Annotated in this window: 47 protein-coding genes, 1 tRNA gene, 1 other RNA gene and 1 riboswitch (1 of these 50 running past the window's edge); of the genes, 18 read left to right on the top strand and 31 right to left on the bottom strand. The window is 50.5% G+C overall.

Features of this window, described 5'->3' with window-relative positions; translation table 11 throughout:
* The 7 genes from hemH to apt form a co-directional block, all read right to left on the bottom strand.
* Positions 1 to 786 carry the 5' portion of a ferrochelatase gene (gene hemH / locus L975_RS06545; RefSeq protein ID WP_047707809.1) on the bottom strand. The gene continues 198 nt to the left of window position 1, outside the view, so only the first 786 of its 984 coding nucleotides appear in the window; it begins with the start codon at positions 784 to 786; its stop codon lies beyond the left edge, outside the window.
* A 328-nt stretch (positions 787 to 1,114) separates the two neighbouring features.
* Positions 1,115 to 1,759, bottom strand: coding sequence for an adenylate kinase (adk, locus tag L975_RS06540; protein WP_010864090.1), 645 nt, complete (start codon positions 1,757 to 1,759; stop codon positions 1,115 to 1,117).
* A gap of 236 nt (positions 1,760 to 1,995) precedes the next feature.
* Positions 1,996 to 3,879: a molecular chaperone HtpG gene (gene htpG, locus L975_RS06535; RefSeq protein WP_039045714.1), complete on the bottom strand. Its 1,884-nt coding sequence runs from the start codon at positions 3,877 to 3,879 to the stop codon at positions 1,996 to 1,998.
* 300 nt (positions 3,880 to 4,179) lie between these two features.
* Entirely contained in the window at positions 4,180 to 4,788 is a 609-nt protein-coding gene (gene recR, locus L975_RS06530) for a recombination mediator RecR (protein ID WP_010864092.1), read from the bottom strand.
* Positions 4,789 to 4,799: 11 nt separating this feature from the next.
* Positions 4,800 to 5,132, bottom strand: a complete 333-nt coding sequence (locus L975_RS06525) for a YbaB/EbfC family nucleoid-associated protein (protein WP_010864093.1) — start codon at positions 5,130 to 5,132, stop codon at positions 4,800 to 4,802.
* 85 nt (positions 5,133 to 5,217) lie between these two features.
* Positions 5,218 to 7,491, bottom strand: a complete 2,274-nt coding sequence (gene dnaX / locus L975_RS06520; protein WP_047707807.1) for a DNA polymerase III subunit gamma/tau — start codon at positions 7,489 to 7,491, stop codon at positions 5,218 to 5,220.
* A 192-nt stretch (positions 7,492 to 7,683) separates the two neighbouring features.
* Positions 7,684 to 8,229, bottom strand: coding sequence for an adenine phosphoribosyltransferase (gene apt / locus L975_RS06515; RefSeq protein WP_010864096.1), 546 nt, complete (start codon positions 8,227 to 8,229; stop codon positions 7,684 to 7,686).
* A gap of 432 nt (positions 8,230 to 8,661) precedes the next feature.
* On the opposite strand from apt, the gene dtpA reads away from it, so the two are divergent.
* On the top strand, positions 8,662 to 10,122 hold the full coding sequence (dtpA, locus tag L975_RS06510) for a dipeptide/tripeptide permease DtpA (RefSeq protein WP_047707805.1): 1,461 nt from the start codon (positions 8,662 to 8,664) through the stop codon (positions 10,120 to 10,122).
* Between the two features lie 239 nt (positions 10,123 to 10,361).
* Here the strand turns inward: dtpA and L975_RS06505 are convergent, their stop codons facing one another.
* A complete protein-coding gene (locus L975_RS06505; RefSeq protein WP_047707803.1) occupies positions 10,362 to 10,718 on the bottom strand; it encodes a DUF454 family protein in 357 nt (118 codons plus the stop codon).
* A gap of 727 nt (positions 10,719 to 11,445) precedes the next feature.
* Positions 11,446 to 12,618, bottom strand: a complete 1,173-nt coding sequence (locus L975_RS17225) for a porin (protein WP_052181316.1) — start codon at positions 12,616 to 12,618, stop codon at positions 11,446 to 11,448.
* Positions 12,619 to 13,181: 563 nt separating this feature from the next.
* Here L975_RS17225 and dinG point away from each other — a divergent pair.
* From dinG to rsmS, 4 genes are all read left to right on the top strand, one after another.
* Positions 13,182 to 15,242, top strand: a complete 2,061-nt coding sequence (gene dinG / locus L975_RS06495) for an ATP-dependent DNA helicase DinG (protein ID WP_047707801.1) — start codon at positions 13,182 to 13,184, stop codon at positions 15,240 to 15,242.
* Between the two features lie 95 nt (positions 15,243 to 15,337).
* Complete coding sequence (gene priC, locus L975_RS06490) at positions 15,338 to 15,877, top strand: primosomal replication protein PriC (RefSeq protein ID WP_047707800.1); 540 nt, start codon at positions 15,338 to 15,340, stop codon at positions 15,875 to 15,877.
* A gap of 297 nt (positions 15,878 to 16,174) precedes the next feature.
* Positions 16,175 to 16,423, top strand: a complete 249-nt coding sequence (locus L975_RS06485) for a GlsB/YeaQ/YmgE family stress response membrane protein (protein WP_010864102.1) — start codon at positions 16,175 to 16,177, stop codon at positions 16,421 to 16,423.
* 43 nt (positions 16,424 to 16,466) lie between these two features.
* Positions 16,467 to 16,631 (top strand): pleiotropic regulatory protein RsmS, encoded by a 165-nt coding sequence (gene rsmS / locus L975_RS06480; protein WP_010864103.1) that lies wholly within the window; start codon positions 16,467 to 16,469, stop codon positions 16,629 to 16,631.
* Positions 16,632 to 16,766: 135 nt separating this feature from the next.
* On the opposite strand, the gene mscK is transcribed toward rsmS, so the two are convergent.
* A complete protein-coding gene (gene mscK, locus L975_RS06475) occupies positions 16,767 to 20,186 on the bottom strand; it encodes a mechanosensitive channel MscK (RefSeq protein WP_010864104.1) in 3,420 nt (1,139 codons plus the stop codon).
* A gap of 402 nt (positions 20,187 to 20,588) precedes the next feature.
* On the opposite strand from mscK, the gene L975_RS06470 reads away from it, so the two are divergent.
* From L975_RS06470 to amt, 3 genes are all read left to right on the top strand, one after another.
* Positions 20,589 to 22,115: an amino acid permease gene (locus tag L975_RS06470; protein WP_047707798.1), complete on the top strand. Its 1,527-nt coding sequence runs from the start codon at positions 20,589 to 20,591 to the stop codon at positions 22,113 to 22,115.
* Between the two features lie 610 nt (positions 22,116 to 22,725).
* Positions 22,726 to 23,064 (top strand): P-II family nitrogen regulator, encoded by a 339-nt coding sequence (gene glnK / locus L975_RS06465; protein WP_010864106.1) that lies wholly within the window; start codon positions 22,726 to 22,728, stop codon positions 23,062 to 23,064.
* Positions 23,065 to 23,089: 25 nt separating this feature from the next.
* Entirely contained in the window at positions 23,090 to 24,487 is a 1,398-nt protein-coding gene (amt, locus tag L975_RS06460) for an ammonium transporter (protein ID WP_369795317.1), read from the top strand.
* 229 nt (positions 24,488 to 24,716) lie between these two features.
* Here the strand turns inward: amt and L975_RS06455 are convergent, their stop codons facing one another.
* From L975_RS06455 to L975_RS06415, 10 genes are all read right to left on the bottom strand, one after another.
* The gene (locus L975_RS06455; protein WP_010864108.1) at positions 24,717 to 25,040 is read right to left on the bottom strand and encodes a hypothetical protein; all 324 of its coding nucleotides are present in this window, start codon (positions 25,038 to 25,040) and stop codon (positions 24,717 to 24,719) included.
* A gap of 222 nt (positions 25,041 to 25,262) precedes the next feature.
* Positions 25,263 to 26,219: a CysB family HTH-type transcriptional regulator gene (locus tag L975_RS06450; protein WP_010864109.1), complete on the bottom strand. Its 957-nt coding sequence runs from the start codon at positions 26,217 to 26,219 to the stop codon at positions 25,263 to 25,265.
* A complete protein-coding gene (locus L975_RS06445) occupies positions 26,216 to 27,340 on the bottom strand; it encodes a sulfate/molybdate ABC transporter ATP-binding protein (RefSeq protein ID WP_039045633.1) in 1,125 nt (374 codons plus the stop codon). Before L975_RS06445 ends, L975_RS06450 begins: the two co-directional genes overlap by 4 nt.
* Positions 27,340 to 28,185 (bottom strand): sulfate ABC transporter permease subunit CysW, encoded by an 846-nt coding sequence (gene cysW / locus L975_RS06440; protein ID WP_010864111.1) that lies wholly within the window; start codon positions 28,183 to 28,185, stop codon positions 27,340 to 27,342. Before cysW ends, L975_RS06445 begins: the two co-directional genes overlap by 1 nt.
* The gene (gene cysT / locus L975_RS06435; RefSeq protein WP_010864112.1) at positions 28,182 to 29,021 is read right to left on the bottom strand and encodes a sulfate ABC transporter permease subunit CysT; all 840 of its coding nucleotides are present in this window, start codon (positions 29,019 to 29,021) and stop codon (positions 28,182 to 28,184) included. Before cysT ends, cysW begins: the two co-directional genes overlap by 4 nt.
* A 302-nt stretch (positions 29,022 to 29,323) precedes the next feature.
* Positions 29,324 to 30,313, bottom strand: coding sequence for a sulfate ABC transporter substrate-binding protein (locus L975_RS06430; protein WP_369795316.1), 990 nt, complete (start codon positions 30,311 to 30,313; stop codon positions 29,324 to 29,326).
* A gap of 138 nt (positions 30,314 to 30,451) precedes the next feature.
* The gene (locus tag L975_RS06425; RefSeq protein ID WP_010864114.1) at positions 30,452 to 30,955 is read right to left on the bottom strand and encodes a murein L,D-transpeptidase family protein; all 504 of its coding nucleotides are present in this window, start codon (positions 30,953 to 30,955) and stop codon (positions 30,452 to 30,454) included.
* Positions 30,956 to 31,325: 370 nt separating this feature from the next.
* Positions 31,326 to 32,897: an autotransporter domain-containing protein gene (locus L975_RS06420; RefSeq protein WP_081995625.1), complete on the bottom strand. Its 1,572-nt coding sequence runs from the start codon at positions 32,895 to 32,897 to the stop codon at positions 31,326 to 31,328.
* 528 nt (positions 32,898 to 33,425) lie between these two features.
* Positions 33,426 to 33,522, bottom strand: an RNA gene (gene ffs, locus L975_RS17580) — signal recognition particle sRNA small type.
* Positions 33,523 to 33,610: 88 nt separating this feature from the next.
* Positions 33,611 to 34,345, bottom strand: coding sequence for a hypothetical protein (locus L975_RS06415; protein WP_047707794.1), 735 nt, complete (start codon positions 34,343 to 34,345; stop codon positions 33,611 to 33,613).
* A 339-nt stretch (positions 34,346 to 34,684) separates the two neighbouring features.
* Here L975_RS06415 and tesB point away from each other — a divergent pair, with 339 nt between their 5' ends.
* From tesB to L975_RS06395, 4 genes are all read left to right on the top strand, one after another.
* Positions 34,685 to 35,554: an acyl-CoA thioesterase II gene (tesB, locus tag L975_RS06410; protein WP_010864117.1), complete on the top strand. Its 870-nt coding sequence runs from the start codon at positions 34,685 to 34,687 to the stop codon at positions 35,552 to 35,554.
* Between the two features lie 157 nt (positions 35,555 to 35,711).
* Positions 35,712 to 37,364, top strand: a complete 1,653-nt coding sequence (locus tag L975_RS06405) for an FAD-dependent oxidoreductase (protein ID WP_047707792.1) — start codon at positions 35,712 to 35,714, stop codon at positions 37,362 to 37,364.
* 149 nt (positions 37,365 to 37,513) lie between these two features.
* A complete protein-coding gene (locus L975_RS06400) occupies positions 37,514 to 37,951 on the top strand; it encodes a YeeE/YedE family protein (RefSeq protein ID WP_010864119.1) in 438 nt (145 codons plus the stop codon).
* 24 nt (positions 37,952 to 37,975) lie between these two features.
* Positions 37,976 to 38,386 (top strand): DUF6691 family protein, encoded by a 411-nt coding sequence (locus tag L975_RS06395; RefSeq protein ID WP_047707790.1) that lies wholly within the window; start codon positions 37,976 to 37,978, stop codon positions 38,384 to 38,386.
* Positions 38,387 to 38,556: 170 nt separating this feature from the next.
* On the opposite strand, the gene L975_RS06390 is transcribed toward L975_RS06395, so the two are convergent.
* Positions 38,557 to 40,311 carry a SmdB family multidrug efflux ABC transporter permease/ATP-binding protein gene (locus tag L975_RS06390; protein ID WP_010864121.1) on the bottom strand — a complete coding sequence of 585 codons (1,755 nt, stop codon included), beginning with the start codon at positions 40,309 to 40,311 and terminating at the stop codon, positions 38,557 to 38,559.
* On the bottom strand, positions 40,305 to 42,074 hold the full coding sequence (locus L975_RS06385) for a SmdA family multidrug ABC transporter permease/ATP-binding protein (RefSeq protein WP_047707788.1): 1,770 nt from the start codon (positions 42,072 to 42,074) through the stop codon (positions 40,305 to 40,307). Before L975_RS06385 ends, L975_RS06390 begins: the two co-directional genes overlap by 7 nt.
* A gap of 215 nt (positions 42,075 to 42,289) precedes the next feature.
* On the opposite strand from L975_RS06385, the gene L975_RS06380 reads away from it, so the two are divergent.
* Positions 42,290 to 42,796, top strand: coding sequence for an exonuclease domain-containing protein (locus L975_RS06380; RefSeq protein WP_047707786.1), 507 nt, complete (start codon positions 42,290 to 42,292; stop codon positions 42,794 to 42,796).
* Between the two features lie 140 nt (positions 42,797 to 42,936).
* Here the strand turns inward: L975_RS06380 and L975_RS06375 are convergent, their stop codons facing one another.
* Together L975_RS06375 and L975_RS06370 are read right to left on the bottom strand one after the other, a co-directional pair.
* Positions 42,937 to 43,518 (bottom strand): thymidine kinase, encoded by a 582-nt coding sequence (locus tag L975_RS06375; protein ID WP_047707784.1) that lies wholly within the window; start codon positions 43,516 to 43,518, stop codon positions 42,937 to 42,939.
* A 114-nt stretch (positions 43,519 to 43,632) separates the two neighbouring features.
* On the bottom strand, positions 43,633 to 45,219 hold the full coding sequence (locus tag L975_RS06370) for a Na+/H+ antiporter NhaC family protein (protein WP_010864125.1): 1,587 nt from the start codon (positions 45,217 to 45,219) through the stop codon (positions 43,633 to 43,635).
* An 82-nt stretch (positions 45,220 to 45,301) separates the two neighbouring features.
* A riboswitch (Lysine riboswitch) is annotated at positions 45,302 to 45,489 on the bottom strand.
* Between the two features lie 327 nt (positions 45,490 to 45,816).
* Here L975_RS06370 and L975_RS06365 point away from each other — a divergent pair.
* On the top strand, positions 45,817 to 46,227 hold the full coding sequence (locus L975_RS06365) for an H-NS family nucleoid-associated regulatory protein (RefSeq protein ID WP_010864126.1): 411 nt from the start codon (positions 45,817 to 45,819) through the stop codon (positions 46,225 to 46,227).
* 161 nt (positions 46,228 to 46,388) lie between these two features.
* Here L975_RS06365 and L975_RS06360 read toward each other — a convergent pair whose 3' ends face one another.
* The 4 genes from L975_RS06360 to galU are packed head-to-tail and all read right to left on the bottom strand — an operon-like array spanning position 46,389 to position 50,771.
* Positions 46,389 to 47,396 carry an NAD-dependent epimerase gene (locus L975_RS06360; RefSeq protein ID WP_047707782.1) on the bottom strand — a complete coding sequence of 336 codons (1,008 nt, stop codon included), beginning with the start codon at positions 47,394 to 47,396 and terminating at the stop codon, positions 46,389 to 46,391.
* A 47-nt stretch (positions 47,397 to 47,443) separates the two neighbouring features.
* On the bottom strand, positions 47,444 to 48,793 hold the full coding sequence (locus tag L975_RS06355) for a UDP-glucose/GDP-mannose dehydrogenase family protein (RefSeq protein ID WP_047707780.1): 1,350 nt from the start codon (positions 48,791 to 48,793) through the stop codon (positions 47,444 to 47,446).
* A gap of 33 nt (positions 48,794 to 48,826) precedes the next feature.
* Positions 48,827 to 49,840, bottom strand: coding sequence for a UDP-glucose 4-epimerase GalE (gene galE / locus L975_RS06350; RefSeq protein ID WP_039045621.1), 1,014 nt, complete (start codon positions 49,838 to 49,840; stop codon positions 48,827 to 48,829).
* 22 nt (positions 49,841 to 49,862) lie between these two features.
* Positions 49,863 to 50,771: a UTP--glucose-1-phosphate uridylyltransferase GalU gene (gene galU / locus L975_RS06345; protein ID WP_039045620.1), complete on the bottom strand. Its 909-nt coding sequence runs from the start codon at positions 50,769 to 50,771 to the stop codon at positions 49,863 to 49,865.
* Between the two features lie 436 nt (positions 50,772 to 51,207).
* Here galU and L975_RS06340 point away from each other — a divergent pair, with 436 nt between their 5' ends.
* Positions 51,208 to 52,590 (top strand): peptide MFS transporter, encoded by a 1,383-nt coding sequence (locus L975_RS06340; protein WP_047707776.1) that lies wholly within the window; start codon positions 51,208 to 51,210, stop codon positions 52,588 to 52,590.
* Positions 52,591 to 52,620: 30 nt separating this feature from the next.
* Here the strand turns inward: L975_RS06340 and L975_RS06335 are convergent, their stop codons facing one another.
* Positions 52,621 to 53,850 carry a response regulator gene (locus L975_RS06335; protein ID WP_052181315.1) on the bottom strand — a complete coding sequence of 410 codons (1,230 nt, stop codon included), beginning with the start codon at positions 53,848 to 53,850 and terminating at the stop codon, positions 52,621 to 52,623.
* A 105-nt stretch (positions 53,851 to 53,955) separates the two neighbouring features.
* Positions 53,956 to 54,870: a patatin-like phospholipase RssA gene (gene rssA, locus L975_RS06330; protein WP_039045618.1), complete on the bottom strand. Its 915-nt coding sequence runs from the start codon at positions 54,868 to 54,870 to the stop codon at positions 53,956 to 53,958.
* 100 nt (positions 54,871 to 54,970) lie between these two features.
* Between rssA and L975_RS06325 the strand changes: the two genes are divergently transcribed.
* Together L975_RS06325 and purU are read left to right on the top strand one after the other, a co-directional pair.
* Positions 54,971 to 55,522, top strand: coding sequence for a YchJ family protein (locus L975_RS06325; RefSeq protein ID WP_047707775.1), 552 nt, complete (start codon positions 54,971 to 54,973; stop codon positions 55,520 to 55,522).
* Positions 55,523 to 55,674: 152 nt separating this feature from the next.
* A complete protein-coding gene (gene purU / locus L975_RS06320; RefSeq protein WP_047707773.1) occupies positions 55,675 to 56,508 on the top strand; it encodes a formyltetrahydrofolate deformylase in 834 nt (277 codons plus the stop codon).
* Between the two features lie 243 nt (positions 56,509 to 56,751).
* Here the strand turns inward: purU and L975_RS06315 are convergent, their stop codons facing one another.
* Positions 56,752 to 57,255: a VC2046/SO_2500 family protein gene (locus tag L975_RS06315; protein WP_010864136.1), complete on the bottom strand. Its 504-nt coding sequence runs from the start codon at positions 57,253 to 57,255 to the stop codon at positions 56,752 to 56,754.
* Between the two features lie 184 nt (positions 57,256 to 57,439).
* Between L975_RS06315 and L975_RS06310 the strand changes: the two genes are divergently transcribed.
* Positions 57,440 to 57,524: transfer RNA gene (locus L975_RS06310), tRNA-Tyr, on the top strand.
* The last annotated feature ends 147 nt before the right edge of the window (positions 57,525 to 57,671 follow it).

The raw sequence follows: 57,671 nt of genomic DNA, 5'->3' as shown, positions 1-57,671 counted from the left end.
TGGCCAAGCGGTGAGGGTCTGATCAGTATAGGGCTTTAGCCACTCTTCGCGGCCAAAACGCGATTGGTAACTCAGCTGCCATTGGTCTGGCGTCAACCCCAACTCATCGGCAACCGCCTGCGCCGTCACTTCACATTGACGCGCGTACTCATCACCTTCATCAACATAGCGCTGCGGCAAGCCGTGGAACGAAAACAGCAGTTTATCCGGCCACGCCCCCGAATCTTGCGCCGGTAAGCTGCGACGCAACTTTTCAGCTAACGCAGCAATATAGTGCGGGTTATCGTGGTAATCGCGAATGAAACGAATCGCAGGCAGATTACGACGCGTACGCAGCGCCTTACTCAGCCCATCCCACACTGCAGCGGTGGTTGAGCTCGAATACTGCGGAAATAGCGGTAACACCGTGAGATGAGTGACACCTTGCGCTTGCAGCACATCTAACGCCTGCGCGATCGAAGGCTGACCGTAAGTCATGCCAAGTTCCACTGGGCAGGCCATCTCTCGCTCGGCCAAGAGCTGAGTCAGCGCCGCTTGTTGACGACGGGAAAAAGCTAGCAGCGGCGAGCCGTCATCTGTCCACACCGATTGGTACAAACGCGCCACGCGCGGGGAGCGCAACGGCAAAATGATCCCGTGCAATAGCGGACACCATAGCCAACGGCTCATGTCGACCACACGATGATCATGCAGAAACTCGCTCAGATAACGCCTGACTGCCGCTGGAGTTGGTGCATCCGGCGTACCAAGGTTAACCAGTAAGATACCGTGCTGTTTCTCGCTCATTGCCACTCCTTGTCATAGGTCTATGGCTATTATGCCCTGCCGGCTAGGCGGATGCAGCACAAACCGCTAAGGACGCGGCAATTTATTAGTACGTTGATATCCCTATATTTTCACGGGTTTTATTCTATTTTTCGACAGGCTAAGGCTGTGCTGATTGGCTGTACTTATTCGATGTGTTGATGACAGGAATTGCGGTGACTTAGGTGGTGCCCTAAACAAAAAAACGGCCCGTCATTTGACAGGCCGTTGGTATGCTACGTTTTTTGCGCTGCGGCTTTTCCCCCGATAACGCGTCAATCACGCGTAGAGGTTCAAGCGCACTAGGGGATTAACCCAGAATTTGCGCCAGCTCTTGGCTTACCGCGTCAACATTGCGGGTACCATCCAGCTTGAAGTAACGGGTGTTACCCGCATCCGCTTCTTTGGTGTAGTAAGCCACCAATGGCTCGGTTTGCTCGTGGTAAATGGCCAGACGCTTACGCACGGTTTCCGCTTCGTCATCCGCACGGATGATCAGGTCTTCACCGGTCACATCATCTTTGCCTTCCACTTTCGGCGGGTTGTATACCACGTGGTACACACGGCCTGACGCTGGGTGTACACGGCGGCCGCTCATACGCTCAACGATCACTTGATCCGGCACGTCGAATTCCAGAACGAAATCAACGTCGATACCGGCTTCTTTCATGGCATCAGCCTGAGGAATGGTACGTGGGAAACCGTCCAGCAGGAAACCGTTACGGCAATCTTCTTGCGCGATACGCTCTTTAACCAGAGAAATGATCAGCTCATCAGTAACCAGCTGACCGGCGTCCATGATGGCTTTTGCTTGCAGACCCAGTTCAGTGCCCGCTTTTACTGCAGCACGCAGCATGTCACCGGTGGAGATTTGCGGGATCCCGTACTTCTCCATGATGAATTGAGCCTGAGTTCCTTTACCTGCACCTGGAGCACCGAGCAGAATGATGCGCATGGATGATTCCTCTAATTAGCAATAAATTCAGTGAAGGGTAGTAATTTTTTAGGGATAAACCATACCACTCCCAGCAAGCGGATCTCAAGAACGAAGCCTGCTATCGCAGCTCAGGGGGATAGAAAAGCGGTTAGTTTGCTGAAATATTCAGCATCCCTTTAAAATAAAACGCCGCCCGTCCTCAGACAAGCGGCGTTTTTCAGCTTATACGGATTTAATCCAGCAAGTTGGCGTTATTATGCCATCAGCAGTTGGTTCATGCGGCGCACGAACGCACTTGGATCTTCCAGACTGCCGCGCTCAGCCAGCATGGCCTGCTCCAGCAGCAACTCAACCCAGTCATTAAACTGCACTTCGTCAGCGGTATCCGCCACTTTTTTCACCAGTGCGTGCTCTGGGTTAATCTCGAACACGTACTTGATCTCTGGTGCTTTTTGGCCAGCAGCGGCAAACAGTTTTGCCATCTGAGTGGTCATTTCATCAGATTCAGTGGTGACCAGCGCTGGAGTATCGGTCAGACGGTGAGTCAGACGCACGTCTTTCACGCGCTCGCCCAGATAGCCCTTCACGCGCTCAACAAAGGAGCTGAATTCAGCGTCGGCTTCTTTCTGCTTCGCTTCTTCTTCCTTGTCCGCCAGTGCGCCCAGATCCAAATCAGCTTTAGTGACAGACTGGAACTGCTTGCCATCGAACTCGGTCAGGTAGCTCATCATCCACTCGTCGATACGATCGGAGAGCAGCAGAACTTCGATACCTTTCTTACGGAACAGCTCCAAATGCGGGCTGTGTTTCGCGGCGGCGTAGCTGTCGGCAGTGATGTAGAAGATCTTCTCCTGACCTTCTTTCATGCGGCTGACGTAATCGGTCAGTGACACATTTTGTACATCGCTGTCATTATGGGTAGAGGCAAAGCGCAGCAGCTTAGCAATCGCTTCTTTGTTGCTGAAATCTTCGGCTGGGCCTTCTTTCAGCACCAGACCAAACTCATTCCAGAAGGTTTGATACTTCTCAGCATCATCTTTAGCCAGTTTTTCCAGCATCTGCAGTACACGCTTGGTGCAAGCACTACGCAGGTTCTGAGTAATGCGGTTATCCTGCAGAATTTCACGCGATACGTTCAGCGGCAGATCGTTAGAGTCAATCAGACCACGCACGAAGCGTAGGTAGGTTGGCATGAACTGCTCAGCGTCATCCATGATGAACACGCGCTGTACGTACAGCTTCAGGCCGTGTTTATGGTCACGGTTCCACATATCCCACGGTGCGTGCGATGGGATATACAGCAAGCTGGTGTATTCCTGCTTACCTTCCACACGGTTGTGGCTCCAGATCATTGGATCGGAGAAGTCGTGCGAAATGTGTTTGTAGAATTCTTTGTACTCGTCGTCAGAAACGTCGGCTTTGCTGCGGGTCCACAGGGCTTGCGCCTTGTTGATTTTCTCCCACTTCAGCTCGCCTTCGCTGCCATCTTCGTTATGCTCGCGAGTTTGGATCTCAACCGGCAGGCTGATGTGATCAGAGTATTTGCCGATGATGGTGCGCAGACGCCAGTCATCCAAGAACTCTTTTTCATCATCACGCAGGTGCAGAATGATGTCAGTACCGCGATCGGCTTTGGTGATATCGGCAACGGTATAGTCACCTTCACCGCTAGACTCCCAGAATACGCCCTCTTCCGGCTTAGCGCCGGCAGCGCGGGTGCGTACGGTCACTTTGTCGGCCACGATGAAGGCAGAGTAGAAGCCCACACCGAATTGACCAATCAGCTGGCTGTCTTTCGCTTGATCAGAGCCGATAGACTCCAAAAACGCTTTGGTGCCGGACTTGGCAATGGTACCCAAGTGATCAATCACTTCAGCACGCGTCATACCAATACCGTTATCACTGATAGTGATGGTGCCCGCGTCTTTATCTACAGACAAACGTACATGCAAGTCGCCCTGACCTTCATACAGATCGGGCTGAGACAGCGCACGGAAACGCAATTTATCCGCCGCATCGGAGGCGTTGGAGATCAGCTCACGCAGGAAGATTTCTTTATTGGAATAGAGTGAGTGGATCATCAGTTGCAGCAGTTGCTTAACTTCTGACTGAAAACCGCGCGTTTCTTGCGCTTTCATGGTGGTATCTTGTGACATTGCAAATCCTCGTATCAACAGATAGCAAAAAACTTCGATGTGAAATAAGTGGGGACAGGAAAATCAATTTCAAGGGGCTAATTTTGCTCGATTATTAAATTTCATCTGCAATTGGCGAATTAATACGCGCTGACGCACCATAGCGTAAAGATATGGCGTACAGATTTGCAGAATTTTGCCGGCGCGTGACGAGTACGCGGCAAGCCAGCCGGTAGATACCGGCAAGAAAATAAGACAAGAAAAAAGGAAGACCGAAGTCTTCCTTTTACATAATCAACACAATCAGAACTTGATGGGATGACGTCCGGCTAAAGAGTGAGACAGCGTTGTGCCATCCACCATTTCCAGCTCGCCGCCCACCGGCACGCCATGGGCGATCCGGCTAGCTAAGACACCGTGCATCGCACAAAGCTCGGCGATGAAGTTCGCTGTCGCATCCCCTTCCACGGTCGGATTGGTTGCCAAGATCACTTCACTGACTTGCTCTTGCGCCAAACGCTCTTCCAGCCGATCCAGACCAATATCATCTGGACCAATGCCATCAAGCGGCGACAAGTGCCCCATCAGCACAAAGTAACGACCAGAGTATTGCCCGGTCTGTTCGATCGCCTGAATATCGGCCGGACTTTCCACCACGCAAATCTGCTGGCTCTTTTGCCGACGCGGATTGCTACAGATAGTACACACATCCGCTTCGGTAAAGGTCCGACAATCGTTACAGTGGCCAATTTCCGACATCGCACGAGTGAGCGTCTGCGCTAAACGCATGCCCCCACTGCGATCACGCTGCAGCAGGTGGAACGCCATCCGCTGTGCGGATTTCGGCCCCACCCCTGGCAAGCAACGCAGGGCTTCCATCAGTGAATCTAAAAGCGGGCTGGTATTTGCCATCAGTCCGCCAATCAGAATGGCATCTTGAAGCCAGGTGGCAGCTGCATACCGCCAGTAACCTGCGCCATTTTCTCTTTCTGGGTTTCTTCGATACGACGAGCGGCATCGTTAAATGCTGCTGCGATCAGATCTTCCAGCATCTCTTTGTCGTCTTCCATCAGGCTTTCGTCAATGGTCACGCGACGGCAGTTGTGTGCGCCGTTGATGGTGACTTTGACCAGACCGGCACCAGATTCACCGGTCACTTCCAGCTGGGCAATCTCTTCTTGCATTTTCTGCATACGATCTTGCATTTGCTGGGCTTGCTTCATCAGGTTGCCAAGACCACCTTTACCACCAAACATAGTGCTCTCTCTTTTTAATCAGGGGTTAAGCCAAAAGCGGCAGAATTACAAATTGCGAAATTATAGCCACATTACCGCTGTAAGCTTACAACGGTCGGATGCTGTCATCTTCCAAATCTGCGCCGAATAAACGGCGCAGTTGCAGGATATTTTTATCATCCTGTAACGACTGGCGCGCCTGCGCCAGCTTTTCATCATAAATCGCCTGTCTAATCTCAAGCGGAGTCAGACGGGTTTTATCATCATTTTCGATAATTTCAAGCGTTACCGGAGCTCCGGCCAATTGGCTCAGCGCCTCGCTTAACTGTTCTTTGGCGCGATCAGTGTTCAAATGCCGCTGCGATGAGCGCAGTAACAAACGAACCTGCCCGGGTGCAGGCTCCTCTTTTACCGCATTTAAGGCCAGCTGTTCCACCAATTTCGCCACGTTCAGCTTTTCAATTTGCGCCGACCAGCTATCACGTTCACAGGCCTCTTGTGCCAGCTTCAGCGCCATTTCTGGCGTTTTTTCGTGCTCCAGTGACGAACGCACAACATCGGGTGTCACCACCTCTGGCGCTTCTTCCACTGGATTAACCGGCTTCCAGCGATAAGCTTCCGGCTTTTTGGCTTTGCTACTCACGGCGCTATCTGCCGTTCGCGGCCCCGCACTCGGACGCACTCGTTGCTCACCGGCAGCAGCTAAGCGCTCCAGTGGCGAAGGTTTATTCCCGGCCGGTCGCAGGGTTACGGCTGCTGCAACCGGCGTCGCTTTTTTTGTGCTAGTGCCCTCACCAGCCGAAGGCTCGGCATGCCGCTGACGACGCAGTTGCGCACGGGCTTGCAAGGCCTGTAACGCTGGCGAATCAGCACTTCCGGCAGGGAAGCCCGCAACTGGCGCGCTATCTCCCATTGGTGCAGGTACGGTAGCGCTAGGCTCCATTGCCGCAGACGCAGCAGCTGGTGGCATACTCGGCGCTACACGCCCCGCAGCGGCATGCGACGATGCTGGATACGACTGCGCTTGTGACGGTGGCATATGCGCTTGCTGCGTTTGCTGCGTTTGCTGCATTTGCATTGGCGCTTGCGCAGGCACTTGTGCAGGCATATGCCCACTTTGCATCGCCGATGCGGCTGGCATAGCGGCCGTGTTCACTGGTGCGGTGTGATGCGCTGGCGCTGTATTCGTTGGCGCAGTGTGAGTAGGTGCGCCATTCGATACCGGCGCACGGCTTGGACTCTGACCGGCTGCCGCCATGGCATCAAAAGTACCAGACGCTACCGGCGCGCTCACTTTTTTCGGATGAAAAGCCAATGCGCGCAGAAAAGTCATTTCAGTGCCGCTGCGACGATCCGGCGCTAACAGCAGCTCTTTACGGCCCACCAGCAAGGTCTGATAAAACAGTTGAATATCCTGCGGCGAAACGGTGCGCGCCAACTCACGCAAGCGAACGGCATACGGGTCGGCCTCTTCCAGCGTACCTGGCAGCAATTGCGCCATCGCCACACGATGTAAAATCGCCGATGTCTCCACCAGCAAGGCTTCCCAATCGGTACCTCGCTCGGCTGCTTGCTGCAACAGCAGCATAACCTGCTCGGCATCGCCGCGATGCAAGGCTTCGACCAACGCCAACGGCTGATCGGCATCCAAGGTGCCCAACATGTGGGAAACACCCGTGGCGGTCACGTCACCACCGCCCATGGCAATGGCTTGGTCAGCCAGACTGAGCGCATCACGCATGCTGCCTTCCGCTGCGCGCGCCAGTTGCAGCAATGCACGCGCTTCAAACGGGATAGCTTCAGCGGTCAGGACTTTTTCCAATTGGGCACGGATCTGATCCGGATCCAGCGCTTTTAGATGAAACTGCAAACAGCGCGATAAGATCGTCACCGGCAATTTTTGCGGATCTGTGGTCGCCAGCAAGAATTTCACGTACTCCGGCGGCTCTTCCAGCGTCTTAAGCAGCGCATTAAAGCTGTGACGCGAGAGCATGTGCACTTCGTCGATCAGATAGACCTTGAAGCGGCCTCGCACCGGGGTGTACTGCACATTATCCAGCAGCTCACGGGTATCTTCGATCTTGGTACGGGAAGCGGCGTCAATCTCCAGCAGGTCGACAAAACGCCCTTCATCAATTTCGCGGCAAGTTTCACACACGCCACATGGCGTAGCCGTGATACCGGTTTCGCAGTTCAGCCCTTTGGCGAACAGACGGGCGATAGAGGTTTTCCCTACCCCGCGCGTACCGGAAAAGAGATATGCATGGTGCAGACGGCCCAGCGATAAACCGTTCGCCAGCGCGGTCAGTACATGCTCCTGACCCACTACTTCTGCAAAATTATGGGGACGCCACTTACGGGCTAAAACCTGATAACTCATCGGCACCGGAAGACTGAATAAAACGAGACAGTAATACTATCACAGAAAGCAGAAAAACCGTGTCCCAACCGCAGACAGGCTTCTCACTCAAGTGATATTCACGATAAAAAAACAGGGGCTTTCTCGCGAAAGCCCCTGTTTTCTAGATTTTTATCCTAACGCGCACGGTTTAGTTACCGCCGCATATCCGGATTAATGACCTTCGAAGTCAACCAGACTGAAGGTATTGATGCCCATGCCTTCCAGACGCTTTTGGCCACCCAGATCTGGCAAGTTGATGATGAATGCAGCATCAGTCACTTCACCGCCCAAACGGCGGATCAGCTTCGCGGTCGCTTCAATGGTACCGCCAGTCGCCAGCAGATCGTCAATCACCAGTACTTTATCACCCGGAACAATCGCATCAACGTGCATTTCCAGTGTGTCAGTGCCGTATTCCAGCGCATAGCTTTCCGCGATCACTTCACGTGGCAGTTTGCCCGGCTTACGCACAGGAACAAAACCAACACCCATCTCCAACGCTACCGGCGCACCGAAGATAAAACCGCGTGACTCAGTGCCCACCACTTTGGTGAAGCCTTGATCACGATAGCGGTCAACAATCAGACGGATACTGGCAGCAAATGCCTCTGGAACTTCCAGCATGCTGGTCACATCACGGAACAAAATGCCCTGCTTCGGGTAATCCGCAATAGTTTTAATACTGTCTTTAATTAATTGACGTGTTTGCTCGGTCATATCAGTTAGTCCGCTGTACAGGAGGGATCCACAAAACCACACTCGGCATGCCGGCTCCCGCCCCGTCCCCTGACAAAAGAGGCCGTTGACACCATTGAGCCTGACCGCGTGCGCGCAGAATGAATTTCAAAAGAGCAGAATCTAGACAAACCGGAAGCAGATTGCAATGGGTTAAATTAAATCTCCGGCCTTCTGTCTACATCTTACCCATAGCAACTAAACTTTGATTGCGACCTGATCGCTTTCAGATAACCAACGCCACAATGACGCAACAAACAACTATTGCGCGCAACCTCATTAACGCACACCGAAAGTTGATTTGTAACACTATCTTGCAGCAGGTTGTGATTTGGGTCTCATACGTGTAAACGATGGTGTCTAAAAAAAAATACGCGTCCTGCACAACACAATAATTTATACACAGAGGTTAACGTGTCGATCAGCGAATCACTCAAACAACCCAAATCGTTTTATCTGATTTTTTCGGTCGAACTCTGGGAACGCTTCGGCTTTTATGGCTTACAGGGCATTCTGGCTGTTTATCTGGTCCAAGAACTGAAATTAAGTGAAACGCATTCATTTGCACTGTTTTCATCCTTCATCGCACTGGTGTATGGTCTGGTTGCCGTTGGTGGCTGGCTGGGTGATAAAGTGCTGGGCACTAAACGTCTGATTATCTTGGGTGCGCTCACCCTGATGGTTGGCTACGCGATGATTGCCTTTTCTGGAAATCATCTGATGTGGGTTTATCTTGGCCTAGGTACCATTGCCGTTGGTAACGGGCTATTTAAAGCCAACCCGTCGTCTTTGCTGTCCAAGTGTTATGACAAGCATGACCCGCGTCTCGACGGTGCTTTCACCCTGTATTACATGTCGATCAACATCGGATCCTTTGTCTCTATGCTGATCACCCCGTATCTGGCCTCTCGCTATGGCTGGAATGTGGCGTTCTCGCTCAGCGTATTGGGTCTGCTGCTGACCATCATCAACTTCTTGCTGATGAAAGGTTGGGTTAAGCAATACGGCTCAACACCGGATTTCGCACCAGTTAACCGTCGTCACCTGCTGTATGTGATTATCGGTACCGTGATTGCTTGCTTCGTTTCTGGTTGGGTACTGGAGCACATCATTGTGGCGCACATTGCACTGGCACTGGTTTCTGCCGGTATCATCTTGATTTTCATCCGTGAAACCTTTGCACTGACCGGTGCGGCACGCCGCAAAATGATCGTGGCCTTTGTGCTGATGCTGGAAGCGGTAATTTTCTTTGTGCTGTATAGCCAAATGCCGCTGTCGTTGAACTTCTTTGCCATTCACAACACCGTGCATAGTCTGTTCGGTATTGCCGTTGAGCCTGAGCAGTTCCAGTCACTGAACCCATTTTGGATCATGGCGGCCAGCCCAATCTTGGCCATTATTTATCACCGCTTAGGCGATAAATTACCGATGCCACACAAATTCGCAATCGGTATGATCTTGTGCTCCGGTGCGTTCCTGATCCTGTACATGAGTACTCTGTACGCCAATGCCGCAGGTCTGGTTTCCGCCAACTGGCTGGTACTGAGCTACTTGCTGCAAAGTGTTGGGGAATTGCTGATTTCCGGCTTAGGCTTGGCGATGGTGGCACAATTAGTTCCACAGCGTCTGATGGGCTTTATCATGGGGGCATGGTTCCTGACCTCAGCGGGTGCATCGGTCATTGCCGGTTATGTGGCGAGCCTGACTGCCACTCCGGGTGAAGTGAAAGATCCCCTGGTGTCACTGCATGTTTACGGCCATGTATTCTTGCAAATCGGTATTGTCACCGCAGTCATTGCTGTACTGATGGTGCTCACTGCGCCGCGTCTGAACCGCATGACACACAGCACTGCCGAGGAAGTCAAAGCCGCCTAAGACGCAGGCAAAGCCTTCTCGACTTTATCCTTTCGAGTCTTTTTTTGACTGGCGCTGTTCTGATAAGGAAAAGGCGAATAAGCGAAAGGATAGAGACAAACGACCACAACAAAAACGCCGGTATTTTACCGGCGTTTTTTTATCGCTATAACTCTCATCCATATGCACTCACCAAGAATCTCGGAGGATGAGTAAAAAGTAAGGCATTATTGATGTGATAAAGAGGCGATATAAAAAAGCTAGTCTTCAACCGGAATACGGCGAAACATCAGTAACAACACCAGCATCATGACGAACAGCGCCACTTTCAGCCACCAGTATGTCACCAGCGAAATACTGACCGCAAAACTAACGATAATAAACAAGGTCGCCCGTTGTTTCGCCTTACGTGGAATACTGCGCCGTGCATGCCACTGCTGCAACAAAGCCGCAAACGGCGAGCGGTACATCAGCCATTCATGCCAACGCGGGGATGAACGCGCAAAACAAAAACACGCTAACAATAAAAACGGTGTTGTCGGCAACAGAGGCAGCACCACGCCCAACGCCCCTAACACTATTGCCAGCCAGCCAACAATCAAATACACCCAGCGCACAGGCTCTCCTGTGTGGTCAATACACGCACAACGCTCTTACAGCGCATCGCCAGACGTTTATGCCAGCACCTTCATCCATGCCAACCAAGCGGGCAGCATAGTAGCTAAAAACAGCAGCAAAAAGACCACGACATACAATGCATTGAGTGGATCTTTAAATTCGGAACCCATACACCTGCCCTCTTTGACCTTGATTGGTTTATTCGGTGAACGTTGCTACATGAGTGACTAAATCAAGTGATAGCCAATATCACGCGCTCTGCGCGCTTTTGAGAATAGAACAGCCAATAGAACAATCACGTGCAAACATGGGTGGCTCACCCTATCCACAAGAGCACGTTAGTATTCTCTATAAGCATAAGCCGAATTAGCTCGGTACGCGTGCCTTAGCCGCGTGATATTGCAACGCCATATTGCCGCACGCCTCTTGAAATGGTCGCCCTGATATGGCCACCTAGCTGAATCGCACTGCCTCTGTCAGAGGATTGTACGGAGCAGCCACGGAATAACAACCGACAAAGCGTAAGGTTATTCGCACGCCACAGCGTAGATATTTTGGCCGTTTACCACCGGCAGAAAAACATCGAAGGAAGAGATAGCGAGCAAAGCAGTAGTACAACGTATCGGGCGTCGGAAAAGTAAGCAAAAGATGGGAAGATAAGCTCAACAGCAGACATAAAAAAACCGGTGCAAGCACCGGTTTTTTACAGACGGGTATAACTTCAAATTAGAAGTATACGCGCAGACCCAGACCAACTTTGTTGTCAGATTCGTTCTTAGAGCCTACAGAATCAGTTGCTGCATCATAGAATGCATCATACTTAGTCTTAACGTGAGCATATTCTAAGAAAGTAACAACAGATTTGCTGAAGTTATAATCAACACCAACAGTGTAGGTTTCTTCTTTATTCAGGCTTGCAACGTCACCGTTAGTATAGGCAACCAAACGGTCTTTATAGTCTTTCAGGTAGTAACCTGCATAAACTTTACCCATACCGTAGTTCCACTTAGTACCAAAGCCATACAGATCAGCTTTAGATTTATTCAGCCCAGAAATAGCATTGTCATGACGAGCCTGACCGAAATCGAACGCTACCGCGAAGTCACCAAATTCGTACTGAGAGCCAATACCCCAGATATTAGAATCTGCTTCACCGCTACGATTCAGTACATCACCATCAATAGTTAAAGAATCAGTGCCAGCATTATACTTTGCATAACCATAACCAGCATTCAGGGTCAAACCAAAATCAGAGGTATAAAAACCAGCTAAAGTATAAGCGTTGTTAATACCAGCATTGTTATAGTATTCGCCGCCACTGGTCTTAGAAAACTCTGCTGCACTGCCATCCGCTTGCATTGAGTAACTAGCTGCAGCTTTGAAGCCATTCACTTCAGCAGTTTCTACTTTAATGCTCTTAGAAACACGAGCCAAGAAGTTGTTACCAGACTTCTTAGTATCGTTTTCCATCTTACCGAAGTTCATTACACCACCATACTCATAGGTGTAATCAGACAGAGCAACATCATCAAATGGAGCAGTGATACGGCCGAAAGAAATCGCACCAATGTCAGCCATCTTAAAGCCGGCATAACCTTGACGGTTAGTCAGTTTGAAGTCCTTCTCCATGGTTTGAGTATCGTTACCGTATTCCAGATAACCAAACGCAGACAAACCGTTACCCAGGTCGTGGTTAACACCAATACCGAAGCGAGAACCTTCGTCTTCAAACTGAGCAGTTTTCTCAATACCTGAACGAGAAGAATCAGTATTCGCCCACAGACGGATAGAACCTTTCAGGTCAACAGTAGTACCGTCGTTGTTATAGATGGTTGCTGCGTTAGTTACGCCTGCAGCCAGCAGAGCTGGAACTGCCAGAGCCAGAATTGTCTTTTTCATATTATTTAGTCCACTGCCTTTTCTTTGGTTAATTTTTATATCTCAGCGCGGTATTTTTACCGTCACCGGATGATCCCTGTCACAAGCTCCAAGGCTGAGCATGCAACACCATTCTTTGGTTCGCGAGCAATGCTGACAGAAAGGATTTTTCCTGTCAAACCCCTGCAGAAAAATCGAAAAATCGTTTTAAATTCATTTAGATAATCCAAATCCCCTGCATTAAAAGCCCTGTTGGCGTCATACAAAAATCAAATTTTTTGAAGTTCGTCAGGAACTTTTAATGCAGAACATTATTCGTATTATCATTATTTTTCATATCCTATATAGGATATTATATCGAGTAATTCATTTACAATAATTTACTCTCACTATTTATTCACTAAATGAACACATTTTCAGGGCTTTTATTGCACCCATTGAATGAGTCGTGACGAACTTCACATATCCATTCAAAAGTCGAACTTGGCTCGGGAAAACGCCACCCGATACAGCCTCTCTCATTTCATACACGTGATACGGCTCACTTTTGCTAAACTAGCGGCTCAATGACGGAGTACCTGTGCATGCTAAGCCCTGATACCAAAGCTACTATTCGTAATGTTTATCGCGCCTTATCTAGCGCGATGCCCGGCTTTAAACCGCGCCAAGGGCAGCTACAACTGATCGCTGAAATTGCCAAAACGCTGGCCGGCGAACATGCCCCTAAACCACGAATTTTGGTCGCCGAAGCGGCTACCGGTATTGGTAAATCGCTGTCTTACTTGGTCGCCGCTATTCCCTACGCGCAAGCCAATAATAAAAAACTGGTGATCTCAACCGCTACAGTTGCGCTACAAGAACAGCTGGTTAACAAGGACTTACCGTTTTATGCTACGTATAGTAAGTTACCGTTTCATTACACATTGGCAAAAGGTCGGACGCGCTACTGCTGTGCACACAAGCTAGCCAACAGCAGTCAAGCCGATTCTCAACTCGCGATGTGGGAAACGCCACCGCAGCCTGAAGAGGTAAAAAAACTGCAAGCGATGCATGATGCGTTGCAAGATGGTAGTTGGAATGGCGATCGCGATAGCTGGCCTGAACCGGTAGCAGACAGTTTGTGGCAACAAATAGCCTCGGAGCGCCATCATTGCAACATGTCACTAGCGGCGCACCGTCAATGCCCGTTTCAGCGCGCACGCGCTGATCTGCTTACACACGATGTGATCGTGGCAAACCACAGTCTACTGATGGCTGATTTGGATCTGGGCGGCGGCGCAATTTTGCCTGAGCCAGAAGATACCCTGTATGTCATTGATGAAGCACATCATCTACCTGATGTGGCGCGTGAGTTTTTTGCTGTGCAGCTCCCACTGCGCCAAAGTGCGCTGTGGGCTGAGCGGCTCAATCAGCAAAGCAGTAAATTACTCAGCATCCTAACCACTGGCCGAGCTCAAGAGCTGGTGAATCGACTGCGGCAAAGCCTGACCGACATGATCCCCGCATTACGTCAGCTTATGCAAATTATTGAGCATTCAGAGCAGCAATTTAGTGCAGATAACATTTGGCGCTTTCCTTTAGGAGAAGTACCGGAAGGGTTTCGGCCGCTATTTGACGAACTCAAACTCTCTAGCCGCAAAGCAAATCAGACGCTCGGTATTTTGCTCGATCAAGCCACAGAGCTGGTGCGCAATGACGCATCACAAAATGCCCGTGTAGAGCCGATATTGGCCGAGTTTTCGCCTTATCTAGAGCGGATGAATATGCTGGAGCGCTGTTGGACTGCCATGAATAAAGAAGAGCATCCTTCAGCCGCACCTTTTGCCCGTTGGCTAGCACGTGATCCCGAAAATCATGACATTTTGGTGGCCGCCTCTCCGCTAGAAATTGGTGGCAAGTTAGACGGCTTATTATGGAGCCGCTGCGCGGGGGCCGTACTGTGCTCGGCGACCCTGCGTGCATTAGGAAAATTTGACTATTTTTGCCGTCAGGCCGGATTGGGTAATGCCCGCGATGTGGTGCATTTGGCGCTGGCATCACCGTTTGACTACCCTAATCGTAGTCAGTTACTGATCCCCAATATCACCACCGAACCTGCAGATGAAAACTTCACCAAAATGCTGATTGAGACGCTACCAGATTACCTTAATGGGCAATCGGCCAGTCTGATTTTGTTCGCGTCATATTGGCAAATGAATCAAGTGGCCGCCGGTTTGCGTGACAAAGGTTTGAGCCTGCTGGTTCAAGGTGAAGCATCCCGTGATGCACTATTAACCTTACATAAAATGCAGTGTGATGGCGGCAAACCCAGTATTTTACTCGGCACAGGCAGTTTCTCCGAAGGTCTGGATTTACCCGGCCATTATCTGACGAACCTGATTATCACTAAGCTGCCGTTTGCTGTGCCCACATCGCCACTGGAGCAGGCTTATGCCGAGTACATCACGCATAAAGGCGGCAATCCGTTTTTGCAAATCACCGTGCCAGAAGCCAGCCGCAAGCTGGTACAATCGGTCGGGCGCTTGATCCGTACCGAAGAGGATACCGGACGAGTGATCCTGCTCGACCGGCGGGTGATCACGCGCCGCTACGGTAAAGCCCTGCTCGATGCCTTACCACCATTAAAGCGCGTAGTAGAATATTAATAGTGGAATATTACATGCGGTGGTCGCTGTGTTACAGAGGCTACCATCCTACGGCTTCTTTATTATGCTGACCTGAATGCGAAGAGAGTGACGGTATGTCGTTAACAGCCCGCCTGAAAAATGCGTTATCCGAGCTTGAAAAGGCCGCCATCGAAGCCGATCGCTTGCAAACAGAGCGCCCACGTTTTGCGCCAGCGCTATTTAAATGCCACAGCCCACGTCTGACCGATTGTGTGCGAGAGCTGGAGCAGAATTTAAATCAGCTGGAACAGCTGCACTCTGCGCAACAAGCAGGATTTTTAGCTGAAACCATCACAGCACAGTTTTCCGCATTACAACGGGAGCTGTCGACGCAATCACTGCGTAAAAAAGAAGTCGCAGCGGCTAAACGAACCAATACCGGCAAACATATTGATCTGTATGATGACTTGGCGCGTCATCAAGATTATGAACGCCGGCTCAATGACATGATCCGAGTACGGGAAGCCAAATTAGGTAGCTGCGTGACCTTGCAACAACAGCAAACGCTGCAGCAGGAGATTGCAGCGTATGAAGGTCGTCTATTTCGCTGCCGACAAGCATTGAAAAAAATCGAATTACGCATTCAACGCCGCGAAGAAAAACTGATGCCCTAACCTGACAATCTCCTCACATTTATTCATCAGCAACTATACTTACAGCCTATAGCCTAAGGCTATTTCCTTTGCCATTGGCGCTTGCGGGATCAACGCGTTACGCCAATCTACGACACCAATGGCATAGCCTATCGATTTGTATACCCAAACAACGTGAAGTTGCAGGTAGGCGGCAAGTGAGTGCATCCCGATGAGCATAGGCAAACGATGTGATTGGGATGAACGAACGTAGCCAACACCGCTACAGCTTCAAGTAGGAAGGGTATAGTGACTTAATTTGTGGTTGCGAGGTTCATCATGGGCATCATTTCGTGGATTATTCTCGGCTTGATCGTCGGTATTCTGGCCAAATGGATTATGCCAGGGAAAGATGAAGGTGGTTTTATCATTACCGTGGTTTTGGGTATCATCGGCGCGCTGGTCGGTGGCTATCTGAGCCAAATTCTCGGCATCGCCACCATGACCGGATTTAATATCAAGAGCCTGATATTCTCCGTGATAGGTGCGCTGTTAGTACTGTTTATCTACCGCAAAGTTAAAGGTTAATTTTGGCCGGCAAGCCCCAATTGCTAGCCGACAGGGAGCAATAATGAGTCTGGAAAACGCACCGGAAGAGATCCAACTGGCAGTTGATCTGATTTATCTGCTGGAAACCAATGAGGTCGATCCCAAAACCGCACTGGCCGCACTGGAGTTTGTGAAAAAAGATTTGCTGGCCAAACTGGCCGTCACACCAGCGACATCAACGGTTTAATCATCCAACTCTGAGTGATAGCGGTATCTGACAATCGGTATCAACAAAAACGGCCAGCAATCATCATGCTGGCCGTTTTTACATTTAGCGTTTAACCGCATATCTCTATGCGCACTTTATACGCCGAGAGACGCTTTAGAGTGCCGCTGAATCCTGACTTCCATCGACCTTTTTCGCAGGGTTGCCTTGAGGCAAACACTCTGTGGTGGAATGGAATTTCACCTCTTCTTGAGCCGGTGAGTTCAGGTTCTTCACATAAATATCCATCTGATTGAAGGCAATCTCGATGTTATTTTCACGGAACAACTGATCAATACGGCGGTTCAACTCGTCGACCGCAAAGCTGCGATCGCGCAGTTCACGCACATACACCCGCAATTCATGATCCAATGTGCTAGCCCCGAAGGTCAGGAAGAAGACCATTGGCTCAGGCTCATTCATCACCCGTGGATTTTCACGTGCCGCTTGCAGCAGCAACTTGCGCGTCAACTCCAAATCTGAACCATACGCGACCCCAACACGCACAATCACGCGCGTAATGGTATCGGTCAGAGACCAGTTTTGCAGACGCTCAACCACGAAGTTTTTGTTCGGGATGATCACTTCTTTACGGTCAAAGTCCGTCACCGTAGTCGCACGAATACGAATTTTGCTTACTGTGCCGGAGAAGTTACCGATGGTAATGGTGTCACCAATACGGATCGGACGCTCAAACAGCAAAATCAGGCCAGCCACGAAGTTCGCAAAAATCTCCTGCAAACCGAAACCCAGACCGACCGACAGACCGGTTGCAATCCACTGCAGCTTATCCCACGACATACCAATCGCGGACAGCGACAGCATCACCCCAAGGCCGGTGATGACATACGACAGCATGGTCGTAATGGCGTAAGACGCGCCCTGCCCCAATTGCAATTTGGACAGCACCAGCACTTCCAGCAAGCCCGGTAAGTTTCGGGTCAAGACGTAGGCCACCACCGCAAACACTATCGCAATCAGCACATCACGCAATGTGATCGACACCGCCACGCCATTCGCGTCAACGCCGTTATGCCACAAGGTCACGCTGTCGAGGTAGGAAATCACGGTCACCAAATCGGACCATAACCAGTAAAACGCGCCGAGGAAAACCAAGAACAGCGCCATGTTAGACAAACGTAATGACTGCTGGTTAATTTGCTCCAGCGCCATAGGCTGTTCATCAATGATTTCGCCGCCTTCCGCATTTTCATGCACTTTTTGCTGGCGACGCGCCATCGCACGGCGATAGGCCAAACGGCGAGCCGCAACGGCCAAACCACGCAGCGCGGTTTCGTGTACCACCCACCACAACATGACCAGATAGAAGCTATCAATCAGCTTGGCGGTCAGTTTCAGCGCGGTGTAGTAGTAACCCAACGCAACCAAGGCAATCAGAGCTACTGGCGCCAGCATGATGGCGAACATCACCAACAAGCGCAGCAGGCTATTTCCATTTTCATCAATGCGCGAACGGGAGATTGGATAGATCAGGAACACCATCACGATCAGCATCGAGATAGTGATCACCTGTCCAATCGCATCGTCGGCCAGCGTTGACGGATCCAATTCACCAATGGTGGAAACCAAAATCAACGGCACCACAGCCATCGCGATATAATGCAATGAACGGCGGAAGTGATTGATTTCCGACTCATGCCGGTTGAAGTGCGTCTCGGCAATTCCACCCGGCTTTAAAATGCGCGCCAACATCCCAAAGGCCAGATAGGCCAGGGCAAAACGCAACGTCAGGTGCCAGATAATCTGCGGACTGGCCAGATTGCTGTAGATAAACAGCATGCCGATGCTAAGAACAATCAGCGTGCCAGGGATCTCTTGCAGCAGCGTCAACAACAAGGCTTTTGGCGTGTGCAGCTGAGTATCGCGCCGTAACTGGCCGATATCAGACTCCAAACCTTGCAGGTGTTTGACGATGTCTTTACGTCGCCAAATGATCAAGCCCGCCATGATCAACATCGGGATCACGATAAACAGCAACGGTAACTGTTGGCTTATCCATTTACCCACATGCACATCATCAATAATACCCTGCGCCTGATAGAACATGGCCGCCGGCAGACCCCATATCCAGGCCCAATCCAGTGGCTTATTACTGGTTACCCAGAAAATTTGCTGTTGCAGGGTGTTTTGCAAGCTACTGTTCACGCGAATCAACTGTTGCTGATTAAGCTGTAAGTTAATCGCCAGATTCAGCTGATTACCTAGCTGCTTATTCAGTTGGTCCAGAAGCTCTTTACGCGCATCCAGTACCATCATCAGATCTTTGCGGATCACTTCGTTAGCGTTGGCATCACCGTTTTGCTGCAGCAACTGATCAACATAGGTTTTCGGTTGATACAGCTCATCACGCTGGCGGTTAACCTCGAACTGTTGCAAACGCAAATCTGCAATTTTCTCTTCCAGGTTTTTCGCCAATGCAGCATCTGGCAGCATTTGACGCTGCTGATACAAGATACGGGATAACAACAAGCTGCCTTTCAGAACCGAAATTTGCTCGTTGAGGTTGCGCTCCGTCTGAGTCACGTTATCCAGCCAGTTTTTAACCTTGATGTTCTCTTGCACCATGGTATTAACTTGCTGGGTTGCGCTGATCAGGTTCTGGCTCAGTTGCTGGTTTTTGTCTTGCTCTTTTACCACCAGCGGATTGAGCGCTTTAGCGGAGGCGTTGTCAGTCACACCGGCATCCGCCACAGTCTGCTCAGATTGCGTCAGGCGATTGCTGTTAATCTGCTGCTGTAACAACTGCACCAGAGCTTCATACTGGTTGAGCTTTTCTGTAAAGATATCCCGCTGTTTTTGCGCGATATCTTGCAACGTTGTGTTGGTATCCAGCTCTTTTTGTCGACGCTCCAACTGAACGTTCAACAACGCCATTTCAGTATTCAGCAGCAGTTTGCGGCTGCTCGACAGCTGTTCTTGATCGGCAGATACTCCATTGAGAATGTTACGAATATCCTGAATTCGCTGGTAGGCCTTACTCATGGCCGCTTGCGCCCGCTCTGGCAGCGTCTGCATAGAGATCAGCTGGCTATTGACCGCCGACAGCTGCTCTTGGTCACGCTGGGTATCGCTCAAGGTACTGGTGAGCTTTTTCTCTAATTGAGACAAGCTCATGCGCTCAAGCTGCTTTTGCTGCTCTTCTTTATCCATGCCACTGCGCAATGCGGTCAGCTCAGACATCAGTTGTTTAATCTGTGCCGGCGCTTTGTCGTATTGGGTTTGGATATCACGGATCTTTTCTTTTTCTTTGTCTATTTTGTCCAAAAATGACAAGACCTGCTCATACTCCGTTTTCTGAGCAGTTTGCGCTGGCGTCAGCTTTTCCTTTTTCGCCAAAGCGTCTAGTTTGGTCTGGACTTCAGACTCCTTGGGTAACTCAAATGCCACTGATGCAGTGACTGATGCAGCAACACTGCCAGCACTCCACAGCAGCGCAAATAGCATAATCATGATCCCAGCGCCATAGCGTAGCGCACGGGTATCCGATAGAGAAAAAGGGCGGAGATTCAAGGTCATAGCCTCTTCAGAACACCATCAACACAAACAAAGAATGGCTACGTAGAATACCAGAACTCATCGGACATCCGGTAATCATTTTGTGTCACCGTGACCGCTATGTTATGGCAACAAAACCGCCGCGAAATCAAAACACGATGTAAACTTAAAGGCAGTATTAGGCATGGTAATGCAGTGCGAATTTAGCCCCACACTCGAAATATCCAGTTACGTTTTTAAGCGTTAAGCAATAATGTTAAAAATCAAAAAGATGAGACATTTTATCACACAAAAATATCCTGTCTTTATGGGGATCTATTCAATTACGATAATTAACACTTGTGTTGGGCATCACAAATTCGTTTTATATGCGTCTTTAAAGAGCCACAAGCTACAACGTTTTAAGAGGAGTGCTAACAAGCCATGCACGACGTCAACACTACAAAAGAAGAACCTGGGACCGGTCTAAAGCGTGATCTAAAAGCACGTCACCTGACCATGATTGCTATTGGTGGTGCAATTGGTACCGGGTTATTCGTTGCCTCGGGGGCCACGGTTGCGCAAGCCGGTCCCGGTGGTGCGTTAGTTGCTTATGCCGTAATCGGCATGATGGTTTTCTTTGTAATGACGAGTCTGGGTGAGATGGCGGCGTTTATGCCCGTCTCCGGCTCTTTTTCGACGTACGGCACTGAGTTTGTTTCTCCGGCCATGGGTTTCGCGCTCGGTTGGAACTATTGGTACAACTGGGCAGTGACCATTGCGGTTGAGTTAACAGCATCTTCGATAGTGATGGCGTATTGGTTTCCATCGGTCCCCGGCACAGTGTGGAGTGGGATCTTTTTGGCCATCATATTCTTCCTGAACTTCTTCTCCGTAAAAGGATTTGGTGAAGGTGAATATTGGTTCTCGATGGTAAAAGTGGCTACGGTCATTATCTTTATTATCGTGGGTCTGCTGATGATTTTCGGCATTCTCACTGACCGTGGCGCCGATGCTGGTTGGGCGACCTTCACCATGGGTGATGCGCCGTTTGCCGGTGGTCTACCTGCGATTATCGGTGTTGCGATGATTGCCGGTTTCTCGTTCCAAGGTACCGAGTTAGTTGGGGTTGCCGCCGGTGAATCTGATAATCCAGGCCGCAATATTCCTCGCGCCATCAAACAAATTTTCTGGCGGATCTTGCTGTTCTATGTGCTGGCCATTTTCCTGATTGGTTGTTTGATCCCGTATACCAGCCCAAGCCTGCTGCAAAATAACGTGCAAGATGTGGGCATGAGTCCATTTACTCTGGTATTCCAAAATGCGGGTTTGGCGTTCGCGGCAAGCGTGATGAACGCAGTGATTCTGACTGCTATTCTGTCCGCCGGTAACTCGGGGATGTATGCCTCCACCCGTATGCTGTACAACATGGCTCTGAGCGGTATGGCACCGAAAGTCTTCGGCAAACTGACGCCGAACGGTGTACCACGTAATGCGCTGTATGCCACAACGGTGGTCGCGGGTCTGTGCTTTTTCAGCTCCATGTTCGGTAACCAAACAGTCTACTTGTGGCTGCTGAATATTTCCGGCATGAGTGGTTTTATCGCTTGGCTGGGGATCTCAATTTGCCATTACCGTTTCCGTAAAGGTTTTCTGGCCCAAGGCCATTCGTTGGATGAACTGCCGTACAAAGCAAAATGGTTCCCATTTGGTCCGATTTTCGCTTTTGCCCTGTGCTTGTTCGTCACCTTAGGCCAAGACTACCAAGCCTTCAGCGCGACGCATGTCGACGTACAAAGCTTGGCCGCCACTTATATCGGGATCCCGCTGTTTGTGCTGGTATGGCTGATTTATCGGATTAAGAACAAGAGCCGCTTGGTACGCTACGAAGATATGCGCTTCCCAGGTGTACGTGCGGTGCAACCACAAAGTGAGCAACCACACACTGCGGATAGCAACGAGACCAAATAAGTGTACGTGTTGCCCTTGCTAAGTTAACGATAAAGGCCGCTCATGCGGCCTTTATGTTTTCCTCTCATCCATCTTTATATTGCTCTATTTTTGTTCTCTTTAATGATTCAACGTTTGATCAGCTCTCGACGATGAATTTCACCAACAGATAAGTGATATGTACATGCGCTAGTAAAAGGTAGGCGCAATAGCGGGCTACCTGTATAGATGGTGCAATGTGTTGCATGTATGCACCATAAAGGTGCATAGGCATAGTCATCAGCACTGCTCTCACTCACGCAAACTTCACTTATCCAGCCAGTTCAACCCTCTCCCCACTTAAACACAGATAAAATCAGCCCGTCATTCAGCTCAACATAATGTCCACATTGTTCAAATTGCCTACGCCATGATGTTCGTGTGAGTTGGGTTATGGCGATATTTACCACACATTCACCGGCATGACAGAGCAAGAATGTCTGCTACTCCATCTTTTATCCGCTTAACTGCCTTTGCATCTGAACAGGTCGCCACTCATAAATAAAACATTTTTAACACCACGTTCATCTTTGGCATACATTGTGCGTATATCACCGTAGTCAGGTCATCCTGTTAACAAGAAGGGAACAGCATGAAACTTATTACTGTGATCATCAAACCGTTCAAATTAGAGGATGTCCGTGAGGCTCTTTCTGCATTAGGAGTTCAAGGGCTAACTATCACTGAAGTTAAGGGATTTGGTCGTCAGAAAGGCCATACCGAGTTGTACCGTGGCACCGAGTATGTGGTGAATTTTCTGCCAAAGGCAAAAATTGAAATCGCCATCTCCGATGACCAGCTGGATGCGGTGCTGGATGCCATTCAAAAATCGGCCTACACCGGAAAAATTGGTGACGGCAAAATTTTTGTCTGCGAATTACAACAGGTGATCCGGATCCGTACCGGTGAAACTGACGACGCTGCACTTTAAGTGCGCTGTTAAGGAGAAAAAGATGATGACGCTCTCTACACGCATGCTCACAGCGACCGCCGGTCTCACCGGCTTGCTCACCCTACCGGCCGCCATGGCCGAAACTGCCGCGCCAGTGATTAATAAGGCCGATGATGTTTGGTTGTTGGTCGCCAGTGCGATGGTGATCCTAATGTCACTGCCCGGTCTAGCCCTGTTTTACGGTGGGCTGGTGCGCTCTAAAAATATGTTATCGGTACTGGCTCAAGTGTTTACCGTGTTTGCTGCGATCACCGTACTGTGGATTGTGTACGGTTACTCGATTGCCTTTACCGAAGGCAATGGCTTTTTCGGCTCGTTCGATAAAGTGCTACTTAAAGGGGTCACGCCGGATTCGTTGGCAGCAACCTTCAGCAAAGGCGTCGCCGTACATGAACTGCTGTATGTGGTATTCCAAGGCGCGTTTGCCGCAATCACCTGCGGTCTGATTGTCGGTGCGTTTGCCGAGCGCATGAAATTTGCCGCGGTACTACTGTTTTGCGTGGTCTGGTTCACCCTCTCTTATCTGCCGATGGCGCACATGGTCTGGTACTGGGCGGGTCCTGATGCCTATACCAGCGCAGAAGCGGCGACTGCCGCAACCGCAACGGCCGGTTATCTGTTCCGTCATGGCGCGCTGGATTTTGCCGGAGGCACGGTCGTACATATCAACGCTGCAGTGGCTGGATTAGTGGGCGCTTACATGGTCGGACGGCGCGTAGGTTTCGGGCGTGAAGCCATGAAGCCACACAGTTTGACGATGACCATGATTGGAGCCTCTTTACTGTGGTTTGGCTGGTTTGGTTTCAACGCCGGTTCAGCACTGGAAATGAACGGCACCGCAACCTTGGCCTTTGTGAATACATGGGGTGCAACCGCCGCTGCTACTCTGTCATGGCTGTTTGCTGAGTGGATATTAAAGGGCAAACCCTCTTTACTGGGCGCAGCGTCAGGCGCAGTCTCCGGTCTGGTCGCGATTACTCCGGCCTGCGGATTCGTCGGTGTCGGTGGTGGGCTGATTATCGGTTTGCTGGCCGGTATTGCCGGTTACTGGGGCGTTCATGCGCTCAAACGCTGGCTGAGTGTGGACGATGCGCTGGATGTATTCGGCGTACACGGTGTCTGCGGTATTCTGGGCGCAATTTTAACGGGCGTGTTTGCCGATCCTGCGCTTGGCGGAACCGGTGTGTGGGATTATGTCACTAATAGCGTTGCCCCATACGCAATGTGGGAGCAGGTGAAAATCCAAGCACTGGGTGTTGGCATCACTATCCTGTGGTCTGGCGTTGTGGCTCTGATTTGCTACAAACTGGTCGACTTGGTGGTAGGCCTGCGCGTAGCAGAAGAAGACGAACGCATTGGGCTGGATGTCACTACCCATGGCGAGAATGCTTATAACCAGTGATTTAATCGGTCATGGTGCACGTAAGATTGTATGTAAGTGGCAACTTACCCACTATGCGCTTTAAGTGATGCTACATGACATTCCATTAAGCGAAATCTACGTTGATAAGTTTAATGATCCCTGCAGAGATGCCCTATCCGGCATCTCTGCTCTATTTTGCAGCTCAGACTCTACCCACTATTCCACTGGTACGCATATCACTCGCGCACACTGCCATTGCAGGTAACCGCTAGTCGCAGAGCGAAGTTGATGCTAACTCACGCACAAATTCGCGTTTGATGGTGGTCGGGGTAATGTAGAACACGGTCACGGCATCACCGCTCTGGGTGTAGGCAGCACGAAAGTTGACCTTATCGACCACCACTTTATATTCCTGAATGGTCAGCTGGTGTCTTTTCAAATCGTAAGCCGGTTTTATTTTATGCGGACGATGCAAAATGATCTCCGGTAATACCGTGTGCACATTGTGTTTTACGGCCGCTTCGTACTGCGCATATTTTCTGAAAAAGCGCTGCAGGTACTTATTGTCTTCCAACTCGATAGTTAACATCATCGGCACTTATGCTCGTATTTACACTCATCATTGACTCTTTGATCAGTATACGCCGCCGGAGTGCACCCTTAGACTCAGTGAATTGTTATAAATGATAAGTGATGATGTGCGGATTTATCTGGGCCGCACAGGCGTTCATGGTCTCGCTGCCGTAGCACAAGCTTACGGCAGCGGTGAGGTTATGAGGTTTTAAGCGTTGAATATTTCGTCTTAAATGACGGGTTAAATATCAAACTGCAAAACGTGCTCGTCTTGCGGCTCTTTCCAGATAGCTTCTTTGATATCGCTGATACTTAACGACGGATTACAAATCTGCATAAAGCGCAGCACATAAGCCCGCTGATACTGTGCGCGGCGTACAGCTAACCACGCGGTATTCGGGGTGAACAGGTGGCTGGCATTCAACTGCACCAGATCGGTGTCCTTGCGTGGGTCAAAGGCCATCGAGGCCATAATCCCGACCCCCATGTCTAGCTCGACATAGGTTTTGATGACATCAGCATCTTGGGCACTAAGCACCACATCGGCGGTTACGCCAGCTTGGGCAAATGCCGCATCAATACGGGAGCGCCCCGTTAAACCGGGGTAATAGGTGATCAACGGGTACGCCGCCAGCACTTCGTGAGTCAGTACCGGCTCATGCACCAAAGGATGGTTTTTCGGCACCACCACTGAGTGATACCAGCGATAATATTCAAAGCACACCAAATCAGGATGCTCATTAACCCGTTCACTGGCGATGCCAATATCCACTTCACCGCTTAGCAATAATGACACTATCTCATCAGGACTAGCTTGATTGACGCCTAGCTGCACTTTCGGAAACAGCGGACGGAACTCTTTAATCACCCCAGGTAATGAAAAACGGGCTTGCGTGTGCGTGGTGGCGACACGCAGATAACCGCTATCGGTAGCCGAATACGACGAAGCCAGACGCCGGATATTTCCGGCATCAGTCAACATACGCTCGACAATCACCAACAACTCTTTACCCGGATCAGTCATGCCGAGCAGGCGTTTACCGCGCCGGATAAAAATCTCGATCCCCAGCTCTTCCTCAAGATCCTTGATATGGCGGCTCACACCAGACTGCGAGGTGAACAACGAATTTGCCACCTCGGTCAGATTGTAATTACGACGGGCCGCCTCGCGGATGATCCTGAGTTGCTGGAAATTCATGCGGCTTTTTCTCCCTGTGTGCCAGCGGCAGAACGGCTCACATCCTGAGCGTTACTGTCCGGATAAATATGTACTCGCTGCGGGCATAAACGCACCCGACTCCCCGAGGCCAAACCGAGGCGGCTGAGCTGATCGCGATTCATCTCGACCTCAATCACCGCCTGACGGCTGTCTGTTACCTCAGTGATAAATTCCACCCGAGTCACAGCGCCCAAACGCAACAAACGACTGACGCGCGCCGGAGTGCCTACGTTAACATCTGCCGGTAAAACTTCAATATCATGTGGCCGGACAAACGCCACCGCTTGCGAGCCAAACGCATAATCAAGGGCGCTGCTGGCAGGCAAAACATGACCATCAAAGTGGATCTGCTGGCCCTGAATTTGCGCCGGTAGCAGATTGACCGTACCGAGGAATTGATGCACAAACGGTGTAGCCGGTGTTTCATACACCTCTTCCGGTGAGCCAATCTGCTCCACCTGCCCTTTATTCATCACCACGATGCGGTCAGCCACTTCCAACGCTTCTTCCTGATCGTGAGTCACAAATAAACTGGTGACATGCAATTCATCATGCAGTTGACGCAACCAGCGGCGTAATTCTTTGCGCACCTGCGCATCCAGTGCACCAAACGGCTCATCCAGCAACAAAACCTGCGGCTCAACCGCCAAGGTACGCGCCAGAGCCACACGCTGACGTTGCCCGCCCGATAATTCATTCGGATAACGCCCCGCCAAATGGCCCAAGTGCACCAGTTCTAACAGAGTATTCACTTTACGCCGAATCGTTGCTTCATCAGGACGCAATTTACGCGGCTTAACACGCAAACCAAACGCCACGTTTTCAAACACTGACATATGACGGAACAGCGCATAGTGCTGAAAAACAAACCCTACTTGACGATCACGAGCCGTCAACGCCGACACATCCTGCCCATTGAGCAGAATCTGGCCGCTATCTTCTTGCTCTAAGCCGGCAATAATACGCAATAACGTGGTTTTCCCGCACCCAGATGGCCCCAGTAACGCCGCCAACTCACCGGAGGGAAAGGTCAGGTTGATATCATGCAACGTAGCAAAACCATTAAACGCTTTTTGAATATGTCTGACTTCAACGCTCATCATTGCGCTCCTTTGAGCAACTGGGCTTTTTGCCGCTCACGCAGCCGATCAATCACGGTTTCTACTGCCAACGTAATCAGGCCAAATCCGGCCAACAAGCTGGCCACCGCAAAGGCAGCGGAGAACTGGTATTCGTTGTATAAAATTTCGATATGCAGTGGCATGGTATTGGTCATGCCACGAATATGGCCGGAAACCACTGACACCGCGCCAAACTCACCCACCGCACGGGCCGTACAGAGCAACACGCCGTACAGTAAACTCCAGCGGATCCCCGGTAAGGTAACGCGCCAAAACATCACCCAACCGTTGGCACCCAACATGATGGACGCTTCTTCTTCGTCCACGCCTTGTGATTGCAGTAACGGCAGCACTTCACGCGCCACAAAAGGCACCGTAATAAAGGTGGTCGCCAGTACGATTCCCGGGGTGGAGAAGATAATTTTCCAATCCATATATTCCAGCCAGGAACCAAACCAGCCTTGACTGCCAAACAGCATCACAAACATCAAGCCAGCCACTACCGGCGAGACTGAAAAAGGCAGATCAATCAACGTCAGCAGTGCTTGTCGACCTGGAAAACTAAAACGCGCAATCGCCCATGCCGCAGCCACCCCAAACACAATATTCAGCGGTACCGACAGTAACGTCACCGACAGCGTTAATAGCAAAGCAGATATCGCATCACTGTCACTTAACGCGGCCCAATAATTGCCCAGCCCTTTGCTCAGCGCCGAGACAAAAATGGTTACCAGCGGGATCACCAAGATCAACGTAAACCAGAGTAATGCGATGCCGATAAGAACATAACGCACCCACGGTGATTCAGATTGGCGCGCACTCATAAACGATCCTCCTTGATCCCTTTACGGCTCCATGCGTGCAGTTGATTGATCAGCAGCAGTAGGATGAACGACACTCCGAGCATCACCACGGCGATGGCACTGGCTCCTGCATAGTCATATTCTTCCAGATGGCTCATGATCATCAGCGGGGCGATTTCCGATACCATCGGGATATTCCCTGCAATAAAAATCACCGAGCCGTATTCGCCAATGGCGCGGGCAAACGCCAAGGTAAAACCGGTAATAATGGCCGGTAACAAGGCTGGGAAGATCACGCGGATAAATGTTTGAGCGCGGGTAGCCCCTAAGCAAGAAGCCGCTTCCTCTAACATGGCTTCATGCTCGCGCAGCACCGGCTGTAAGGTGCGCACCACAAAGGGCAGCCCGATAAAAATCAGTGCAATCACAATGCCGGTTGGGTTAAAGGTCAATTTCACCCCATGCGGCTCCAGCAGATGACCAATCACACCATTGCCCGCAAATACCGCGGTCAATGCAATGCCAGATACCGCGGTTGGCATCGCAAACGGTAAATCCACTAAGGCATCCACCAGCTTCTTACCGGGAAACTCATAACGCACCAACACCCACGCCAGCAAAACCCCAAACAGGGTATTGAGAGTGGCAGCTATAAATGCAGCGCTAAAACTGAGTCGATAGGAGGCCAGTACGCGCGGTTCGGTTACTACCGCCCAAAATTCGCTCAATGACAGGTGTGTAAAGCTGTAGATCACCAACGCTGACAGCGGTAACAGCACTATCAGCCCCAGATACAACAAGGTAAAACCCAGTGTGGGCCCCATCCCTGGAATTACGGTAAATGAACGAACGGCCATCAAACTCTCCCGCGCTATGCTGCCACACCCTGTGGCCCCTGCTCCTGTCACGCTACTATCGCGCGCGGCTTATCGGGGGAGAAATAAGGAAAATATCTTTCTTTTCCCTGTTTTCAGCTAAAGGCGGGAATCGCCATAAAAAAACGGCGCGTTATCGCGCCGTGGAATGAGATATAACGATTTGGTTGTTCAAACACTGGCTGACGTAATGCTACTTACGCCAGCAATGTATACCTATCGTGTGTGCCTGACAGAGAACCTTGCGTTTATTGGTTGACCGAAAAGGAAGAAACGAACTGCCGTTAACCTCCTGGCGTATAAATTTGGTCAAAAACGCCGCCGCGTGCGAAATGCACTTTCTGCGCCTGCTCCCAATTGCCAAACAGATCTCGCACCGTAAACAGATTAACGGCACCAAATTGGTTCGCAGTTTCCTTGGCAACTTGCGGGTCAGTTGGGCGATAGTAATTTTTGGCCGCCACGCGCTGGGCTTCTGGCGAGTAGAGATAGGCTAAATACTCTTTTGCGACTGCCTCGGTCCCACGTTTTTGCGCCACTTTATCCACCACCGCCACCGGCGGCTCAGCCAACACCGAGACCGATGGCGTGACTATCTCAAAGCGATCACTGCCAAGCTCTTTGAGTACCAGATAGGCTTCGTTTTCCCACGTAATCAGCACATCGCCAATTCCGCGCTCCACAAATGTGGTGGTCGCGCCGCGCGCACCGGAATCCAGGACTTTGACATTGCGATACAGCTGACTGACAAATTGCCGCGCCGCCTCTTGTGACTGGCCATTGTTCTTCAACGCATAACCCCATGCAGCCAGATAATTCCAGCGCGCTCCGCCAGAAGTTTTTGGATTCGGCGTGATCACTTCAACATCGTTTCGGATCAGATCATTCCAATCTTTAATCTGCTTAGGGTTATCTTTACGCACCAAAAAGACAATGGTGGAGTTGAACGGTGTGGCATGATGCGGATAAGCCTCGGCCCAGTTATCGGCCACCAAGCCGCGTTTGGCAATGGTGTCAATATCATAGGCTAACGCCAACGTGACGACATCGGCTTCCAAACCGTCTAATACCGCGCGGGCTTGTTTGCCTGAACCGCCATGAGATTGTTTAACCGTCACCTCATCACCGTGCTGTTTTTTCCAATGCTGGGAAAATAACGCATTGTATTCGGTGAATAATTCACGGGTGGGATCGTATGAGGCATTCAGTAAGGTAATTTCAGCTGCCGACGCGGTATTCAATACCAGCCCGGCAGCCATCATCCATGACAGCACTCGTAATTTCATGTTGTTTGCTCCTGCGTGTTCCACTGACGAAGTAATACGTCATGTTGTAAACGGAGCACGCCGGAATAAAAAACAAGAAAAGGTGCTATGAATAGCTAAAAAACTGAAATAGCCGTGACCGCTCTATTACGGATAAATTTCGATTGGCGTTCCCGGCTCAACCGAGCGCCATAATTCATCCATGTCATGGTTTAGCAGCGCGATACAACCGTTAGTCCAGTTAGAGCGCTGTACTTTGCTATTCAACACCGCATTCGGCTGACCATGAATCATCAGCATGCTGCCGGGGTGAACCCCCATTTGCTGCGCGCGGTTCATGTCTTCCACATTGGGATATGAGATATGAATAGCCCGATAATACTGTGAATCTTCCTTTTTATAATCAAGAAGATAACGACCTTCTGGGGTGCGGTTATCCCCTTTCATCAGTTTCGGTCCCACAGGGTTAGCCCCGAGTGCGATCCAAAAACTTTTGATCTCTTTGCCGTCCCGCATTAATGCCAGACGGTACTGCGATTTTTTTACCACCACCAGATCGGCTTTCGCCGGCTCCTGCGACAAACTGGCAGCGGCCGGGGCAGCAGATAACAAGCCAGCCACCGACAGGCACAACACAGACAACAAGCGCATTTTGACTCTTTACTCTCTAACGATTTAATAAGGCGAAACGTAAAATAGGGGATATTTTGTGCGTATCATAAAGAGCCGTATCAAACTTGCAATAGGCGTTTTATTGTCATGTTTTTATGTGATCATTAAATTGCGTGCTGTTTTATTTCCATAGATGCATATCCTGTTGAATTAAAATTACTTACCAGTATTTCTATCCAGCAAATACACAATGAGTCAGCATTTAACTCTATTTCCAGTTCGTTAACCCGATCAACTTTTAGTGTGCTTCCCTGTGTTATGGGCAGCGCTACAGCCATGAACAGTAAACGCATCAGCATTCATGGCGGTGGCAAACATAAATATCTCGCTTCACGCGCGAGCTTACGGTTCAAAACGAATAAGCGATGAAGAGCGCGTAATCCCACGTATCCAACTGACTAACCCCCACACTTTGATAACCCACATTGAGATCAATTTGCCAGTTTTTGCCAGCCAAGGTTCTCACGCCTCCCCGCACAAATCCTTGCGCATCAGGTTGTAACTCACTGTTTTGATTTATCGTATTGTAATAAACACCAAGCTCGCCATACGGTACAAACAGATGCCCATCTGCGGTTTCCAATCGAGTGTTAACTTCCGTGCTTGCCTGCAATTGACCTGACTCACTGCTTTGGCCTGCAACGTATATGGCTAACGGTGTATTGCGTAAGTTGCCAGACAGTCGGTAAGATTTTCCTTGCTCATACAAGTAGGAAAATCCTAGTTTGGGTCGTAATGTAGTGTTTTCACTCAATGGATATTCACCGAGCAGATTGACACCAGCACCATACTGAACCGGATTATTTTCCCCTGAAAGGGCCAGAAGTTTGTAGCGATGCTGTACTTCACCTACCGTGGCTTGGCCAAATACAGACCAGTGGTCTGACAGACGATAAGCCAGATAGGGGCCGGCCATAATATTCCGGCTATCACGGCCAATTTGCCCTGAAAAGCTCTCGTTTTTCTGGTCGCTGACCAATAACATCAATCCCAATGCAACATCGGGGGATATTTGTTTATCCGCCCCCAATGTGAGCGTTTTCACTCGCTCATCAATTTCACTAAAACCGCGCTGATTCGAAGAATGTACTACTTGAAAATCAACCCACGAATTCCATTCGGTAGACTCAAGCAAGTCACGTCCCGGCGTTAGTGGTACCTGCGCTAACAGTGCATTGAGATTTTCACAGCGCGATAGGGATTCGGCACTAAAGCCTCCCTTGCTATCTGGCTGTAACATGGGGCAGTACTGGAGCAAATCTGCTTTAGCCACCATATACGACTGCTCATTCACCTTAATCTCAACCGGTTGAATCGGCGTAGGCTTGTTCACAATCGGCAGTTCTGGCAGCTCAGGCAAGACGACATTGGGTAGCTCCGGACGAGCCGGTAACACCACCACGGGTCGCTGTGGCAACTCAGGCCTAACCGCAACCGGTAACTCTGGCTTTCCTGGTCGAATGACTTCGGGCAAACTCGGCTTTTCTGGCCGAACAACTTCAGGACGCTCGGGTTTCACCGGAGGTCGCCATGTGGGCGGCAATAGCGGATTTAATTGATTACGCGACTGCAAGAAGCAATCAAAAGAGCCATCGGCCTTCAACCGATCTAATTTATGCGTACCATTCACATCATCCCGTACAATGTCAGAAGCGCTGATATGAATTGAAGCACTCTCCGTTTGCCATTGATCGATAGATGCCACTCCCGGCGCACTGAGGCGAAATGAGTCTGGGCGATTACTTAAAATAAGCCAATATGATTTGGAGCTATCGGCATTGCGCCCTAAATAATCTAACGCTGTCGATTCAAATCTATCCGGACAATCTGCAGCTTGAGATGGCTGAACAATACCTCCGGCTATAGTAACCAGAATAAGGTGATACCACGTTATAGCTGAATATTTAGCTCTGTGACTCATGGGAATGTCTCCCTATTATTCTATGAAATACATATAGTTATTTCACTAGTCACACAAACTGCTGATGCTGCCCATAGTATTGCCACTTGAGTACATCAATCCTAACTAGTTACCCCTAAACATTTCCTTATTGCTTTTACACCGACGCCTAATCAAAAAACAAAGGATACCCACTCGAGTAAAGAGCACGCGACGAGCCCTATCACAGCAATTATGGGAGGAAATTGAATAATTGCCATCTTAGGGGCAACGTCTAAAGCGCAAGATTATTTGCCGCAGGGAATGGATCTATTGCTCTATCTTTATCAGGTAATAACAAAACAGCCTCTGACAAGATTGTCTATTTATTGGAAGTATTCATCGCCGCGGAAAAGCAAAAAGTAAGCGTGTATGGATAAAAACAAAAAACCAACAGCACCGAAGATTCTGCTACAAGTTCAGTATTTACTCAGATAACTGTGGATTTGGGCGATTTTTAACTGGAGAGTTTTGACAGGTAGAATTGGTAGGCGCTAAAACGGGTGGAGGCCCTACCAGCCACATCCCGGCACTCGAGTCCTATGCCTTGGCTGCTTCCTTCCGGACCTGACCAGGTCGACATAGTATCAATGCGGGAGGACCAATAGAGCCTCCATTGACAAACTTTCACCGTGTTGCCGTGAAAGCGCGGTGATTATCGGAGATGCGAGCAGAGAATGCAACCCCCTAGCGGTTTAGATGTTGTTTTCTTGCTCACTCTCCTCCAATAAAGATTCGCCCATCAACTCAACCAGTAATAAAACTAACCACATCATCAAGATGGGTAAAGAGATCTGCTCGACCGGATACAGTGCCAGTACCGCAAACGGCAAGGTCGGCAGTAACCAACCTAAACGGTATAAATGCACCGCATAATGGCCTTTTTGTAGCATTTGTACCGCTGCGATAAGACCAATCAGCGACAACACCGCCAACGTCTGCATCGGCAGCCACAAACTAAATGGGATCGCGACCACCAGCAGCGCCATGAAATTACCGGCCGGCGCACGCCAACCGCGACAAATCAGCCACACCGCAGCCACGGCCAAAAATTGGCACAGCGTGACCCACGGTGAGCCAGGAATGCCACCGGCATTTTGCAACGCCATTATGGCACTCGGCATCGCCACCCAAGGGATAAACAGGCCAAATTTCAAGCTCAGTGGAGCATGGCGCGAAAATAATACGGCCAACATCGGATAGGCCATCAAGGTTGCGGCGGTCAGGCTAATCGGCTGCTCGGCCAAGGTACCGGCAAATAAGGTGATCACCGCCACCAGCAACCCGCCGCGCAGCCCGGCTTGCGGAAGCAACCAGACCACCAGCAAGATGGCTAACACAGGATTAAACTCGGTAACAGAATGCGTTCCGGCCATTACACAAATAACTGCCAGCGCTAACGCTACCAGTGACAGAATGATTCCGCGCATACTTCACCTCCCGTGTTAAATCCTCAGTACATCGTTCACCTTATCAGTTGATTCTTTTTACTTATGTTAATAAATGCGACTTTTGTCAAACTGCCTAGGCCGCATTCTTGCCCTAATCCTGAATTTGTGCGGTTAAACGACAACAGCCACGGCAAATTGGTCACATTTCGACAAATTCCGATAAACAATGATGGCCTTTCGGCAGCCGATTGTTCGCTCATTGCATTGCGGTTTACCGGAGTGCGGCCGGTTGATGCTATCCTTTGTTCATCAAATCACATACCACAGCGCAGAGACAAAGAATGCTGTCTGTCTCGCAGTGTTATAAGAGGTAGAGCAATGAGTGATGTTTTAGCAGGGCTGCTTCAGCTGCTGAATCTGGAGAAAATCGAAGAAGGATTATTCCGCGGTCAGAGTCAGGATCTGGGGTTACGCCAAGTTTTTGGTGGCCAAGTGATCGGACAAGCCCTGCACGCCGCCAAGCAAACTATTCCGGCCGAACGTTTGGTGCATTCGTTCCATAGTTACTTTTTGCTGCCCGGTGATAGTCATAAACCGATTGTTTACGACGTGGAAAATCTGCGCGATGGCCACAGCTTCAGCACTCGCCGTGTCAGCGCTATCCAAAATGGTCGCCCTATTTTCTATCTGACCGCCTCTTTCCAAACACAAGAAGAAGGCTTTGAGCATCAAGATGTGATGCCTGCCGTACCACAACCGGAAGAGTTGATGTCAGAGCTGGATATTGCGCGCAAGATGGCGCATTTGCTACCGGCCAGCGTGCGCGATAAATTCTTGTGTGAACGCCCCATTGAAATGCGCCCCGTGAAATTCCACAACCCTCTGCAAGGCGATGTGGAAGAGCCGGTGCGTTATGTGTGGTTCAAAGCCAACGGGACAATGCCCGATGATCTGCGGGTACACCAATATCTGCTGGCTTACGCCTCTGACTTTAACTTCCTGCCGACAGCGCTACAGCCACACGGCAAAGGCTTCCTTGAAGCAGATATGCAAGTGGCTACGCTGGATCACTCAATGTGGTTCCATCGCCCATTTAGAATGGATGACTGGCTGCTGTACGCCGTGGAAAGCCCATCGGCATCCGGTGCCCGTGGACTGGTTCGTGGCCGCTTCTTTACCCGCGACGGCAAATTGATCGCCACTACAGTTCAAGAAGGCTTAATTCGTCAACGGCCACAGAAATCCTGAAACCAGACGGGGTTTACCACTCTTTTTCCGCACGAATCATCAAAACCGGACCTTAGGTTCGGTTTTTTATTTTCACCTCGTTATCCTCAGAAGTATTGTTATCGGCTTTATTTTAGATAATACTAATTTAAATAAACCTAAATTATGAGGGTAACCCATGACCAAGATTGTGATTGTCGGCGGTGTCGCCGGTGGCGCCTCCGCAGCAGCCAGAGCTCGCCGGGTCAGTGAGCAGGCGCAAATCATCATGCTCGAGCGTGGTGAATATATTTCGTTTGCCAACTGTGGGTTGCCTTACCATATCGGCGGCACCATCCCTGAGCGCCAATCGTTATTGCTGCAAACACCCGAAAGCTTCAAGCGCCGCTTCGATGTGGAAGTGCGCGTGCGCCATGAAGTAATGAGCATTGATCGTGAGGCGAAACAGTTAACCGTACGCAACCTACAAACCGGCGAAACCTATCAAGAAAGCTACGATAAATTGTTGCTTAGCCCAGGCGCGTCCCCTATCCGTCCGCCGATTCCTGGCTTTAACAATTCTAAAGTACTGACGCTGCGCAATGTTCCAGATATGGACAAAATCATCGCCGCCCTCACCACGCTGTCACGTCAGCATGTGACCGTGGTCGGCGGTGGGTTTATCGGATTGGAAGTGGCCGAAGCGCTCCGTGAACGCCAGATCCCCGTGACACTGCTGGAGCTGGCACCGCAAGTGATGACCAGTCTGGACGAGGACATGGCCGGCTTTCTGCACCAAGAGCTGGTTAACCACGGTATTGACCTGCGTCTGCGCACCGGCTTGAGCGCGGTAGAAGAGCAAGGCGATAGCCTGCTGCTGCAATTATCTGATGGGCAGCGTTTGGAAACCGGTCTGGTGATCGCCGCCATCGGTGTGTCACCGGATACCCAATTAGCCCGCCAAGCAGGGCTCGAACTCGGCGCGCGTGGAGGTATTCAAGTCAGCGACACGATGCAGACTTCCGATCCGGATATTTATGCGGTAGGTGATGCGGTGGAAACCCGTCATCTGGTGACCGGTCAAGCCGGTTTGATCCCACTGGCCGGTCCGGCCAACCGTCAAGGTCGCATGGCCGCAGACAATATGTTAGGACACAGCGAGCAATATCGTGGCACCCAAGGCACGGCCATTTGCAAAATCTTTACCCTCGCCGCCGCCAGTACCGGTTTGAGCGAGAGACTGGCACGCAATAACGGCTTTAACATCGAAGCGGTGCATGTGCATACTGGCAGCCATGCGGGCTATTATCCCGGCGCACATCCAGTGAGCCTCAAGCTGATTTATGAAGTGCCAAGCGGACGCCTGCTGGGTGCACAGGCGGTGGGGCGTGATGGGATCGATAAGCGTATCGATGTGCTCGCCGTTGCCTTGCGCGCAGGTATGAGCGTGTATGATTTGCAGCATCTGGAACTGACCTACGCACCACCGTTTGGCTCAGCCAAAGACGCCATCAACCAAGCAGCTTTTGTCGCTACCAACCAGCTCAAAGGCGATGTACCGGTTTGCCATCCTGCCGATATTCTCAACCCAACGGCCGAGCAGTTCCTGTTGGATGTGCGTAATCCGGCCGAGCTGACTAACATTGGTGCGATCCTAGGTGCGATGAATATTCCGGTTGATGATCTGCGCCAACGCCTGCATGAGCTGCCACAGGACAAAGAGATCTTGGTGATCTGCCAAAGTGGTTTGCGTGGCACGGTTGCTTGCCGCATCTTGCAACATCATGGCTTACGTTGCCGCAACTTAAGCGGTGGCTATATTCAATTTGCAGCCGCTACGCGCCGCTTTTAAGCCGTGTGAAACGTTAAACCGCGTGAAAAGTATGGTGCCAACCGCACCAGAGGTGCGCCTTACATCCCTTGCCAGTCAACATAACCACTGGCGAGGGATAAGCGTAACAGCCACCTACGAATAACGACGCTACTAACAAGGATATAAGTATGCTTTCTGAGAGCTTTACTTTTGCTAGTGCCCTGCTAGGACTCGCGGGAGGCGCGATGATCGGCTTATCGGCACTGCTGCTGCTCAAAGGTGCTGGCCGGATCGCGGGGATCAGTGGGATCCTGAACGGCCTTTTGCATCCCGATAAAAACTGGCTGTGGCGCGCCCTGTTTATTGTCGGCATGGTCGCCGGTGGGGGTTATACCGCCAAGCTGATGGGGATCACCTTGGGTGCAACGTTAAGCGCATCGTGGCCACTGCTGATCATCGCCGGTTTTCTGGTCGGTTTTGGTGCACGCTTAGGCAATGGCTGTACCAGCGGCCACGGGATCTGCGGCATGGGACGCCTCTCAGTACGCTCCATCATCGCTACCAGCACCTTTATGCTGACCGGTTTTATCACTGTGTATCTGTTAAAGCATGTATTTGGCGGTTAATCCGGCCGGATTTAAGGAGATATCATGCGTTATCTGTTCAGCCTGTTATGTGGCCTGTTATTTGGCAGCGGACTGACTGTTTCCGGAATGAATGAGCCGGCACGGGTACAGGGCTTTTTAGACTTGGCCGGACCGTGGGACCCAACACTGGCCTTCGTGATGGGCGGGGCGTTATTGGTGTTCGGTATCGGTTATTTCCGTTGGGTGAAAAGCTGTCCACAAGCACTGTGCGGCGATCCCATTCCGCCCGTTCCGGCTAAAAAGTTGGATGTAAAATTGATTGGCGGCGCTGCGGTATTCGGTATTGGTTGGGGACTGGCAGGGATTTGCCCAGGGCCTGCCATCACCTTATTAGCCGCGCCCTCGCTTGGCGTATTGTTATTTGTCGCAGCCATGCTGATAGGCTTGTGGGTTGGCGACTGGATGGCGCGTTGATCATCGTCCACAACACAGGTCAACACGGTCTTTGGCTGTAAGCTAACAAGACAAAGAGGCGCAGGTACCCGAACACTGGATATCTGCGCCTCTTTTTATATTGAGCGATTCTATCGGACGACTTTATGAGTAAAAAAGCACGGCCAAAATCAGCGCACACCACATACAACTCATGCCAGCGACATTGACGTCCCCGTTTGTTGTAACGTCCACATCTGGGTGTAACGGCCATTACGCGCCAACAGCGCCTCATGAGTACCCTGCTCGACAATCCGGCCACGGTGCAACACTACAATCTGACTGGCTTCCACAATAGTCGACAAGCGGTGGGCAATCACCACTAAGGTGGTATGTTGACGTACCACGGCCAGCGCGGCTTGAATTGCCTGCTCAGTACCAGAGTCAATATTGGCCGTCGCCTCATCGAGGATCAAAATCTTCGGTTGCTGCACCAATACCCGCGCCAGTGCCAGCAACTGTTTTTGTCCCACTGACAGGTTGTTACCCTGCTCGCCCAGTAAGGTATCCAGTCCTGCATTCATGGCGCGAACCACGCCATCGAGCTGCACCTTTTCTAATACATCCCAAATCAGGCTATCGCTCACTTCGCGCCCCAAGGTGACGTTATCACGTACCGAGGCGGCCAACACTACCGGATCTTGCTGCACCATCGCGATATCGCGCCGCAGCACGTCATGGGATAACTGAGCAATCGGCTGTCCACCTAAGGCAATTTGCCCCTGCGCGACAGGGTAATAGCCCATCAGCAAGCTGGCTAAGGTACTTTTACCGCTGCCAGTATGACCGACCAAGGCCACAAAATCACCATCCGGCACCTGCAACGAGATCTGCTGCAACACCGGTTCATTCGGCTTATAACCGAAAGAGACATCCTCAATCGCGATACGTCCGTCCGGCAGCGGTTGCGCATGCTCACCGTAGTGCTGAGCAGGAGCGTCCATCAACGAGAAAATCCGCTCACCCGCCACAATTGACTGCTGCAGCATGGATTGCTGTGAGGTCAGCTCAATTAACGGCTCATTCATGCGCCCCAAATAGCTGATAAACGCATACAGTACGCCAACCCCCACACTACCGGCTGCTGAAAAGCCAAACACCATCAGGAGGCCGCTCAGAATACAGGCAGAAATCAGGCTTAACAGTGGTCGCAATAACACCGCATCCAGACGCAAAGCCTGCATACGCGAGCGATAGTGGGCATGACTTTGCGCCGCCAGTTTTTCACCCATGCGCGCTTCTTGTCGCATTTGCTGGATCACATGGATCCCGCTGATGGTTTCGTTAAAGCCATCATTGATCCCCGCTAACCGTTCCCGCACCGCACGCACCACCGGAATACTGCGCTTTTGATACACCGCCATCACGGTCAACACCACAGGGAACATCACTGAGGCCACCAGCGCCATCTTCCAGTTCAGCGAAAACATCGCCACCAACATGACGCTGATCAGCGCGATATTGCGCAGCAGTGTCACCAACACCGTAACGTACAGATCTTTAATCACCTCGGTGTCATTGGTCACTTTGGAGATCAATTGCCCAACCGGCTGAGTATCAAATACGGCCAGCGGCTGCATAACTGCGGCATTAAACACATCACACCGAATATCCTGCACCACTTTCAACGCCACTTTGTTAAAGCGCAAAGATTGAAAATAGTGCAACGTCCCCGCCGCCACTTGCAGCAATAAAAACGCCACCAATAAGCTTAAAACCGGCCACAGGGGTAAACGTCCAGCCGCCAAAAAATGATCAATGAAATAGCTGACCAACAGCGGCCCACCGACTTCCGCCGCAGACGCTAACCACAGCATCGCGGTCGCCAGAATAAAATCGCGGCGATAAGGCTGACCATAGCCTAATAAGCGCTTGAGAGTCGGCCACTGTTCGGAACGATTTAACATACCACTTCTTCCTCATCGTCCCGCTCCAGCGCTTGCTCTAGCTGCTGATAACGGTACATCTCCTGATACCATCCTGGCTGCTGACTGAGCGCCGCATGGGTACCACGCTGCGCAACCTGACCTTGTTGCAACACCACAATCTCGTCGGCTTCTGCCAAGGCGGAAAGACGATGCGCGGTAACCAACAACGTGCGCCCTTGGCGCCATTGCCGCAGATTATGCAAAATACGGTGCTCGGTTTGGCCATCAACGGCAGACAGCGCATCATCCAAAATCAAGATCTCAGCTTCCAGTAACAAGGCGCGCGCAATGGCGATACGCTGCTTCTGTCCCCCCGAGAGCATCACCCCACGCTCCCCCACCGGCGTATCATAGCCCTGTGGTAAACGCTCGATATCTTCCGCCACACAGGCCAATTCGGCGACATAGCGAATTTGCTCCATGCTGGCTTGCGGACGCCCAAACGCGATATTTTCCGCAATCGAAGCGGAAAACAAAAAGGGTGTTTGACTCACCACCGCCAGCCGTTCACGCCATGCGTGCAACTTTAGATCGGCTAACGAAAGCTGGTGAAAGCAGATAGTGCCTTGTTCATCGGTCAACGCGAATTGACGCTGGATCAAGGCCAGCAACGTACTTTTGCCCGAGCCAGTCGCGCCACAAATCCCCAGCATTTGGCCCGGTTTGACTTGCAGCTGCACCGCTTGCAGCGCGGGGTGCTTGCCTTCCGGATACGCAAAGCACTGTACGTTAACATCCAGCACACCGCGCTCGGCAGGCAGATCCAGATGGCCATCCGGCACATCCGGCTCTTCGGCCAAAAGCGCCTGAACCCGCACATACGCCGCACTGCCACGCTCAACAATATTGAACATCCACGCCATCGCCAACATCGGCCAAATCATCAAGCCCAGATACATGATGAAGCTGGTCAACTGACCCAACGTCATGCTGCCATGCACCACCATCCAGCTACCGCCGCCTACTGCCAACAGGTTGGCCATCGCGATAGCCACATAGATAGTCGGGTCAAACTTCGCATCAACTTTAGCCACCGACATATTGCGCTGATTCGCATCGGCAGCCGCCTGCGCAAAATGCCCTTGCTGGCGTTTTTCTAAGCCAAATGCTTTCACCATCCGAATACTGGTCAGGGTTTCTTGCACCGTGTTATTCAAACTGGAAAACGCGGCTTGCGCATGACGGAACCGATGATGCAGCTGATCGCCATAGCCTTTGATAAACCACGCCATAATCGGCATCGGTAGCAACGCCAGTAACGTCAATTGCCAACTGAGCTGAGTGCTCATGATGAACAGCACCGCCAATCCCTGCACCATGGAATCGACCAGCGTCAGCACCCCTTCCCCTGCGGCAAACACCACGCGATCGATATCATTGGTGGAGCGCGCCATCAGATCGCCGGTACGGTGACGCAGATAAAAACGGCTGTGTTGACGACTGAGCTGCTGATAAATCGACTGGCGCAGCTCTACCGCCAACCGGTAAGAGGCACCAAAAAGTAACACCCGCCACACCACCCGCAGGCCGTATACCAACACGGCACAGCCTAGCAGCAGAGCAATCCAACGCAGCAGATGCGCAGCATCCATCTGCTGTTTATCAATACCGTCGACAATCCGCCCGACAATGGTTGGCGGCAATAATTCGAGCAACGCGATAGAAACCAGTAGCCCGATGGCCCCAGCATAACGTCGCCACTGCTGACGAAAAAACCAGCTCAGTTGCCTGAACAATCCCACACGACATCCTTTATTTTTTTCACATCAGAAATCAATACGTTAATATATGTATTGTCGAGAGCCAGATAGCATATAACAGCCACAATGAAATGATAACCATTTTCATTTAAAATCAACGTAGCAAGTTATGTGTTTGCGTAAAAATGCAGCATCCTGCGTCTCCGGCACTTCGGGTTCCGGCCTTCCATTGTATGCAAAACAGAGTGGATCACACCATGAGCGCACCATCAAGTTGCTACCTTGCCATCGCCCTGCAGGTTTCCTGCCACGAGCAGGATTTCTCCTGTGAAATTGATAATGAAATCATTGAATTGATGGCAAAGATTGTGACGCCAGAAGGACAATCCACAGCATCTTTCCATGCCCTCATCCAGCCTAAACTGGAGCCGGAGCTTAGCGAAGAGTGTATACAGCACTCCGGCCTGAGTCAGCAGCAGATTGACGATGCGGACACCTTTCCCGATGTCATGCAGCAATTGATGCACTGGCTGGCAGATTATCCGGTGAGTGGCTGGATGAGCTGGGGAAAAACCGATGCTGTGCTGCTGAGTGCCGATTGCGCGCGAACCGATGCACCGTGGCCACTGCCTGATGACTTAGCCTATCTGGATGCACGCCGCTGGGTGATGGGCAACAACGGCCAGATGCCATCTTCCAATGCGCCAATACAAACGCGTATCGATGCGTTGGTGGCCTTATTGCCGCACATGTTGGCGAACTAACACGCGACCCGCATTAACTATATAAAAATAAAAGCAAAAATGCCGGACATCTTCATGACCGGCATTTTTATCTCAACCTAACATCAACAGCAACAAGGCGACTAACCGCGCACTACATACATGCCGTAGAGCAGAGGCGATTACTTGTTATCGAATGCGGCTTTATAGTGTTTGCGGCACACCGAAACGTAACTTTCATTACCACCGATCTGCACCTGCTCACCGTCACGCATCGCCACGCCATCGGCATTGAGGCGCAGCACCATATTGGCCTTGCGTCCGCAATAACAGATAGTTTTCAGCTCTACCAGCTTATCTGCCCACGCCAAGAGGTATTTACTGCCAAGGAACAGCTCACCTTGGAAGTCAGTACGTAAGCCATAGCACAATACTGGGATGTCCAAACGATCGACCACATCGGTCAACTGCTCGACTTGCTCACGACTGAGGAACTGGCATTCGTCAATCAATACGCAATCTATCGACTGCGTTTGATGCTCGGCACCAATGCAGGCTAACAGATCTGTCTGCGGAGAAAACAATAACGCATCAGCCGATAAACCAATGCGGGAGCTGATTTTCCCTACACCAAAGCGGTTATCAATTTCGGCAGTGAAAATCAGGGTACGCAGGCCACGCTCCTGATAGTTATAAGACGACTGTAACAACGCGGTCGATTTCCCCGCATTCATCGCTGAATAGTAAAAATAGAGCTGCGCCATGCGCCAAACTACTCCTGTGTAACACTAAAAATTCAAACCCAAAGAACGAAAAGCAGCGGAAAATAAAACCACAACACACAGATAAAAAAAGAGGCGGTTACCCGCCCCTTCTTATCATACTGCTTTTATCGCCACAGGTCGTGGCTGCAGGAAATAAAAGATACCAATCATGGTAGTGAACAGGACACCGGTCACGGCCAACCCGACCCACGCTGACTGCGTCATGCCCAGCGCAATAAAGCCACCCGCCGACACCCCCGCAACCGCTAAGGTGTATGGCAACTGCGTCGTCACGTGATCTAAGTGATTACAGTGCGCACCGGTGGAGGACAAGATAGTGGTATCGGAAATCGGTGAACAGTGATCGCCAAATACCGCGCCCGCCATAACCGCAGCCATGGATGGTAACAGCATGGCAATATCCGCCGCTGCCGCCATATCCGCTGCAATCGGCAGCATGATCCCAAATGTACCCCAGCTGGTGCCGGTGGAAAACGCCATCAGACCCGCCACCATAAACAGCAGCACCGGCAGCAGGCTCAGTGGCAAGTTGCCCTGAATCAACGACGACAGGTACTTACCGGTCGACATATCCTTGATCACCGCACCGATAGTCCAAGCAAACAGCAGGATATAGACAGCTGGCAGCATCGAGCGCATACCGCTGAGCAGTGCTTGCAGCAGATCGGCCATCGCCACACGCTGACGCACGGTGGTCAACACCGATAACAACAGACCCACACAGCCACCACTCACCAATGACAGGCCAACATTGGTATTTTCAAACGCACCGATAATGCCAAATGGCTGATTATTGGCGGCCAGTACCTGATAACCGGTAAACAGCATCGCCGAAACGGTCACGACGACTAACGCAATAATCGGGATCAGCAGATCGGAAACTCGACCGGACTCCAGCTCACGCACGCTAAAGCCGTGATCGTTACTCTGCTCTTCCATCTCACGACCGGTCAGGGAGATCCCTTCGCTGGCCATGCGCTCATGACGACGCATCGGACCGATATTCAGTGACAACCAAGACACCACCAGCACCATCACCAGCGCAAAAATGGCGTACAGGTTCATCGGCACCATAGCGACAAACGCGCCCAACGGGGTGTATTCGGTCACACCGTGCGTGGTCAAAATGCCACCAATAATGGTGATAATGTACGCCCCCCAGCTAGACGCCGGCATCATCACGCACACCGGTGCGGCGGTGGAGTCCAGAATATAGGCCAGCTTGGCACGCGAAATATGAGCGCGATCGGTTACAGGGCGAGCAATCGAGCCTACGGCCAAACTGTTAAAATAGTCATCAATAAAGATGAAGGCACCTAAGAATACAGTCAGCAACTTAGCGCCACGTTGTGTCTTAATCCGCTGTCTGGCCCACTGAGCAAAAGCGCGGCTACCACCAGAAAGCGTTAACATCGCGGTCATTCCGCCCAGCAAGAATAAAAACAGCAGAATATGAATGTTCCACCAGTTCAGCGCGCCATCATCCCATACCAATGCCGTGGCTTTTTGTTGTAAATAGCCCAGTGCATTTAATGGTGAGAATTGCGTTAATAGCAGCGCACCCAGAACAATCCCCATTCCTAGCGAAAAAAGAACGCGGCGGGTAACAACAGCGAGAACCAGTGCAGTGAAAGGGGGCAAAACCGCCCAAAATGAATTGGAATAATCAACAATATTCATGATCTTTACCTTAAAAGTACGGCGAAGATCTACTGACAGTCAAATGACTAAAGGTACGGAACAACGAACATGTGCACCAAAACCAACCAGTAGCGCTCCATAGTGTAATAAACAAACTTATGACTATGGCAGTGCAAGCCCTGTTCGAGAATTGCACCAGCCAGAAAGCTTCGATAGCGTTTCTGACTTCGGCGCTGGCTCCTTTCGCTGTCAATCTCTGGCATCACCCTCCTGACAGTTACTGATAAACAGCGCACCTCTACTTTTCTGTAGCGAAATCCATAGTAACAATTTATTTCAGTGATGCAATGCAAAAATTCAGTTTTCCGCCAAGAATTTTTCACTTAAAAATCACACAATTAAATAAGAAAGAATGACAGATATTCAGATTCTGTTTGCAACCTACTTATGGATAACAGGGGCATTAAATAGATTTTTTGATGACAGATCCGAATATTTGTTATTAATTTTATTTTTCATCTTTTAATGATGTACTTTTAAATCGCATTTATTTATCTTTGATTACTGATCCAATTAGATTTGCTGTGCGCATTTAATACAGCATAAGAAACAATAAATTTCTCCGAGATAAATACGATGAGCGACATGATTAAGCTGTTAACCAATATTCGTAACATGCGAGCTCTGGCCCGCGAGCTTCCTATGGAACAACTGGATGATATGCTGGAAAAGCTGACCACTGTGGTGGAAGAGCGCCGTCATGAAGCCGAACAAAATCGGGCTGAAAATGAAGAGCGTCAGCGTAAATTGCAGCAATACCGCGAAATGCTGATTGCTGACGGCATTGATCCTAACGAACTGCTGAATCTGCTGGCTGATAATGCACCAGCCAAAAAATCTAAGCGTGCCGCTCGCCCAGCCAAATACGAATACCGTGATGAAAATGGTGAGTTAAAAACCTGGACTGGCCAAGGCCGCACGCCAGCGCTGATCAAAAAAGCACTGGAAGAAGGTGCTAGCCTGGAAAGCTTTGCCATCACCGCTTAAGTTTATTTCGGCCCATCACGCTTTTCACGGCGGATGGATTCGAGAGTAATGACTCCAATAAAAAAGCGCCGATAATCGGCGCTTTTTTTTATGTCAGACTGCATTTTTGGCGTTTTCAGTTTCTGTGCTTTCTGTCTAACTCAAACCTACTCTATTTATATTTATTGCTGATAAAACTCACGATACCAGTCAACAAACTGCTGAACGCCATCACGTACCGTCGTTTTCGGCTTAAAGCCGATAGTCTTGTACAACTCAGACGTATCAGAGCTGGTATTTAGCACATCGCCCGGCTGAATTGGCAGCATGTTTTTCTGTGCTTCCATACCCAGTGCCGACTCCAGCGCTTCGATATACTCCATCAACATCACCGGCTCATTATTACCGATGTTGTACACTTTATACGGCGCAGAGCTGGTAGCTGGTGAACCGGTTTCCACCGTCCACTCAGCGTTTGGTTGTGGGATCACATCCTGCAGACGCACAATCGATTCCACGATATCGTCGATAAAGGTGAAATCACGCTGCATATTACCGTAGTTATAGACATCAATCGGTTCACCGGCCAAAATCGCTTTGGTGAACTTGAACAGCGCCATATCAGGGCGTCCCCACGGACCATACACGGTAAAGAAACGCAGGCCAGTAGTCGGGATCCCATACAGATGGGAATAGGTATGCGCCATCAGCTCATTGGCTTTTTTGGTCGCCGCATACAACGAGATCGGGTGGTCGACCGAATCATCAGTCGAGAACGGCATCTTACGGTTCAAGCCGTACACGGAGCTGGAGGATGCATACAGCAGATGCTGGACCTTATTATGTCGGCAACCTTCCAGAATATTGGCAAAGCCCACCAGATTGGAGTCTACGTACTCCATCGGTTTTTCCAGCGAATAACGCACACCGGCTTGCGCCGCTAAGTTAATCACGCGATCAAACTGCTCACGGGCGAACAACGTCGCCATACCATCGCGATCAGCCAAATCCAGTGGATAAAAACTGAACTGTGCATGTGGAGTTAAGCGATCTAGGCGTGCTTGTTTCAGGCTCACATCGTAATAATCGTTAAGATTATCAATACCGACCACCTGATGACCTAGCGCCAACAGACGCTCACTCAGACTAGCCCCGATAAAACCGGCCGCGCCGGTAACCAGAAATTTCATTGTCTTGCCTTACTGATAAAACTCACTATGTCACCTATCCATCGCCCTTATGCGGATGGACCGGCCTGTACTGACGCCCCACGACCAATGGCGTAGTAGGTGAAACCACGTTTTTGCATACGCTCTGGCTCGTACAGGTTACGCCCATCAAAAATGACTGGATGACGCAGCTTGTCTTTAAGCAAATCAAAATCTGGAGCCCGGAAATTCTGCCATTCGGTACAGATGATCAATGCATCGGCATTGTTCAGCGCAGCATCTTTCGTTCCCAGCAGCAGCAAGTCATCACGCAGACCGTAGATGCGCTGCGTTTCTTCCATCGCTTCTGGATCATAGGCCTGAACCTTGGCGCCAGCTTGCCACAACTCTTCCATCAATACGCGGCTAGAAGCTTCGCGCATATCATCCGTGTTCGGCTTGAAAGACAGTCCCCACAGAGCGAATGTTTTGCCACGCAGATCTTCACCAAAGTGCTGCTTAATCAGAGTTGGTAAACGGTATTTCTGACGATTGTTCACCGCCTCAACCGCTTGCAGCAACTGTGGCTGATAGCCAATTGATTCGGAAGTCCGCACCAGAGCCTGCACATCTTTCGGGAAGCAAGAGCCGCCGTAGCCACAACCAGGATAGATAAAGTGGTAGCCAATACGCGGATCAGAGCCGATCCCTTTACGTACCATTTCGATATCGGCGCCCAGACGCTCTGCCAGATTCGCCATCTCGTTCATGAAGCTGATTTTGGTCGCCAGCATGCAGTTAGCAGCATATTTGGTCAGCTCGGCGCTGCGCACATCCATGCAGATCAAACGATCGTGGTTACGGTTAAATGGCGCGTACAGTTCACGCATCATTTCAACCGCATCAGCATTATCAGAACCAATCACAATGCGATCGGGTTTCATGCAGTCAGAAACTGCGGCGCCCTCTTTGAGAAACTCAGGGTTAGATACCACATCAAAGGCCAGCGCTGAGCCGCGCGCTTGCAGAACTTCGGTAATCGCGGCGCGCACTTTATCTGCGGTACCGACCGGAACCGTGGATTTATCCACCACAATTTTGTGTGATTGCATATGAGTGGCAATGGTTTTCGCTACCGCCAACACATATTGCAGATCTGCTGAGCCATCTTCATCAGGCGGCGTACCCACAGCAATGAATTGAATCTCGCCATGATCGACACCGGATTTGGCATCGGTAGTAAAGATCAGGCGACCTGCAGCATAGTTACTCTTTACCAGCGGAGTTAGACCCGGCTCATAAATTGGGATAATGCCGTTTTTCAAATTCTCAACTTTGCGGGCATCAACGTCGACACACATCACGTCATGACCGACCTCAGCGAGTACGGCTGCCTGAACCAGCCCCACATACCCGATACCAAATACGGTAACCTTCATTACTGTCTCTTAAGTAAAGCGAACTACGAAAAATTAATCTTTATAGCCATTAGGGTTCTGGCTTTGCCAGCGCCAGGTATCTGCCATCATCTCTGGCAACCCACGCTCGGCACGCCATCCCAGCTCTTGCGCAGCCAAGTCAGGCTCCGCATAGCACACGGCAATATCACCCGGACGACGAGCAACCACCTGATACGGCACCGCTCGGCCACTTGCCTGTTCAAATGCTTTCACCATCTCCAGAACAGAATAGCCCTGCCCTGTGCCGAGGTTAAAGGTAAACACCCCATGACGATCGGCAATGTATTGCAGCGCTTTCAAATGGCCAAGAGATAAATCCACCACGTGAATATAATCACGCACTCCAGTACCATCCGGCGTTGGATAATCATTCCCAAACACTGACAACTGCTTCAAACGACCTATCGCTACTTGAGCAATGTACGGCAGTAAATTATTCGGGATGCCATTTGGGTCTTCACCAATCTGGCCACTAATGTGCGCCCCGACTGGGTTGAAGTAACGCAACAAGACCACTGACCAGCGCGGATCTGCAGCAACAATGTCACGCAACATTTCTTCAACCATCAGTTTAGAGCGGCCATACGGATTGGTCGCACTGGTCGGGAAGTGTTCTTGAATCGGCACAGTGTGCGGATCGCCATACACGGTCGCCGATGAGCTGAACACCAAGCGAAACACACCAGCACGCTCCATCTCTTCACACAACACCAGTGTCGCCGCAATATTATTCTGGTAATACTTGAGCGGAATTTGGGTCGATTCCCCTACCGCTTTCAATCCTGCGAAATGGATCACCGCATCGATCGCGTGCTGCGCAAAAATGGTCTGCAACGCACTGCGATCGCATACGTCAGCTTCATAGAGCGTCACGCTACGGCCAGTTAGCGCTTCCACGCGACGCAATGATTCACGGCTGGAATTGCACAAATTATCAATGACTACAACGTCATTGCCACTGTTTAGCAGCTCCAACACGGTATGACTACCAATATAACCGGCACCACCGGTAACCAGAATGGCCATACTCTTGGTATCCTTCAATCAATTATTTAGCTGTGGCCAGCAATGCTTTGAGATTGCGGGTAAACTCTTCTCCCAGCTCCGAATGACGCATGCCATATTCAACAAAAGCCTGCATATAGCCGAGCTTGCTACCGCAATCGTGGCTACGCCCGCGAATATGGTAAGCATCTACCGGTTGCTCTTCCATTAAGGCGGCAATCGCATCGGTCAACTGAATTTCATCGCCGGCACCCACGGGGGTTTTTTCCAGCAATGGCCAAATTCGTGCAGGCAGCACGTAGCGGCCAACAATCGCCAAATTTGATGGTGCCTCTTCACGAGTAGGCTTTTCTACTACAGCGCGCATAACATGCGATTCGCCCGGTTCTAACTGTGCACCACCACAATCGGCAATCCCGTAGCTCGAAACCTCTTCGTGCGGTACCGGCTCAACCATAATCTGGCTAACGCCGGTATCATCGAAGCGATGCAACATCTCGGCTAGATTCTCACGATGCAAATCGGCGTCATATTCGTCGATGATGACATCTGGCAGCACAACCGCAAACGGCTCATTGCCAATCAGCGGTTTAGCGCACAACACCGCATGCCCCAAACCTTTAGCGTGCCCTTGTCGCACGTGCATGATAGTGACGTGTTTTGGACAGATAGACTGAATATCAGCCAACAACTGACGTTTTACCCGCTTTTCCAAGGTCGCTTCCAGCTCGAAGCTGGTATCAAAATGGTTTTCAATGGAGTTTTTGGAAGAGTGGGTAACCAGCACGATCTCGGTAATCCCTGCGGCAATACATTCATTCACAACGTATTGAATCAACGGTTTATCTACGATTGGCAACATTTCTTTGGGAATGGCTTTTGTCGCAGGAAGCATTCGGGTTCCCAGCCCCGCCACTGGGATTACGGCTTTATGAACTTGGAATTGAGACATGCTGCACCCTCGCATAAAAATGTTGCTTTACCAGCCAAGATGCTGGTTCTCTTGTAATTATATCAGGTAATTAAGCTGAAATCCGAACCGCTGCGTCAGCAGCCGCTGCCAGCAGAATATGCTCTACACCACACATGTTAATCCAGATCACATTTAGTCAACATCGCACTTTAGCTGACATTAAAACGGATCGTCTAAACATGACCTGAATAATTAGATAAAAAAACTATAAAAATCCACAATTTTAATGTTTAACATTGTTTTTATATGTTCGAAAAGCACTAATGGCACCACAACCTATTGCAATAGCCGCTGAAGATACAACAAGTTAGCGTTACAACCAATTGTGTCTGAAATGTTTTAGATTGCAGATGAAATCACTAAAGTGTATATAAAAATTAGCGGGTGCTTATAAAGAACAATATAAAGGTAAGTGATGAACAACACACAACAATCAACTTTTTTGGGTCATCCCAAAGGACTGTTCCTTCTGTTCAGTACTGAACTGTGGGAGCGTTTTTCCTACTATGCGATGCGAGCTATCTTGGTTCTGTATCTCACTGATAAAACAATCAATGGTGGTTTAGGCTGGTCAACCCAAGACGCCCTGAAACTCTACGGCTTGTATACCGGTTTAGTATATATCACTCCACTGATTGGTGGCTGGCTGGCTGACAATATTCTGGGGCAGCGAAAGGCTATCTTGATCGGTGGTACGCTGATGGCGCTGGGCCAATTTACCCTCGCTCTGCCACACGGTTTGCTAAGTGGCTCCGATCTGGTGACATTCTATGCGGGTCTCGGTTTGCTGATCTGCGGTAATGGCCTGTTTAAGCCAAATATTTCTACCATGGTGGGCGATTTATACCATGATGGCGATCATCGCCGTGACGGTGCCTTCACCATCTTCTATATGGGGATCAACTTAGGTGCGCTGATTGCCGGTCTGGTTGCAGGCTCTGTATCTGCCAGCTTTGGTTGGAAAGCCGGTTTCTTCTGTGCCGGTGTCGGTATGCTGATAGCGCTGGTGGTTCAGCTGACGTTTGCCCGTAAATTGCTGGGTGATATCGGTACAGTACCGGCAGCTAAACGTGATAAAGCGCTCAACACCAACCGTAAAACGCCGCTGACTGCCGAAGAAGCTGACCGCATGAAGGTTATCCTGTTTCTGGGTCTGTTTACCGTGGTGTTCTGGGCTGGTTTTGAACAAGCCGGCGGTCTGATGAACATCTATGCGGCCGAGCACACTAACCGCATGATTGGTAACTTTGAGGTACCGACCGCTTGGTTCCAATCCCTGAACCCGTTCTTCATTATCACTTTGGCGCCGCTGATTGCCGCTATCTGGGTGAAGATGGGTCCACGTGAACCGAGTTCACCAGTGAAGTTTGCTATGGCGATGTTTATGCTGGCGCTCGGCTTCCTGTTCATGATCGGTGCCGTATTTGAAGCTAAGCAGACCGGTAAGGCCAGCATGGTTTGGCTGGTTGGCGCTTACCTGTTCCATACCTTAGGTGAGCTGTGCTTGTCACCGATTGGTCTGTCCATGGTGACCAAGCTGGCGCCGATGCGTCTGGTTTCCCTGATGATGGGTGCGTGGTTTGGCTTTAACGCGCTGGCGAACTATACCGCAGGGATCATTGGCTCCTTTGTCGGAGAGGCCGGCCCACTGGCTATCTTTGGTGGTATCGCAATCGCCGCAACTATCGCCGGTATCATCCTGCTGCTGAGCGCCGGTAAACTGCTGACATGGATGCATGGCGCTGAAGGTAAACGTCCAACACTGGAAAAAGTGGATGTCAAACCTCAGGCCAACTAATTAACTCGATATCGATTAGCTCAGGCTCTATTAGCTCAAGGTATCCGTCCCGCAATGGATCTCCGGAGCAAATAAGTTGACTACTGATGCCGGCGGGTTTTCCCCGTCGGTATTTTTTTTACCTGACCGTTCTTTTCCAGCTATATCTTTTTCAGGCGCTGAATTTAGCGCTTGGTTTGCCGCAACCGCTGATGCCGCGATTGCCGCTTGCGCCTGCTGCACCTCGGATTGGACATGAAGCACCATCTGCCCTTGACGCTGAGAGGTTACCACCGCATTCCACTGCGCTGTTTCTAGACGAACCGTCTCAACTTGCAAAATGCCTTGCTGCGAACTGCCTTGAGTCCCGCTTTGCATTCCTAAGGGATATAACGAATGCACTCGCTGGATCCCCGCAGATGTTTCGATTTCCGCACACAACCCCGCAACCGAAATTTGCAACTGCCGTTGTTCGCTGTCATAAGAGCCAATTAGTAAACGCGGATTGAATGTCAGACCCGCTTGGCGGAACGTTTGGTAGATTTTGCGCAGAATATCTTGATGAGTCAGGACATAGTTAATCTTGTCCGGCTGACTGAGAAATCCATTGAACAAGGTGCGCAGTAGCAGTGCAGCGATCGGCCCATGTCGACCGGCGGCGCCCATATCAAACACATAAAAACCAAAACGATGCGAATGCATTGGCGCTAAGTCAAATACTAAGCCTGCTTGGGTGCTACTGCCTAATTGTCGATAGCGGACGCGAGCGTGGCTGATGGTCTGCTGGGCCGGCGGCAGCAAAGCGCGAATCAATTGCAGTGCACCTTCCGGCTCGGCCTGTAACTGCTGGAAATATTCGCCTAACTCCTCCACTTCCAACGCGTGATTTTTACGGGCCTGCAGCACATCGTTAATCGTGCTATGCAATACATACAAATCATCCAGCGGTTTGAGCAAATAATCCGTCGCACCTGCACGCAGCGCTTCGGCAACATCCGCAAAGCGCTCCGAGCCGGAAATAACAATCACTGGGGTCTGATTACCGTGGGCACGTAAGATGGTCACTAATTCAATGCCACCCATTTGCGGCATATTGAGATCGCACAAGATGATGTCGGGCTGATAATGCGCCAGCTTATCCAGCGCATATTGGCCATTTTGTGCTTCGATGACGGTGCCATCATAGTGAGTCAAAAAGTGAATCAGATGCTGCCTGAATACTGGATCATCGTCCACCAACATAAAACGGTATCCGCTGAAACTGCCCTCTTCCGGCTGCATGCTGTTGTCCTCATCGAAATATCAAGCTCTGCCTCTAGTGTGATGCACAATCGTGATTTATGCCCTTTTTCTCCCCATCTTTACCCCAATTTTTGTGACCGCTTCTTATTTTTCTGCCTGCATTTGCAAAAAAGTAACAATCGGTTCTAATTGGTCCGCCACTCGCTCGACGGCGCGGTAACCTGCTTCAATAGACACCGCTGCTTGATGAAAATCCAGCGTCGAAATTTGCGCCACTGCCGGCTGAATCAAGACATCTGGCGGATCGCCAGCCATCCGGCTTTTTTTCAAACGATGCTCTAAAATCTGCATCGAAGATGTCATCACATCCAGCACCGATGGCACCTGACGGCGGCGTGACGGCCAGAGATTTTCCAACTTTTGCTTCAATTTGGCCTGCCAACTGTGATCTTCTGGGTGCGGTAAATCGAGTGGATAAGCCGACAACAAATCAATTTGCGCCAGATGGTGTTCACGGCCCAAATCAACCGCAATCACAAAATCAGCGCCCATGGCACGAGCAAGAGAGATCGGCACCGGATTGACCACCGCGCCATCGACCATCCATTTACCATCAAGCTGCACCGGCGACAGCAACCCAGGCATGCTGCAAGAAGCGCGCACCGCTTGCTTGAGATCGCCTTTCATCAACCAACGTTCACGACCGGTTTCTAACTCGGTCGCTACCACGGCAAACGGGCGAATACACTCTTCGAGGTTTTTACGCCCAATCATGCCAGCGCCGATATCAAACACTTTTTCGCCGCGGATCAAGCCGCCCTTGCCCCACTCAAAGTCCATCAGTCGCAACACATCCCAATAACTGAACTCTTTGACCCAGTTTTCCAACTCGGCCAAACGGTTATTGGCATACGCCGCCCCTACAAAGGCGCCGATAGAGGTTCCCACCACGATATCGGCTTCAATGCCTAAATCCGTGAGCGCCCGCAGGACACCAATATGTGCCCAGCCTTTGGCCGCCCCCGCACCGAGTGCTACGCCTACTTTGATCTTCTCCATTTTCTGCTATACACCCTTATTTTGTGTGTCCTACAATCGCGTCAGAGAAATTCGCATTACCGTTATCACTGTACTTATCACTATACGTAGTCTGAATATCATGACCGAACATCAAGCCACGCCGGATCGCTGCCCTTGCGGCAGTCAACGCGCCTTTACTGACTGTTGCCAACCGCTGCTAAGCGGTGCGCAGCAAGCTGCAACCCCCGAAGCGTTGATGCGTTCACGCTACAGCGCGCACGCCACGGGAAATCCTGAGTATGTGATTGCAACTTATCACAGCAGCCGCCACGCTGCAGAGTTTCGTGAGGATATTGAGCAGGCTTGCCATGATGTGTGCTGGCAATCCTTAGAGATTGTCGAGACCACGCCGGCCAGCCACGCGATCACCGATGATGATCAAGAAGGATGGGTTGAGTTTATTGCCCACTTTAGCGAAGAAGGTCACCCAGGCCAGCTGCACGAACGCTCGCGCTTTGTGCGTGAACAAGGTCTTTGGCGCTATATTGATGGCACAATGAATCAGCATGATACATCGCAAACCACGCAGCCTGCGACACGGCAAACGCCGGTACGCAACAGCGTCAACGTGGGCCGTAATGATCCTTGCCCATGTGGTTCGGGGAAAAAATACAAGAAATGCTGCGGCTAACCGCGGCGGCCACACAATCATCAGCAATTGCAATCACCTACGTGAGCAGTCAGCTCACGTAAATCATAGCCGCTCAAGGATTCACTTTGACGGCTGAAAGGTTTCGGAGTAAAACCGCTTAACCGGCCTCATGTTAACGACACGGATTCAGTATGGAACGCAAAATTCTGTTAACCGACTGCCCTGATGCCAAAGGGCTGATCGCCAAGATCACCAACATTTGTTACAAGCACCAGCTCAATATCATTCAGAACAACGAGTTCGTGGATCATCGCAGCAGTCGCTTCTTTATGCGTACCGAGCTGGAAGGGATTTTTAACGACACCACCTTACTGGCAGATCTGGATGATGCGTTACCGGAAGGCACCAAACGCCAACTGGTCTCGGCCAGTCGTAAGAAAATCGTTATTTTGGTGACCAAAGAGGCACACTGCCTCGGCGATCTGTTGATGAAGGCCTATTACGGCGGGCTGGAAGTGGATATCGCCGCGGTGATCGGCAACCACGAAACTCTGCGCACCTTGGTGGAGCGCTTTGATATTCCTTTCCACTGCGTCAGCCACGAAGGTTTAAGCCGCGCGGAGCACGATGCCAAAATGTGCGAGCAAATTGACCGCTATGCGCCGGATTATCTGGTGCTGGCCAAATACATGCGCGTCTTAACACCCGAGTTCGTCGGCCACTATCCAAATCAGATTATCAATATTCACCATTCGTTTTTACCGGCGTTTATCGGTGCCAAGCCGTATCATCAAGCCTATGCGCGTGGGGTAAAAATCATCGGTGCTACCGCGCACTTTGTGAATAACGATCTGGATGAAGGCCCGATTATCGAGCAAAGCGTGATTAACGTGGATCACACCTACTCTGCTGACGACATGATGCTGGCCGGTCGTGATGTGGAGAAAAACGTTCTCAGTCGCGCCCTGCGCTTGGTGCTCAATCAACACGTCTTCGTGCACGGCAACCGGACGATTATTTTGTAATACCCGCAGATTGTCAGTCACTAATACGTATCGCCTGTTGTATCAGCGGTATTAATTCGCCAATCAGTATACTTAACGGCAGCCCTAGTGGTTGCCGTTTTTTATTGTCGGCAAAAGACTCCCCAACAGGGAAAAGCCACAAGACATAAAGACGATGGGATAAAACCCTGATGATAGACAGAAGAAAATAGGCAGAAACAACAAAGAAGAGATCAGAAAAAGAGGATGAACGTCAGTATAACGTTACGCGGCTGCGCGCAGTAACTCAGCTTGAGTACGTGCCGCTTGCATGCAAGAAACAAACAGTTGTGTACGGCTATCCAGTGGCGCTCGGCTTTTCTTGCCTTGCACTTCATCGCGCTCAGTCAATGACAGGTTGTGATACACCTCAGGTTTCAGACCGGCGGTATTTTGCGGTGGATAAATCAGTGGATCTGGTTGCAAGCACTCCAACAGCCACGTCGATGCTAATCCGCCCTGATGGAAAGCTTGGGTTCGTTGATCGGCCCACTGCATATCCACGTTATGACCGTACAGACGGCTTTTCGGTGGCACTGGCAGATTTAAACTGGCCGTCTGCGTTTCTGGAGCAGGCATCTGAAATTGGGCTTGATCGCACACGTTAGCAGACAGCATCGCCAGCAGCAGCGCAAAGTCTTTACGCTGTCCCTGCTCGATAGCTGTCGGAAGGCGGCCGTTTAGCTGCAGCTCATCCGTTAGTACGCGGGTATCAATACGATCAATCACAACAAAGAATGTCCTGTGTTATCAACATTGTTTATAACGACATCTGAAGCATTTTCTTTAGCGTTTTGATGTTGATTGCAGCTATTTTCAACACTCCGCATAAAAAAACATCTCCTAAGTGGTTTTTTCGCAATTTAACCTTTACAGAATGCGGTCATTTGATATGATGCGCCCCGCTTGCTTAGGAGGGGTTCCCGAGCGGCCAAAGGGATCAGACTGTAAATCTGACGGCTCAGCCTTCGAAGGTTCGAATCCTTCCCCCTCCACCATCTTGCTTTACACGGCGCTAAGCGGTGTAGATAATGCAAAAGCAGCATACAATTTAGTAATACTTAGCGACACCCCGTGTGGAGAGATTCCCGAGCGGCCAAAGGGATCAGACTGTAAATCTGACGGCTCAGCCTTCGAAGGTTCGA

Origin of the sequence: Plesiomonas sp. ZOR0011, from assembly GCF_000800945.1 — a bacterium.
Taxonomy (GTDB): Bacteria; Pseudomonadota; Gammaproteobacteria; order Enterobacterales; family CAMTGL01; genus Plesiomonas; species Plesiomonas shigelloides.
The sequence above is the reverse complement of the archived record's forward strand: the minus strand, read 5'-3'. Positions and strand labels throughout refer to the sequence as shown.

What these genes read in the sequence shown, in the direction of transcription:
- L975_RS06445 (WP_039045633.1), bottom strand. Translation starts at nt 27,340, where the DNA reads ATGAGCGTTGAAGTCAGACATATTCAAAAAGCGTTTAATGGTTTTGCT.
- L975_RS06375 (WP_047707784.1), bottom strand. Translation starts at nt 43,518, where the DNA reads ATGGCGCAGCTCTATTTTTACTATTCAGCGATGAATGCGGGGAAATCG.
- purU (WP_047707773.1), top strand. Translation starts at nt 55,675, where the DNA reads ATGGAACGCAAAATTCTGTTAACCGACTGCCCTGATGCCAAAGGGCTG.
- amt (WP_369795317.1), top strand. Translation starts at nt 23,090, where the DNA reads ATGACGCTCTCTACACGCATGCTCACAGCGACCGCCGGTCTCACCGGC.
- L975_RS06455 (WP_010864108.1), bottom strand. Translation starts at nt 25,040, where the DNA reads ATGATGTTAACTATCGAGTTGGAAGACAATAAGTACCTGCAGCGCTTT.
- L975_RS06325 (WP_047707775.1), top strand. Translation starts at nt 54,971, where the DNA reads ATGACCGAACATCAAGCCACGCCGGATCGCTGCCCTTGCGGCAGTCAA.
- dnaX (WP_047707807.1), bottom strand. Translation starts at nt 7,491, where the DNA reads ATGAGTTATCAGGTTTTAGCCCGTAAGTGGCGTCCCCATAATTTTGCA.
- adk (WP_010864090.1), bottom strand. Translation starts at nt 1,759, where the DNA reads ATGCGCATCATTCTGCTCGGTGCTCCAGGTGCAGGTAAAGGAACTCAG.
- apt (WP_010864096.1), bottom strand. Translation starts at nt 8,229, where the DNA reads ATGACCGAGCAAACACGTCAATTAATTAAAGACAGTATTAAAACTATT.
- rsmS (WP_010864103.1), top strand. Translation starts at nt 16,467, where the DNA reads ATGAGTCTGGAAAACGCACCGGAAGAGATCCAACTGGCAGTTGATCTG.
- L975_RS06525 (WP_010864093.1), bottom strand. Translation starts at nt 5,132, where the DNA reads ATGTTTGGTGGTAAAGGTGGTCTTGGCAACCTGATGAAGCAAGCCCAG.
- L975_RS06420 (WP_081995625.1), bottom strand. Translation starts at nt 32,897, where the DNA reads ATGAGTCACAGAGCTAAATATTCAGCTATAACGTGGTATCACCTTATT.
- L975_RS06450 (WP_010864109.1), bottom strand. Translation starts at nt 26,219, where the DNA reads ATGAATTTCCAGCAACTCAGGATCATCCGCGAGGCGGCCCGTCGTAAT.
- htpG (WP_039045714.1), bottom strand. Translation starts at nt 3,879, where the DNA reads ATGAAAGCGCAAGAAACGCGCGGTTTTCAGTCAGAAGTTAAGCAACTG.
- L975_RS06360 (WP_047707782.1), bottom strand. Translation starts at nt 47,396, where the DNA reads ATGAAATTTCTGGTTACCGGCGCGGCCGGTTTTATCGGGGCTAGTCTG.
- L975_RS06335 (WP_052181315.1), bottom strand. Translation starts at nt 53,850, where the DNA reads ATGCAGCCGGAAGAGGGCAGTTTCAGCGGATACCGTTTTATGTTGGTG.
- glnK (WP_010864106.1), top strand. Translation starts at nt 22,726, where the DNA reads ATGAAACTTATTACTGTGATCATCAAACCGTTCAAATTAGAGGATGTC.
- L975_RS06365 (WP_010864126.1), top strand. Translation starts at nt 45,817, where the DNA reads ATGAGCGACATGATTAAGCTGTTAACCAATATTCGTAACATGCGAGCT.
- galU (WP_039045620.1), bottom strand. Translation starts at nt 50,771, where the DNA reads ATGTCTCAATTCCAAGTTCATAAAGCCGTAATCCCAGTGGCGGGGCTG.
- tesB (WP_010864117.1), top strand. Translation starts at nt 34,685, where the DNA reads ATGAGTGATGTTTTAGCAGGGCTGCTTCAGCTGCTGAATCTGGAGAAA.
- cysT (WP_010864112.1), bottom strand. Translation starts at nt 29,021, where the DNA reads ATGGCCGTTCGTTCATTTACCGTAATTCCAGGGATGGGGCCCACACTG.
- L975_RS06395 (WP_047707790.1), top strand. Translation starts at nt 37,976, where the DNA reads ATGCGTTATCTGTTCAGCCTGTTATGTGGCCTGTTATTTGGCAGCGGA.
- L975_RS06470 (WP_047707798.1), top strand. Translation starts at nt 20,589, where the DNA reads ATGCACGACGTCAACACTACAAAAGAAGAACCTGGGACCGGTCTAAAG.
- rssA (WP_039045618.1), bottom strand. Translation starts at nt 54,870, where the DNA reads ATGGAGAAGATCAAAGTAGGCGTAGCACTCGGTGCGGGGGCGGCCAAA.
- L975_RS06355 (WP_047707780.1), bottom strand. Translation starts at nt 48,793, where the DNA reads ATGAAGGTTACCGTATTTGGTATCGGGTATGTGGGGCTGGTTCAGGCA.
- L975_RS06400 (WP_010864119.1), top strand. Translation starts at nt 37,514, where the DNA reads ATGCTTTCTGAGAGCTTTACTTTTGCTAGTGCCCTGCTAGGACTCGCG.
- L975_RS17225 (WP_052181316.1), bottom strand. Translation starts at nt 12,618, where the DNA reads ATGAAAAAGACAATTCTGGCTCTGGCAGTTCCAGCTCTGCTGGCTGCA.
- cysW (WP_010864111.1), bottom strand. Translation starts at nt 28,185, where the DNA reads ATGAGTGCGCGCCAATCTGAATCACCGTGGGTGCGTTATGTTCTTATC.
- L975_RS06380 (WP_047707786.1), top strand. Translation starts at nt 42,290, where the DNA reads ATGAGCGCACCATCAAGTTGCTACCTTGCCATCGCCCTGCAGGTTTCC.
- dinG (WP_047707801.1), top strand. Translation starts at nt 13,182, where the DNA reads ATGCTAAGCCCTGATACCAAAGCTACTATTCGTAATGTTTATCGCGCC.
- priC (WP_047707800.1), top strand. Translation starts at nt 15,338, where the DNA reads ATGTCGTTAACAGCCCGCCTGAAAAATGCGTTATCCGAGCTTGAAAAG.
- L975_RS06340 (WP_047707776.1), top strand. Translation starts at nt 51,208, where the DNA reads ATGAACAACACACAACAATCAACTTTTTTGGGTCATCCCAAAGGACTG.
- L975_RS06370 (WP_010864125.1), bottom strand. Translation starts at nt 45,219, where the DNA reads ATGAATATTGTTGATTATTCCAATTCATTTTGGGCGGTTTTGCCCCCT.
- mscK (WP_010864104.1), bottom strand. Translation starts at nt 20,186, where the DNA reads ATGACCTTGAATCTCCGCCCTTTTTCTCTATCGGATACCCGTGCGCTA.
- L975_RS06425 (WP_010864114.1), bottom strand. Translation starts at nt 30,955, where the DNA reads ATGCGCTTGTTGTCTGTGTTGTGCCTGTCGGTGGCTGGCTTGTTATCT.
- recR (WP_010864092.1), bottom strand. Translation starts at nt 4,788, where the DNA reads ATGGCAAATACCAGCCCGCTTTTAGATTCACTGATGGAAGCCCTGCGT.
- L975_RS06415 (WP_047707794.1), bottom strand. Translation starts at nt 34,345, where the DNA reads ATGCGCGGAATCATTCTGTCACTGGTAGCGTTAGCGCTGGCAGTTATT.
- L975_RS06405 (WP_047707792.1), top strand. Translation starts at nt 35,712, where the DNA reads ATGACCAAGATTGTGATTGTCGGCGGTGTCGCCGGTGGCGCCTCCGCA.
- L975_RS06485 (WP_010864102.1), top strand. Translation starts at nt 16,175, where the DNA reads ATGGGCATCATTTCGTGGATTATTCTCGGCTTGATCGTCGGTATTCTG.
- L975_RS06390 (WP_010864121.1), bottom strand. Translation starts at nt 40,311, where the DNA reads ATGTTAAATCGTTCCGAACAGTGGCCGACTCTCAAGCGCTTATTAGGC.
- galE (WP_039045621.1), bottom strand. Translation starts at nt 49,840, where the DNA reads ATGGCCATTCTGGTTACCGGTGGTGCCGGTTATATTGGTAGTCATACC.